This is a genomic window from Pseudomonas sp. E45-MNA-CIBAN-0222 (genome assembly GCF_040310405.1).
Lineage (GTDB): Bacteria > Pseudomonadota > Gammaproteobacteria > Pseudomonadales > Pseudomonadaceae > Stutzerimonas > Stutzerimonas stutzeri_AC.
This window is the reverse complement of the sequence record NZ_JBEOPU010000016.1, coordinates 1-53960: the sequence shown is the minus strand read 5'-3', so window position 1 is coordinate 53960 and position 53960 is coordinate 1. Positions and strand designations below refer to the sequence as shown.

The 53960-nt window shown below is 64.2% G+C and carries 58 protein-coding genes, 2 pseudogenes and 1 riboswitch (1 of these 61 running past the window's edge); of the genes and pseudogenes, 42 read left to right on the top strand and 18 right to left on the bottom strand.

Features of this window, described 5'->3' with window-relative positions; genetic code table 11:
• Positions 1–675, bottom strand: the 5' portion of a protein-coding gene (locus tag AAEZ08_RS20085) for a DUF445 domain-containing protein (RefSeq protein ID WP_500125008.1). Its footprint begins 591 nt before the window's first position; the window shows 675 of its 1266 coding nt (coding positions 1–675); the start codon lies at positions 673–675; the stop codon falls past the left edge of the window.
• A gap of 361 nt (positions 676–1036) precedes the next feature.
• Positions 1037–1435, bottom strand: coding sequence for a hypothetical protein (locus AAEZ08_RS20080; protein ID WP_003283883.1), 399 nt, complete (start codon positions 1433–1435; stop codon positions 1037–1039).
• 235 nt (positions 1436–1670) lie between these two features.
• Between AAEZ08_RS20080 and AAEZ08_RS20075 the strand changes: the two genes are divergently transcribed.
• The 3 genes from AAEZ08_RS20075 (at position 1671) to AAEZ08_RS20065 (ending at position 2798) form a co-directional block, all read left to right on the top strand.
• Entirely contained in the window at positions 1671–1859 is a 189-nt protein-coding gene (locus AAEZ08_RS20075; protein ID WP_058064098.1) for a hypothetical protein, read from the top strand.
• A gap of 56 nt (positions 1860–1915) precedes the next feature.
• Positions 1916–2125 carry a hypothetical protein gene (locus AAEZ08_RS20070; RefSeq protein ID WP_003283886.1) on the top strand — a complete coding sequence of 70 codons (210 nt, stop codon included), beginning with the start codon at positions 1916–1918 and terminating at the stop codon, positions 2123–2125.
• A gap of 85 nt (positions 2126–2210) precedes the next feature.
• Positions 2211–2798 (top strand): LysE family translocator, encoded by a 588-nt coding sequence (locus tag AAEZ08_RS20065; protein ID WP_003283887.1) that lies wholly within the window; start codon positions 2211–2213, stop codon positions 2796–2798.
• Here the strand turns inward: AAEZ08_RS20065 and AAEZ08_RS20060 are convergent.
• Positions 2784–3635, bottom strand: coding sequence for an AraC family transcriptional regulator (locus tag AAEZ08_RS20060; protein ID WP_500125007.1), 852 nt, complete (start codon positions 3633–3635; stop codon positions 2784–2786). The two genes, AAEZ08_RS20065 and AAEZ08_RS20060, sit on opposite strands and share 15 nt — an antisense overlap.
• A gap of 113 nt (positions 3636–3748) precedes the next feature.
• Between AAEZ08_RS20060 and AAEZ08_RS20055 the strand changes: the two genes are divergently transcribed.
• Entirely contained in the window at positions 3749–4174 is a 426-nt protein-coding gene (locus AAEZ08_RS20055; protein WP_500125006.1) for a 3-isopropylmalate dehydratase, read from the top strand.
• A 12-nt stretch (positions 4175–4186) separates the two neighbouring features.
• On the opposite strand, the gene AAEZ08_RS20050 is transcribed toward AAEZ08_RS20055, so the two are convergent.
• A complete protein-coding gene (locus tag AAEZ08_RS20050) occupies positions 4187–4537 on the bottom strand; it encodes a DUF6746 family protein (protein WP_500125005.1) in 351 nt (116 codons plus the stop codon).
• A 524-nt stretch (positions 4538–5061) separates the two neighbouring features.
• On the opposite strand from AAEZ08_RS20050, the pseudogene AAEZ08_RS20045 reads away from it, so the two are divergent.
• The 3 genes and pseudogenes from AAEZ08_RS20045 to AAEZ08_RS20035 form a co-directional block, all read left to right on the top strand.
• Positions 5062–5826 (top strand): annotated as a pseudogene (locus tag AAEZ08_RS20045) (MCP four helix bundle domain-containing protein); the annotation flags it as partial.
• Positions 5827–5856: 30 nt separating this feature from the next.
• Positions 5857–6681: pseudogene (locus AAEZ08_RS20040) on the top strand (methyl-accepting chemotaxis protein); the annotation flags it as partial.
• Positions 6682–6802: 121 nt separating this feature from the next.
• Positions 6803–7810, top strand: a complete 1008-nt coding sequence (locus AAEZ08_RS20035) for an alpha/beta fold hydrolase (protein WP_500125004.1) — start codon at positions 6803–6805, stop codon at positions 7808–7810.
• A gap of 143 nt (positions 7811–7953) precedes the next feature.
• Here AAEZ08_RS20035 and AAEZ08_RS20030 read toward each other — a convergent pair whose 3' ends face one another.
• Together AAEZ08_RS20030 and AAEZ08_RS20025 are read right to left on the bottom strand one after the other, a co-directional pair.
• Positions 7954–8886: an alpha/beta hydrolase gene (locus AAEZ08_RS20030; RefSeq protein WP_500125003.1), complete on the bottom strand. Its 933-nt coding sequence runs from the start codon at positions 8884–8886 to the stop codon at positions 7954–7956.
• Between the two features lie 131 nt (positions 8887–9017).
• The gene (locus AAEZ08_RS20025; protein WP_500125002.1) at positions 9018–10244 is read right to left on the bottom strand and encodes an MFS transporter; all 1227 of its coding nucleotides are present in this window, start codon (positions 10242–10244) and stop codon (positions 9018–9020) included.
• A gap of 376 nt (positions 10245–10620) precedes the next feature.
• Between AAEZ08_RS20025 and AAEZ08_RS20020 the strand changes: the two genes are divergently transcribed.
• Both AAEZ08_RS20020 and AAEZ08_RS20015 read left to right on the top strand, forming a co-directional pair.
• Positions 10621–11049 (top strand): hypothetical protein, encoded by a 429-nt coding sequence (locus AAEZ08_RS20020; protein ID WP_500125001.1) that lies wholly within the window; start codon positions 10621–10623, stop codon positions 11047–11049.
• 82 nt (positions 11050–11131) lie between these two features.
• On the top strand, positions 11132–12622 hold the full coding sequence (locus AAEZ08_RS20015; protein ID WP_500125016.1) for a methyl-accepting chemotaxis protein: 1491 nt from the start codon (positions 11132–11134) through the stop codon (positions 12620–12622).
• A 46-nt stretch (positions 12623–12668) separates the two neighbouring features.
• Here the strand turns inward: AAEZ08_RS20015 and AAEZ08_RS20010 are convergent, their stop codons facing one another.
• On the bottom strand, positions 12669–14543 hold the full coding sequence (locus AAEZ08_RS20010; protein ID WP_500125000.1) for an SLC13 family permease: 1875 nt from the start codon (positions 14541–14543) through the stop codon (positions 12669–12671).
• Between the two features lie 229 nt (positions 14544–14772).
• Between AAEZ08_RS20010 and AAEZ08_RS20005 the strand changes: the two genes are divergently transcribed.
• The gene (locus AAEZ08_RS20005) at positions 14773–15729 is read left to right on the top strand and encodes an alpha/beta hydrolase family protein (protein ID WP_500124999.1); all 957 of its coding nucleotides are present in this window, start codon (positions 14773–14775) and stop codon (positions 15727–15729) included.
• A complete protein-coding gene (locus AAEZ08_RS20000) occupies positions 15726–16202 on the top strand; it encodes a GreA/GreB family elongation factor (protein ID WP_500124998.1) in 477 nt (158 codons plus the stop codon). The genes AAEZ08_RS20005 and AAEZ08_RS20000 overlap by 4 nt, the downstream gene beginning before the upstream one ends.
• Positions 16203–16700: 498 nt before the next feature.
• Here the strand turns inward: AAEZ08_RS20000 and AAEZ08_RS19995 are convergent, their stop codons facing one another.
• A complete protein-coding gene (locus AAEZ08_RS19995; protein WP_500124997.1) occupies positions 16701–18647 on the bottom strand; it encodes a DNA topoisomerase III in 1947 nt (648 codons plus the stop codon).
• Between the two features lie 186 nt (positions 18648–18833).
• Here AAEZ08_RS19995 and AAEZ08_RS19990 point away from each other — a divergent pair, with 186 nt between their 5' ends.
• The gene (locus tag AAEZ08_RS19990; RefSeq protein ID WP_003300856.1) at positions 18834–19046 is read left to right on the top strand and encodes a DUF3079 domain-containing protein; all 213 of its coding nucleotides are present in this window, start codon (positions 18834–18836) and stop codon (positions 19044–19046) included.
• A 19-nt stretch (positions 19047–19065) separates the two neighbouring features.
• Here AAEZ08_RS19990 and AAEZ08_RS19985 read toward each other — a convergent pair whose 3' ends face one another.
• On the bottom strand, positions 19066–20295 hold the full coding sequence (locus AAEZ08_RS19985) for a dicarboxylate/amino acid:cation symporter (protein ID WP_058064111.1): 1230 nt from the start codon (positions 20293–20295) through the stop codon (positions 19066–19068).
• A 192-nt stretch (positions 20296–20487) separates the two neighbouring features.
• Here AAEZ08_RS19985 and AAEZ08_RS19980 point away from each other — a divergent pair, with 192 nt between their 5' ends.
• Positions 20488–20811, top strand: coding sequence for a hypothetical protein (locus AAEZ08_RS19980; protein WP_500124996.1), 324 nt, complete (start codon positions 20488–20490; stop codon positions 20809–20811).
• Between the two features lie 114 nt (positions 20812–20925).
• Here the strand turns inward: AAEZ08_RS19980 and AAEZ08_RS19975 are convergent, their stop codons facing one another.
• The 4 genes from AAEZ08_RS19975 to AAEZ08_RS19960 form a co-directional block, all read right to left on the bottom strand.
• Positions 20926–21420 carry a SprT family zinc-dependent metalloprotease gene (locus tag AAEZ08_RS19975; protein ID WP_500124995.1) on the bottom strand — a complete coding sequence of 165 codons (495 nt, stop codon included), beginning with the start codon at positions 21418–21420 and terminating at the stop codon, positions 20926–20928.
• A 64-nt stretch (positions 21421–21484) separates the two neighbouring features.
• Positions 21485–22186 carry a Yip1 family protein gene (locus tag AAEZ08_RS19970; RefSeq protein WP_500124994.1) on the bottom strand — a complete coding sequence of 234 codons (702 nt, stop codon included), beginning with the start codon at positions 22184–22186 and terminating at the stop codon, positions 21485–21487.
• 184 nt (positions 22187–22370) lie between these two features.
• The gene (locus AAEZ08_RS19965; RefSeq protein WP_003283910.1) at positions 22371–22970 is read right to left on the bottom strand and encodes a Yip1 family protein; all 600 of its coding nucleotides are present in this window, start codon (positions 22968–22970) and stop codon (positions 22371–22373) included.
• A 139-nt stretch (positions 22971–23109) separates the two neighbouring features.
• Positions 23110–23703: a DNA-J related domain-containing protein gene (locus AAEZ08_RS19960; protein ID WP_003283912.1), complete on the bottom strand. Its 594-nt coding sequence runs from the start codon at positions 23701–23703 to the stop codon at positions 23110–23112.
• 134 nt (positions 23704–23837) lie between these two features.
• Here AAEZ08_RS19960 and ttcA point away from each other — a divergent pair, with 134 nt between their 5' ends.
• The 14 genes from ttcA to nhaD all read left to right on the top strand — a co-directional run bounded on the left by ttcA (position 23838) and on the right by nhaD (position 35697).
• A complete protein-coding gene (ttcA, locus tag AAEZ08_RS19955) occupies positions 23838–24662 on the top strand; it encodes a tRNA 2-thiocytidine(32) synthetase TtcA (RefSeq protein ID WP_102821399.1) in 825 nt (274 codons plus the stop codon).
• A 551-nt stretch (positions 24663–25213) separates the two neighbouring features.
• Entirely contained in the window at positions 25214–26290 is a 1077-nt protein-coding gene (locus AAEZ08_RS19950) for a 3-deoxy-7-phosphoheptulonate synthase (RefSeq protein ID WP_500124993.1), read from the top strand.
• A 310-nt stretch (positions 26291–26600) separates the two neighbouring features.
• The gene (locus AAEZ08_RS19945) at positions 26601–27272 is read left to right on the top strand and encodes a DNA-3-methyladenine glycosylase I (RefSeq protein ID WP_003283915.1); all 672 of its coding nucleotides are present in this window, start codon (positions 26601–26603) and stop codon (positions 27270–27272) included.
• A 58-nt stretch (positions 27273–27330) separates the two neighbouring features.
• On the top strand, positions 27331–27699 hold the full coding sequence (locus AAEZ08_RS19940; RefSeq protein ID WP_500124992.1) for a DUF2946 domain-containing protein: 369 nt from the start codon (positions 27331–27333) through the stop codon (positions 27697–27699).
• A 106-nt stretch (positions 27700–27805) separates the two neighbouring features.
• A complete protein-coding gene (locus tag AAEZ08_RS19935) occupies positions 27806–28360 on the top strand; it encodes a putative natural product biosynthesis protein (protein WP_044314968.1) in 555 nt (184 codons plus the stop codon).
• 322 nt (positions 28361–28682) lie between these two features.
• Positions 28683–28862 (top strand): cytochrome oxidase putative small subunit CydP, encoded by a 180-nt coding sequence (gene cydP, locus AAEZ08_RS19930; protein WP_003283920.1) that lies wholly within the window; start codon positions 28683–28685, stop codon positions 28860–28862.
• A complete protein-coding gene (locus AAEZ08_RS19925) occupies positions 28859–30472 on the top strand; it encodes a cytochrome ubiquinol oxidase subunit I (protein WP_500124991.1) in 1614 nt (537 codons plus the stop codon). The genes cydP and AAEZ08_RS19925 overlap by 4 nt, the downstream gene beginning before the upstream one ends.
• A 12-nt stretch (positions 30473–30484) precedes the next feature.
• Positions 30485–31627: a cytochrome d ubiquinol oxidase subunit II gene (gene cydB / locus AAEZ08_RS19920; RefSeq protein WP_500124990.1), complete on the top strand. Its 1143-nt coding sequence runs from the start codon at positions 30485–30487 to the stop codon at positions 31625–31627.
• Between the two features lie 45 nt (positions 31628–31672).
• Positions 31673–31777 carry a cytochrome bd-I oxidase subunit CydX gene (gene cydX, locus AAEZ08_RS19915; protein ID WP_003283925.1) on the top strand — a complete coding sequence of 35 codons (105 nt, stop codon included), beginning with the start codon at positions 31673–31675 and terminating at the stop codon, positions 31775–31777.
• Complete coding sequence (locus AAEZ08_RS19910; RefSeq protein ID WP_500124989.1) at positions 31774–32070, top strand: cyd operon YbgE family protein; 297 nt, start codon at positions 31774–31776, stop codon at positions 32068–32070. The genes cydX and AAEZ08_RS19910 overlap by 4 nt, the downstream gene beginning before the upstream one ends.
• Before the next feature lie 122 nt (positions 32071–32192).
• Positions 32193–32957 carry an NAD-dependent deacylase gene (locus tag AAEZ08_RS19905; RefSeq protein WP_500124988.1) on the top strand — a complete coding sequence of 255 codons (765 nt, stop codon included), beginning with the start codon at positions 32193–32195 and terminating at the stop codon, positions 32955–32957.
• A gap of 67 nt (positions 32958–33024) precedes the next feature.
• Positions 33025–33657, top strand: coding sequence for a C40 family peptidase (locus AAEZ08_RS19900; RefSeq protein WP_279641271.1), 633 nt, complete (start codon positions 33025–33027; stop codon positions 33655–33657).
• A gap of 76 nt (positions 33658–33733) precedes the next feature.
• Positions 33734–34258: a C40 family peptidase gene (locus AAEZ08_RS19895; protein WP_003283931.1), complete on the top strand. Its 525-nt coding sequence runs from the start codon at positions 33734–33736 to the stop codon at positions 34256–34258.
• Positions 34259–34443: 185 nt separating this feature from the next.
• Positions 34444–35697: a sodium:proton antiporter NhaD gene (gene nhaD, locus AAEZ08_RS19890; protein WP_003283932.1), complete on the top strand. Its 1254-nt coding sequence runs from the start codon at positions 34444–34446 to the stop codon at positions 35695–35697.
• Between the two features lie 24 nt (positions 35698–35721).
• Here the strand turns inward: nhaD and AAEZ08_RS19885 are convergent, their stop codons facing one another.
• Positions 35722–36525 (bottom strand): metallophosphoesterase family protein, encoded by an 804-nt coding sequence (locus tag AAEZ08_RS19885; RefSeq protein WP_003283933.1) that lies wholly within the window; start codon positions 36523–36525, stop codon positions 35722–35724.
• Between the two features lie 143 nt (positions 36526–36668).
• Positions 36669–36880, top strand: a riboswitch (cobalamin riboswitch).
• Between the two features lie 119 nt (positions 36881–36999).
• Between AAEZ08_RS19885 and btuB the strand changes: the two genes are divergently transcribed.
• The 13 genes from btuB (at position 37000) to AAEZ08_RS19820 (ending at position 49153) form a co-directional block, all read left to right on the top strand.
• Positions 37000–38853 carry a TonB-dependent vitamin B12 receptor gene (btuB, locus tag AAEZ08_RS19880; RefSeq protein ID WP_500124987.1) on the top strand — a complete coding sequence of 618 codons (1854 nt, stop codon included), beginning with the start codon at positions 37000–37002 and terminating at the stop codon, positions 38851–38853.
• 46 nt (positions 38854–38899) lie between these two features.
• Positions 38900–39469 (top strand): hypothetical protein, encoded by a 570-nt coding sequence (locus AAEZ08_RS19875; protein ID WP_003283935.1) that lies wholly within the window; start codon positions 38900–38902, stop codon positions 39467–39469.
• Positions 39466–40077, top strand: coding sequence for a cob(I)yrinic acid a,c-diamide adenosyltransferase (gene cobO / locus AAEZ08_RS19870; RefSeq protein ID WP_003283936.1), 612 nt, complete (start codon positions 39466–39468; stop codon positions 40075–40077). The genes AAEZ08_RS19875 and cobO overlap by 4 nt, the downstream gene beginning before the upstream one ends.
• A gap of 124 nt (positions 40078–40201) precedes the next feature.
• Positions 40202–41494 (top strand): cobyrinic acid a,c-diamide synthase CobB, encoded by a 1293-nt coding sequence (locus AAEZ08_RS19865; RefSeq protein WP_003283937.1) that lies wholly within the window; start codon positions 40202–40204, stop codon positions 41492–41494.
• Positions 41491–42138, top strand: coding sequence for a 5,6-dimethylbenzimidazole synthase (gene bluB, locus AAEZ08_RS19860; protein ID WP_003283938.1), 648 nt, complete (start codon positions 41491–41493; stop codon positions 42136–42138). Before AAEZ08_RS19865 ends, bluB begins: the two co-directional genes overlap by 4 nt.
• Positions 42135–42935: a cobalamin-binding protein gene (locus tag AAEZ08_RS19855; RefSeq protein ID WP_003283939.1), complete on the top strand. Its 801-nt coding sequence runs from the start codon at positions 42135–42137 to the stop codon at positions 42933–42935. Before bluB ends, AAEZ08_RS19855 begins: the two co-directional genes overlap by 4 nt.
• Positions 42932–43843 (top strand): adenosylcobinamide-phosphate synthase CbiB, encoded by a 912-nt coding sequence (gene cbiB, locus AAEZ08_RS19850; RefSeq protein ID WP_500124986.1) that lies wholly within the window; start codon positions 42932–42934, stop codon positions 43841–43843. Before AAEZ08_RS19855 ends, cbiB begins: the two co-directional genes overlap by 4 nt.
• Complete coding sequence (cobD, locus tag AAEZ08_RS19845; RefSeq protein ID WP_427702436.1) at positions 43836–44825, top strand: threonine-phosphate decarboxylase CobD; 990 nt, start codon at positions 43836–43838, stop codon at positions 44823–44825. The genes cbiB and cobD overlap by 8 nt, the downstream gene beginning before the upstream one ends.
• Positions 44822–46279: a cobyric acid synthase gene (locus tag AAEZ08_RS19840; RefSeq protein ID WP_427702435.1), complete on the top strand. Its 1458-nt coding sequence runs from the start codon at positions 44822–44824 to the stop codon at positions 46277–46279. Before cobD ends, AAEZ08_RS19840 begins: the two co-directional genes overlap by 4 nt.
• 2 nt (positions 46280–46281) lie before the next feature.
• A complete protein-coding gene (gene cobU, locus AAEZ08_RS19835; RefSeq protein ID WP_427702434.1) occupies positions 46282–46800 on the top strand; it encodes a bifunctional adenosylcobinamide kinase/adenosylcobinamide-phosphate guanylyltransferase in 519 nt (172 codons plus the stop codon).
• Positions 46800–47849, top strand: a complete 1050-nt coding sequence (cobT, locus tag AAEZ08_RS19830) for a nicotinate-nucleotide--dimethylbenzimidazole phosphoribosyltransferase (RefSeq protein WP_427702433.1) — start codon at positions 46800–46802, stop codon at positions 47847–47849. The genes cobU and cobT overlap by 1 nt, the downstream gene beginning before the upstream one ends.
• A complete protein-coding gene (gene cobC, locus AAEZ08_RS19825; protein WP_500124985.1) occupies positions 47846–48412 on the top strand; it encodes an alpha-ribazole phosphatase family protein in 567 nt (188 codons plus the stop codon). The genes cobT and cobC overlap by 4 nt, the downstream gene beginning before the upstream one ends.
• Positions 48413–48421: 9 nt before the next feature.
• On the top strand, positions 48422–49153 hold the full coding sequence (locus tag AAEZ08_RS19820) for an adenosylcobinamide-GDP ribazoletransferase (protein WP_058064140.1): 732 nt from the start codon (positions 48422–48424) through the stop codon (positions 49151–49153).
• Here AAEZ08_RS19820 and AAEZ08_RS19815 read toward each other — a convergent pair.
• Entirely contained in the window at positions 49150–50085 is a 936-nt protein-coding gene (locus tag AAEZ08_RS19815) for a LysR family transcriptional regulator (RefSeq protein ID WP_500124984.1), read from the bottom strand. The two genes, AAEZ08_RS19820 and AAEZ08_RS19815, sit on opposite strands and share 4 nt — an antisense overlap.
• Before the next feature lie 131 nt (positions 50086–50216).
• Here AAEZ08_RS19815 and AAEZ08_RS19810 point away from each other — a divergent pair, with 131 nt between their 5' ends.
• Positions 50217–50621, top strand: a complete 405-nt coding sequence (locus AAEZ08_RS19810) for a RidA family protein (protein ID WP_003283952.1) — start codon at positions 50217–50219, stop codon at positions 50619–50621.
• 6 nt (positions 50622–50627) lie between these two features.
• On the opposite strand, the gene modC is transcribed toward AAEZ08_RS19810, so the two are convergent.
• The 3 genes from modC to modA are packed head-to-tail and all read right to left on the bottom strand — an operon-like array spanning position 50628 to position 53165.
• Positions 50628–51725, bottom strand: coding sequence for a molybdenum ABC transporter ATP-binding protein (modC, locus tag AAEZ08_RS19805; protein WP_058064142.1), 1098 nt, complete (start codon positions 51723–51725; stop codon positions 50628–50630).
• Entirely contained in the window at positions 51722–52402 is a 681-nt protein-coding gene (modB, locus tag AAEZ08_RS19800; protein WP_003283954.1) for a molybdate ABC transporter permease subunit, read from the bottom strand. The genes modC and modB overlap by 4 nt, the downstream gene beginning before the upstream one ends.
• A gap of 4 nt (positions 52403–52406) precedes the next feature.
• Entirely contained in the window at positions 52407–53165 is a 759-nt protein-coding gene (gene modA / locus AAEZ08_RS19795) for a molybdate ABC transporter substrate-binding protein (RefSeq protein WP_221740128.1), read from the bottom strand.
• A 148-nt stretch (positions 53166–53313) separates the two neighbouring features.
• Between modA and AAEZ08_RS19790 the strand changes: the two genes are divergently transcribed.
• Positions 53314–53862 carry a glutathione peroxidase gene (locus tag AAEZ08_RS19790; protein ID WP_003283956.1) on the top strand — a complete coding sequence of 183 codons (549 nt, stop codon included), beginning with the start codon at positions 53314–53316 and terminating at the stop codon, positions 53860–53862.
• Positions 53863–53960: the final 98 nt, after the last annotated feature.

Below are 53960 nucleotides of genomic sequence, written 5' to 3'. Positions count from 1 at the left end.
GAGGTAGCGCAAGGTGCGGATTTCCCGGCTGATGGCATCGGCGACCAGCGCGCGGGTTTCTTTGTCCTGCATGATCGAATCGAGGCGGATCAGCAGCTCGTCGAGCATCGCCTGATGCCGGCCCTGGCTGGTCAGCACACGCAAAGCCTGGGCCAGCGGGGCGGAGAGGTCGAACTTGCGCAGCCGAGTGGTCACCTTGGCTTCGACGAAGGCACGCACGCGTTCGTCATGCAGCGCGGCGATGCCGAAATGTGCAACGCCGGTGAGCCGGCGGCCGACCGCTTCGGCGTTGCTCGGATGACGCAACCAGCCGGCCAGGCGCGAGGCGATGTCGAGTTCCTGCAGCTTGGCCAGCACCAGCGGCGTGGCGAGGAAATGCGTGGTGATGAAGCTGGACAGGTTCTGCCCGATGCGCGCCTTGCTGCGCGGGATGATCGCCGTGTGCGGGATCGGCAGGCCCAGCGGGTGGCGGAACAATGCGGTGACGGCGAACCAGTCGGCGATCGCGCCGATCATGGCGGCTTCGGCGAACGAGGCGACGTAGCCCCAGGCCGGGTGGCTGGCTTCGAAGCGTGTCGCGACGATGTAGAGCAGGGCGGCCAGTAGCAACAGAAGGCCGGCGACCAGCTTCATGCGCGAAACCGGTGACTGCCAGGCGCTGATCAAGGAGCGCATGCAGGTCCTCGTCGTTGATGGTGGGCGAATTGAGTGTCTACCGGGGTAGACAGCGAAGCAACGCCATGAGGTCAGCGTTTGTATAAAAAGCTGTAGGTCGGGGTGAAGTCCACCATGGGCGTTGCGGTGTTTTGGTTCACGCCCCTGTGGTGTCGCGGCGTTGTGGTGGGCTGAAGCCCACCCTACGGACCGAACGTAGATCGATGAGGGGCAAGCTCACAGGAGAGGCTTTTGCTCTGTAGGGTGGGCTTTAGCCCACCGACGGTGTTACGCCCCCGTGGCGGGCTGAAGCCCACCCTACGGGTTGCTCCGAAGCCGTAGGGTGGTTGTCGCGTTCTACATCCAGCGGGAGGTCACTGGATCAGACCTCGTCTTCTTCCTCGCGAATCAGCACGTACTCGCCTTCGGCATCGTTCAGGCAATCCCAGACGTAGAACATCGAGACTTTGCCCGGGCCTTCGGTCACGGCGGCGTAGTCGCCGGGTACGGCGGTGAAGTAGACGCCGGAATCGGGCGCAGCCTGACAGGCGATGCGGCCGGTGACGAAGGCTTCAGGCGAGGTGCCGTCGAAGTAGTCGTCACGGTCCGTGGCATCCCATTCGGCGGGCGGCTGGAAAGGCCCCGAAATGATGATGCGTGCGTCTCCAAGGTCCTGCTCTTCCGCTTCCTCGTCATATTCGTCGGGGCGGTACAGGGTGCATTCCAGGGCGTCCGGGTTTTCGAGAATGGCCGCGCGGGATTGTGGGGTAAGTGTCTGCATGGAATCTCCGACTGCGGTTGTGTGAGTGGGCAGTGTGGTGGAGCTGAACGGGCAGCGCAATCGGTTGGATGGTCGCGCTTGTTCCTGCGCAAGTGGGCGGGCCGTAGAAAGCCCATTTCGGCGGCTTCGAGTTGTAGCGACAACCTTCGGACCGCCGGCACGTCGCGCCACGAACGCGGCGCCGTTTGGCGCCTCCAATCGTTATCAGCCACACATCGCAATAGGCGAGGCAACCATGAAACCGGACGAGCAGCTAGCAGGCGATGAGCCTGATGTGACCATGACCGACGCGGGCGAGAAGGAGCCTGGTGAAGATCCGGACTTCGACGAAGATCCTTCGCGCCTTGACGATCCCGATGAGCCAGAAGTGCTGCCAGACGATCCGGACATCCAGGGCGACGACGGCTCCAGCCAGCCTGAATAGCTCCTTACCTATCTCAGTCCCGCTATTGGCGGGTTTTCCGAAGCAGAGGAATATCCATGAACATCTATCAGGTCAGGCCTACCGAAATGGGCTGGGAGCTGGAAGACCAGCAATCGCAGGAAACCGTGTTGCGTACCCTCACCAAGGACGAGATGTATAGCGCCCTGGACGCCTTCATGGAGGGCCGCACGGCATCGGTCGAAGTCATCGGGCGCGACGGTGAGCTGGAAGAAGAGCGGCCCTATCCAGGCAGCCATCACCTGTAGCGGACACAGGGTAATTTCCTTCAATAAGGTGGCGTTCTGAGCCAGTAGTCTGCTGCCCTTCTTCGGATTGGCAAGTAGAGCACTTATGGACCTTTATCTCTCCATGGCCGCGTTCGCCCTGGCGTCTTCGATCACGCCCGGGCCGGTCAATCTGGTGGCGTTGAACTGCGGCGCACGCTTTGGTTTTCGCGCCAGCGTCCGACACATTGCCGGCGCCACCATTGGTTTTACCTTGTTGTTATTGCTCATCGGCCTCGGCCTTTATGAGCTGCTGGAACGCGCGCCGATGCTGATGCGTGGCATCCAGTGGGGCGGTGTGGCTTTTCTGTTGTACATGGCCTGGCGCCTGGCGGCGGACGATGGCCGGCTAGAACCAACCGCGGCGCCCAGCGGCCCCTCGTTGTTCGATGGCGCGCTGATGCAATGGCTCAACCCCAAGGCATGGCTGGCGTCCGTGGCAGGCATGGGCCTGTTTGCCGCTAATGGTGATGTGCTGCGAGTCTGGCTGTTCGCCGGTCTGTATTTTCTGATCTGTTACGCGTCGATCGCGTGCTGGGCCGGCGCGGGCGCATTCCTCAGTCGGTTCCTGCAGCAGCCGTCGCGAGTGCGTTGGCTCAATCGCACGATGGCGGTCCTGCTGGCCGGCAGCGCCCTTTATCTAGTGGCCGGTTGAGCCCGAGCCGGTGCGATCGCGGTATTGCCCAGGCGTTGCTGCCAGCTGGCGTTTGAAGGTGCGCTGGAAGTGCGCTTGGTCTGCGAAGCCTGCGGCCAGCGCCACCTCCGCGAGGTCGTGACCTTGGCGAAGCCAATGCTGGCTGCGCTGGATACGACGATTGAGCAGATAGGCATGCGGCGTCATGCCGTAGTGCTGCTTGAAGGTACGGATCAGGTAGGAGGGCGACAGCCCGGCGGCCTCGCAAATGTCTTCCAGGCGCAGCGCGCGGGTGCAGTTTTCGGCAATGTAGTCTGCTGCGCGGCTCAGTTGCAGCAGCGGCTCGCCGCACGATTCCGGCGGTGCGGGCGCCAGCGTTTGCTGCAGCAAGGTGAAATACTCGATTGCGGCGCTCTGCTTGTGCAGGATGTCGGCCTGCGGATCGAGTAGCACGGCATATAGCCGAGTCAGCCCGTCGAACAGCGTCGGGTCGAGACTCTGGATCGGCGCATAGGGCACGAAGGTGCCGTCGACACTGGCGCCCAGTTCCAGCTGCAGCGACCCCAGCCAGCGCGCGTCGACATAGAACATGAGATAGGACCAGGCCTGGCCGTCGATGGGGTTGCAGGCATGAACCGTCTGCGGGTTGATGATCACCAGCGCGCCCTGGGCGACGCACTCCCGAGCGTCGCCGTTGAAATAGGTACTGGCGCCTGCGGTGATCGCGCCGACGGAGAAGGTTTCGTGGCAATGCGGTGCGTAGCAGACCTTGCGGCCATCGGCCACGGCGCGCGCCTCGAGAAAGGGCAGGGCGGCATCTCGCCAGAAGCGTGGCTGGCTGTCGTCCGGTTTATTCACGTGCTACCTGCCGTTGTCGATACGAAATTGAGCTCAGACTCTAGCAATCATTCCGTGCTCTGGCATGCTCGACGGCCACGGCAAGCCGTTTCGTCCTCAGCCAAGGAGCTCACATGCGCCTGACCCTCGTTTTTCCTGCACTACTGGCCCTGGCGGGCTGCTCTTCGTGGCAGCCCGGTGCCGAGGACGTCGTGCCGGTGCCGACCGACCGAGTGTTGGCCTATCAGCAGCCGCTGGAGAATGCCGGTGAGGTGGTGGTAACGCGGGATTACGGCATGCGCGGTGGTGGTTGCTATATCGCCGTGCTGATTGATCGCGAGCTGGCGGCGCGCATTCATGTCGGTGAGCGGGTGCGTTTTCAGGTCCCGGCCGGCGCGCGGATCGTCAGCATCGGCACCGACCCGCTGGATGACTCGCTGTGCGGCAAGCTCAGTCTGCGCCGCGAGAAGCTGACGCAGGTGCAAGCAGGGCAGACTCTGGAGTTTCGCGTGACCAGTGACAACCGTATCGGGTTCGATATTCTGCCGGTCGAACCCTGATCTACTGGGAAGCTACTTGATCACTGTCCGTGCGGTTTTCAGGTAGTCGGTGGCGTGGCTTTTGACCTCGTCGGCATCCTGCGCTTCCGAGGCGATATGGATCTCTTCCAGGGTGTCGGTCAGCCCGTCCATCTCCTCGTTTATCCGCTCCAGCGCCTCTTTCAGCGTATAGGTCAGCTCATGGATTTGCGCCATGTTCTGCGGAGTCAGACCTTGCGCCATGGTTTGTTCCAGCCGGGTGTTGTACTCGGAGAAGTTCTTCACCGCCTCTGCCAGGTTGCGTGATGGCTGGGCGTCGGCGAATGCATGGCTGGCGATGAGGCTGGACAACGCCAGAACGGTGGTCTGGATGAGCGATTTCACGACAGGTCCCCTGCTGCAATTTGTGGGGCGCGAAGGTATCACCTGCTCATCCGAGCGATGTGCAGCAGCTCACAGTCTGCGCTGCGCCATTAGTCGCATGTCCCGTCGCCAGAACAGCTGATTCTGGGGACTTCCAGGCAGCCGATCATCGTTGGCAAGTCACCGGGTGGACGCTCGGGTGATCGACGTCATCCAAAGCGGCACGCGGCCTGATCAGGTGCGCGGATGCTCCTCAAATCTGCTGCATCCGCTCTGGCACGCGCCTTGCCAGCGCAAGTGTTGCAGTCGCTTGGTTAAAGGCTGGGCCGGTACGGCCGATATCGGACTGCTTGCTAGCACAATGCCTTTATTCGGCGCGCAAGCCTTTGAGGATCAATAACAAGTACCTCGCCCATATCCGCATACGACGTCTTGCAACAGGACGCTGCCCGACAGTGCTCAGTGGCGCTGCTCGAACTATTCGAAAGTGATGCCTTACTTGCCAATTGCCGCCTTAAAGCCGGCACGCCATATGGAAAGAACGAATGATGCAGCAACTGACTATCCGCACCCGCCTGTTAATACTGGTCGGGACGATGCTTACCGCCTGCCTGGTCATCGGCCTGACCGGGCTGAACGCGCAGCAGCGCAGCGTCGCTGGCCTCAACACCGTGTACCTGGATCGCGTCGTGCCGCTGCGTGATCTCAAGCTGATCGCCGACCTGTATGCGGTGAAGATCGTAGATACCACGCACAAGACACGCAGCGGGATGCTCAGTTATGGACAGGCGCGTGACGAGGTGCGCAACGCCCGCGCCGAGATCAACCGTCTCTGGAGCGCTTACCTGAACACGCGTTTGATCGACGCCGAACGGCAGCTGGCGTCGCGCATCGAGATCCTGATGAAGGCTGCAGACGAGCCGTTCGACGCCCTCGAACGCACGTTGGACCGCCACAGCGAGAAGCGTCTGGCGGCGTTCGTCATCAATGACTTGTATCCCCTGGTAGATCCCATATCCGAGGGCTTCACCCAACTGATCGAACTGCAGCTGGGCGAGGCCAAGGCGGAGTACAACCAGGCGCTGGCGCTGTATGAGCGCAACCGGGTGCTGAATATCGGCTTGTTACTGGCGCTGCTGATCGGCGGCGGCTTGTTCGCCATGGTGTTGCTGCGCAGCATCAGCCGGCCGCTGGAGGAGTTGAAGCAGGCCGCTGCATCGGTGGCCGCCGGCGATCTGAGCCGCACCATCGAGTGTCGCGGCAAGGACGAGATCACCGAGGTGCAACAGTCGATCCGGCAGATGCAGCAAACCCTGCGCGATACGCTGCAGGATATCCAGGGCTCCGCGACCCAGCTGGCTTCGGCTGCCGAGGAGCTGCACGCGGTCACCCAGCACACCGCCCAGGGCATCCATCAGCAGAACGAGGAAGTGCAGATGGCCGCCACCGCGGTCACCGAGATGTCTGCCGCGGTGGACGAAGTGGCCGGCAATGCCAATCGCACCTCCGATGCCTCGCGCGATGCCGAGACGGTCGCCGACGACGGACGCCGCCAGGTGACCGCCACACGGCAGACTATCGACCAGTTGAGCGACAAGCTGCAGCAGACCGCGGCCACCGTGACCCATCTGGCCGAAGAAGCGGCGAGCATCGGGCAGGTGGTGGATGTGATTCGCGCGATCGCCGATCAGACCAATCTGCTCGCGCTCAACGCCGCCATCGAGGCCGCTCGGGCCGGTGAGGCCGGACGTGGATTCGCGGTGGTCGCCGACGAGGTGCGCAACCTCGCACAGCGCACGCAGAGCTCGACCCAGGAAATCGAACGCATGATCGGCGCGATCCAGAGCGCGACCGAGCAGTCGGTGCGCGACATGCAGCAGAGCAGCGAATTCGCTGCGCGCAGCCAGACCATGGCCGGCGAAGCGGATCAGGCACTGGGGCTGATCGCCGAGCGCGTCGGGCAGATCAACGAGATGAATCTGGTGATCGCCAGCGCCGCCGAGGAACAGGCCCAGGTCGCGCGGGAGGTGGATCGCAACCTGGTGGCCATCCGCGACATCTCCGAGCAGAGCGCCACCGGTGCGCAGCAGACCTCGGTGGCCAGCGACGAGCTGGCGCGCCTGGCAACGCAGCTCAATCAGTTGGTCGGGCGCTTCCGCCTGTAAGCGACGCGAGGTGGCTGGTGCGGTCGGGACATGCATTGTCGCAATCCGGCCGCGAACCTGGCTGCACGAATGCATTCCTATGTACGGAGTTTCCCGATCCGTACTGAAACAGGAGTCGCGCGTGAAAACAGCCGTGTCCGCCCTGGCGCTTGCCGCCGGTCTAACCCTGAGCCTGCCACTGCTGGCCGAAAGCCGAACCACCTACGGCCCGCAGCTGGAAGGCTTCAGCTATCCGCGCCCGCTCAAGCACTACCGTTTCGAATCCCAGGGCAAGGCGCTGGAAATGGCCTTCATGGACGTCGAGCCGCAGGGCAAGGCGAACGGCCGCACGGCGCTGCTGCTGCATGGCAAGAACTTCTGCGGGGCGACTTGGGAGCGCACCATCGAGGTGCTCAGCAAGGCTGGTTACCGGGTCATCGCACCCGATCAGGTCGGTTTCTGCAGCTCGAGCAAGCCTGAGGGCTACCAGTTCAGCTTCGCCCAGCTGGCGCACAACACCCAGGCGCTGCTGGAGCAGGAGAACATCGAGCAGGTCACGGTGATCGGCCATTCCATGGGCGGCATGCTGGCCGCGCGACTGGTGCTGAACTACCCGCAGCGGGTCGAGCAGCTGGTGCTGGTGAACCCCATTGGTCTGGAGGACTGGCAGGCCGAGGGCGTGCCCTACGCCTCGATCGATCAGCTCTACCAGTCGGAACTGAAGACCGATTTCGACAGCATCAAGGCCTACCAGCAGAAGTTCTACTACAACGGCAACTGGAAGCCGGAGTACGACCGCTGGGTGGAAATGCTCGCCGGAATGTACGCCGGAGATGGCAAGGAGCAGGTTGCCTGGAACCAGGCGCAGACCTCGGAGATGGTTTTCACCCAGCCGGTGATCCATGAGTTTTCACGGATCAAAACGCCGACACTGCTGCTGATCGGCGGGCTGGATCGCACCGCACCGGGCGCCAACCGTGCGCCGCAGGATGTCGCCAAGCGCCTGGGCAACTATCCCGAGCTGGGCCGACAGGCGGCGGCGATGATTCCCGATGCCAAGCTGGTGGCCTTCCCCGATCTGGGGCACTCGCCCCAGGTCGAGGCGCCGGAAGAGTTCCACCGTGCGTTGCTCGACGGGCTGCAGCGCTAAGCGGGATCACCGGCGCTGCCGGGCGACTCACCTCAGTTACGTAGGGTGGGATTTAGTACACCGGAAATCCCGCGGTGCATCGGCTGGTGGGCTGAATGCCACCCTACCGCGAGGTCCGCGCGAGTCGCAGGACGGCCCCAAGCCTAACCGCGCCGGGAGACTTCGATAGACGGCTGCGTGCCGGATTCCAGCAGTGCCTGCAACGCACGGCCATAGGCACCGAGCGCCACGCGCAGGCTGTTGTTGTGGGTGGCGCCCTCGACCATCAGCATTTGCTTGGGCTGGCGCGCGGCCTCATACAGCTGCTCGCTGAAGCGCGGCGGCACATAGCGGTCATCGGTGCCGTGCACCACCAGCAGTGGCATGCCGATCTGGTCGATTTTCTCCAGCGAATCGAATTTCTGCGACAGCAGCCAACGTACCGGCAACGTGGTGTCGGACACGGCCGTCGCCACGTCGGCCAACGAGGTGAAGGTCGACTCGATGATCAGCGCGCGCGCCTCGGCGGGTGTCTCGTCGCGTTCGGCCTGTTGCCCGAGCTCCGCTGCCAGGTCGACCGCCACCGCGCCGCCCAGGGAGTGCCCGTAGATGAAGCGCTTGCTGGCGTCCGGCTGCAGTGCCTTCAGGCGCTCCCAGCCAATACGCGCATCGGCATACACGCTGCGTTCCGACGGCAAATCGCCAAGGCTCTGGCCAAAGCCGCGATAGTCGATGGCCAGTACCGAAAAGCCCAGGGCGCGCAGCTGCTCCAGGCGGAACAGATGGCCGGTGAGGTTCCAGCGCACGCCGTGCAGGTAGAGCAAGGCGGGCGCATCGGCATCGGCATCGGCGGCCGGCCACCACCAGGCATGGATGTTTTGTTCGTCGCCGAATGCCGAATCGGTTAGCTGCAACTCTTCGATGCCGCGCGGCAGGCCGCTGAACCACGACGCGGTGCCCGGTTCGATACGGAACACCAGCTCGCGCTCTTTCTGTTCGAGCACCGAACAGCCCACCGGAAGACCGACGGCGAACAGGGTAATCAGCAGCAGGCAGAGCCGCCGGGCTTTGCTGCGAAACAGGAAGAAGCGCTGCAATGTCAGGGTCTCGAAATCAGGGGCTATGCATAGGACCCGCTTGCCGAATGATCTGCAAGGCGGCTCCGTGCCTCACTGATTACTGCATGTTGCGCGCCATGGTGGCGGCCATCGGACCGCCGGTGTCGGACTCACGAGCAGCAGGCCGCTGGGTTGGCCTCGGCTTCCCGCACTGCACGCTCGATTTTCCAGGCCCAGGCGAACACCAGCAGGCCGCCGACGGCGGTAGCGGCACCGATATAGCCGGTGGACGTCCAGCCAAAACCGGCGGTGATCGCCAGGCCGCCCAGCCAGGGCCCAAGCGCATTGGCGACGTTGAACGCGGCGTGGTTGGAGGCGGCTGCAAGGGTCTGGGCATCCGCGGCGACGTCCATCAGATGGGTCTGCAGAGCGGGCGAAAGCGAGACCATGGTGCCCACCGCGAACACCGCCGGAAAGATCGTCCACACCGAGTGCGCGGCCAGCGGGAATACCAGCAGCACCAGCGCGCTCCACAGCAGGAGCCAGGCGACCGCCTTGAAGCGCAGCTTGTCGAACAGCCAGCCGCCGACCAGGTTGCCGACGATGCCGCCAAGGCCGAAGGCGGCGAGGGCGAACGGAATCCAGCCGGCACTGACGCCAGTGACTTCCAGTAGCGTGGGTGCCATGTAGCTGAACACACAAAACATCCCGGCGAAGCCAATGGAGCTGATCGCCAGCGCCAGCCAGACCTGCGGCCGGTTGAACGCGCGGATTTCGTGCAGCGGGCTATTGCGCGGCTCGTCGCGGTTCAGCGGCAGGAACAGCGCCACCAGCAAGACCGTTAGCAGGGCGATGGCGCCAACCAGGGCAAAGGCATAGCGCCAGCTCAGCCATTGCCCGAGCCAGGTGGCCAGCGGATTGCCGATCAGGATCGCCACGGTCAGGCCCATCAGCACTCGGGCCACGGCTTGGGCGCGCTTGTCCGGCGGTACCATGGAGGCGGCCACCAGCATTGCCACGCCGAAATACGCGCCGTGAGGCAGGCCGGTGATGAAGCGGAAGATCATCAGCGTCGAGTAGTCCGGCGCCAGGGCGCTGGCGAAATTGCCCAGGGCGAAGAAACCCATCAGCAAGAGCAGCAGGTGTCGTCGGAACAGCCGTGAGCCGAGGATCGCCAGCAAGGGTGCGCCCACCACCACGCCCAGTGCGTAGGTGCTGATCACGTTGCCGACCTGGGGTTCGCTGATGCCCAGCCCTTCGGCGACGTTAGGCATCAGCCCCATGATGGCGAACTCGCCGGTGCCGATGGCGAAACCGCCCATGGCCAGCGCCAGTTCGATCAGCAGTACGGCACGGGCGGACAGGGGCGGAGTCACTGCGGTGGCTGGCGCCGTCATGGTTACCTCGTTGCGTCGAAAAGGGGCGGCATTATTCACGCCTGCGGGCGCAGGTAAAGCCCTACCGCCGAAGAAGGAGATGCACTGGGTGTTTGGGAGTGCTTCAGCCCGCGGGAGTTCGCCCGTCCCGAACGGAAATTCACGGCGCCTGCCGCAGCCAAAAGGCCCATCCGGATGGATGGTCGACTGGCGCCGTTTTCCTGGCTCCCGTTTTTGATCGTGGTCACGGTGACCGCTCGGTCGGCTCCGTATTTTGCGCGGCAACTTCCGCGCGTTCGGTTGCCACTCTCAGCCTGGCTTTAGCCAGGCGCCGCGTCCGGAGTGCCACGACGTCGAACGGCGCCGTGGAGTGCCAGGTCACGTCAGGACATGTCCCATGAAATTGCTGTTTTCCCCCGCCGAACTGTTGATGAACCGGCTCAGCTATCCGATCAAGTTCGGTGTGCTGGGGCTGCTGGTCTTCCTTGCCTTCGCCAGCCTGATGCTGACCCTCGCCGGCCAGCTCAACCGCACCATCGAGCGAGCGGAGAGCGAGCTGGTCGCCACAGCGCTGGCGCGCACCTTGTCGAGCCTGATTGAGCTGACCCAGAAGCATCGCGGCGTGTCCGCCATGCTGCTCGGCGGCAACACGGACATGGCGGATCGGCGCTCCGCCCTGCAAACCCGTGTCGATACCGCCCTGGTGGAGCCGAGGACAAGCACGGCTCGCGCGAGTGGCAGGCGATCGGTCGAGACTGGGATGGCATCAAGCGGGCCGTGCAGAGCTGGTCCCAGCCGCAAAGCTATGACGCGCACACCGCGCTGATCGCCCAACTACTGGACTTCCAGACCCAGTGGCGGACGCCTACGGCCTGACCTTCGATCCCGAGCAGCAGACCTATTACCTGATGACCACCGCGGTTAGCCGCATGCCGTTTCTGATCGAGCGGATGGGCCGCCTGCGCGGTAGTGCGTCGGCGATACTGGCCAGGGGCGAGATGAGCGAGCCGCAACGCACTGCGCTGATTGTGCTGACCGAGCAAATCAAGTCGGCGACCCAGGACATGGAGCGCAGTATCGACAAGGTGGTTGCCGAGCGGCCGGAACTCCAGCCGCCGTTGAGCCGCGCCGTCGCCACCATGCGCGAACGTGGCCAGGTGATCGATGCGGTGGTGCAGGACATGGTGCGTGCTGACTTCAGCAGCACCTCGTCAGCGCAGTTCTTCGACATGACCACCGAGGCGATCAGCATCGGCTATGCGCAGATGCGCGACGTGCTGCTGCCAGGCCTGGACGGCCTGCTCGAACAGCGTATCGAGGACGCCCGACAGGTGTTGCTCGGCAACCTGACCGTGCTGCTGGTGGTGCTGGCGGTGATCGGCTATCTCTCGGTGGGTGCCTATCTGTCGGTGATGGCCAGCATCCGCAGCCTGCGCGTCGGCAGCGAGCGGCTCGCCGCTGGCGATCTGACAACCCATATTGATCTGGCTGCGCGCGACGAGCTGCGCTTCGTCGCCGGCAGCTTCAACGACATGGCCGACGCCATGCGCGGGCTTATCGGCAGCATCAAGAACAACTCCGACCATGTCGCCGACTCGGCGCGCAGCCTGGTCACTGCCTCGGGGCAGATTCATGTGGCCTCGCAGTGCCAGAGTGATGCGGCCTCGAGCATGGCGGCAGCAGTAGAGCAGATGACCGTGGGCATCGAGAGCATCGCGCGCAACGCCGGTGAAGCCGATGCTCTGGCCCATCGCTCCGGCGAACTGTCGCGCCAGGGTGGCGAGATCGTGGCCGCGGTGGTCGAGGAGATCAGCCAGATCGCCGTCTCGGTGAGCGATTCGGCGCGCACGGTGGCCGAACTGGGCGAGCGCTCCGGACAGATATCCGCGATCGTCGGGGTGATCGGCGACATCGCCGCGCAGACCAACCTGCTGGCGCTGAATGCGGCAATCGAAGCGGCGCGGGCGGGCGATCAGGGGCGTGGTTTTGCGGTGGTGGCCGACGAGGTGCGCAAGCTGGCGGAACGCACGGCCAACTCCACCAAGGAGATCGCGCAGATGGTTTCAGCCATCCAGCAGGGTACCGAGGGTGCAGTGCAGGGGATGGAGCTGGGGGTGGCGAAAGTCAATGACGGTGTAGCGCGTGCTCAGCGCGCCGGCGAAGCCATGGGCGGCATCCGCGAGGCGGCCAATCAGGTGTTGTCGACGGTCGCGGAGATTTCCAATGCCCTGCGCGAGCAGAGCGCGGCATCGGCGGAAATCGCGCAGCAGGTGTCAACCATCGCGCGCATGGCCGAGGAAAACGGCGAAGCGGTGGGCACCAACCACCATACTGCCAGCCGACTCAGCGACCTGGCCGGCACCCTGCTGGACAACGTCAGCCGCTTCAAGGCGAGTTGAGTATCCGTTCGGAGGACGGCGCCACTTGGCGCCGTCAGTTGGCCAGTCACAACGGCCAGATCCAAAGGATCGCCGGCACCGCACAGAGCACTACCAGAATCGACAGCGGTAAGCCCAGTCGCCAGTAGTCGCCGAAGCGATAGCCGCCCGGTGCCATCACCAGAGTGTTGGACTGATGGCCGATAGGCGTGAGGAAGGCACAGGAGGCGCCGATCGCAACGGCCATCAGGAACGGATCGACCGACACGTCCATTCCCCGCGCCAGGCTGATCGCGACGGGCGCGGCCAGCACCGCGGCGGCGGCGTTGTTCACTACGTTGGAAATCAGCATCACTGCAACCATCAGTAGCGCCAATGTCGCAGCGGGTGGCAATGACTGGCCCAGTTCCAGCAGCGCTTCGGCAATCAGCTGCGAGCCCCCCGTGGTTTCCAACGCCTGGCCCACCGGCAGCATGGCGGCCACCAGGACGATTACCGGCATGTCGATGCTCTCGTAGATGCGCCCCATGGGAATCAGCCCGACCAGGATCATTACCAGCGCGCCGGTGACCAGCGCAGTAGCGGCAGGTACAAGGCCGAAGGCGATGGTCGCCAGGGTGATGGCGAAGATGGCGCTGGCCAGCAGCACGTTGCGCGGTGTGGTGATGCTTAGCCCACGGGACGCCAGCGGCAGGCAGCCCAGGCTGTTGAGACTCGATTGCAGGGCATTCTCACGGGCCTGCAGCAGCAGGATGTCGCCGGATGCGAAACGAATGTTCCCGAGGCGCTGGCGCAGGCGCTGACCCTGGCGTGCGACAGCCAGCACGTTGACGCCATGGCGCTCGCGCAAATCGAGGCCGGTGGCGGTAGTGCCCACCAGCATGGAGCCAGGGGAGACAATGGCCTCGGCCAGGGTCAGTTCGCCATGTCGGCTCTTGTGAGATTTGTCGGGTTTTTCGGTTTTCTCATCTTGTTCGGCGCTCTCATCCCTAACCGCTTGTTCTGCGGCCTGCTGCTCGTCGCGTGCCTTGGCTTCCTGTTCTTCGACATTGGCCGCGAGTTCGACGCCGGTGACGTCGAGCAGGGCCTTGAGGCTGTCCGAATCCGCCTCCACCAGCAGGATGTCGTCCTCGCGCAGCACCTCGTAGGTCGATGGCATGCGCTGGCGCTCGTCGCCGCGGACCAGGGCGATCACCTGCACGTCGGCTTCCTCCTTCACCGCACCGATCAGCGCGTGCAGCGTGCGCCCGGCATACTTGCAACCCTCCGGCACGCGCACTTCGGTGAGGTAGGCGCTGATCTCGAAGAGGTCGCCGTTGCCTTCCTGTTCCTGGCGCCGCGGCACCAGCCGCCAGCCGAGCAGGGCAATGAACAGCACGCCGGCGACCGTCACCGCGGCGCCCACCGGCAGGAAGGCGAACATGCCGAAGGGCGACTCGCCGGCCTCGGCGCGGTAGCCGGCAATGATCAGGTTGGGCGGGGTGCCGATCAGCGTCAGGGTGCCGCCGAGCAGCGAACCGAACGCCAATGGCATCAGCAGATACGACGGTGAGCGCCCGCTCTGGCGTGACATCCAGATCGCCACCGGCATGAACAGCGCCAGCGCGCCGACGTTGTTCATGAAGCCCGAGCTGAGCGCGACGATCCCGGTCAGCGCGGCGACCTGTGCCCATGGCCGATCGCCGACCTGCATCAGCCGCCGCGCCACGCTGTCCACCACGCCTGCATTGAGCAGGCCGCGGCTGAGCACCAATACCGCGGCCACCGAAATCACCGCCGGATGGCCGATACCGGCGAACACCTCGTCCGCCGGCACCACGCCGGTCAGTGCGCAGGCGAGCAGCGCACCCAGTGCGACCAGGTCGTAGCGCCAGCGATTCCAGACGAACAGCACCAGCGTTGCCGCCAGTACGCCAAAGACGATCAGCTGTTCGCCGGTCATGTACTTTTCTCCGAGCCGCCAGGAACCCGCAGCGCGTCGGCGCTGTAGTTCGGGGCGGTAATGCCAGTGGAAACCACGATGAGGTATTGCGCTGCAGGCCACCTGCCTGCAGGGGTAATGCGGCTGCCATAAACAGACTGCAGCTGCTGCGCAAAGGTGCCAGCAGGTTATGGCAAAAATGTGCGCTGCGGGGCAAGGTGGCGGCACAACAATTTGAAAGGTCCTTGCCATGCCCGAGTCCGTTGTCCTGAGTTGCCGAGATGGTTATGCGCTGTCTGCGCAGCTGTGGAACCCGCAAGGTCCGGCGCGCGGCGCGGTCATCATCAGCTGCGCCACCGGCGTGCTGTCGCGCTATTACGCGCGCTATGCGAGCTTTCTCAACGAGCACGGGTTCACTGCACTGACCTACGACTTTCGCGGCATCGGCGGCTCGCGACCGCAGCGCCTGCGCGACATGCGGATGCGCTGGCGCGACTGGGGCGAGTACGACTTCGACGCCGCGGTGCGCTATATGCGTGAGCGTGATCCGCACGGGCTGCTGGTGGCCGTGGGGCACAGCGCCGGCGGCTTCATGCCGGGCTTCGCCGAGGCCGCCGGCGAGGTGGATCGATATCTGAACGTCGCCGGGCAGTACGCCTACTGGCGCGACTACGCCGCTGATCAGCGCCTGCGCATGTACGCCAAGTGGCACCTGTTCATGCCCGCGGTGACCCGCCTGGTTGGCTATTTTCCCGGTCGCCGCCTTGGCTGGCTGGAAGATCTGCCGGCCGGCGTCGCGCTGGAGTGGTCCCGGCGCGGCGCGCGTCTGGAAGACAGCTATCCGCCTGATGAGCACGAACTGCTGTTCAGCCGCTTTGCCGCCGTCCGTGCGCCGATCCTTGCGGTCAGTACCAGTGACGACGAGTTCGCCACGCCGGCCGCCATGCGCCGCGGGCTCGGCTACTTTCGCAACAGTCCGCGGCAGCTGGTGCAGCTCAATCCCCGCGCGATGGGCTTCGAGCGCATCGGCCATTTCGGCCTGTTCCACGACCGGCACCGCAACGGCTTCTGGCGCGAGTCGCTGGAATGGATCGCCGAGGGCCGCAATCCCTGGCTGGCCGACGAGGTTATCGAGCCCGGCGTGGGGCCGGAGAGTGACGGCGCCATTCCCTTCGGCACGCCGTCGGGCTATAAGCCTCGCCCATGAACAAGAGCGCCCTTCAGCAGCAGATCATCGCCACCCTCGAAGCCGACCGCGAGGTCGCCAAGTCCGTGCTGGCCGCGACCCACGAGGCCGCCACCCATGCCGAGAGCAAAGCCGAGAACAAGTACGACACCCGCGGCCTGGAAGCCGCCTACCTGGCTGACGGCCAGCAGAGGCGCCTGTACGAGATCGAGACGGCGCTTGCTGCTTACCGCAAGCTGGAGCCGAGTATTTGTCCGGCCGGTAACGTGCGGGTCGGAGCGCTGCTATGTCTGGAGCATGACGGCCATGAACGCTGGTTTTTCCTTGGCCCCGATGCGGCGGGACTGAAGTTGCAGCACGAGGGGCGGGAAATCCTGGTGATCTCGCCTCGCTCACCGCTGGGGCAGGGCCTGCTCGGTCGTGAGGTGGGAGATGAGGTAGGCATTCGGGTAAACGCCCTGCCGCAGGTGTACACAGTGCTGGACGTGCAATAACGGACCTGCCACTGGCCGGTGCGAGTCGCTGATGCTTCCGTGGGAGGCCCGCCCTCAGGGCGAAGCTTTTGATCTTCGGGCAATGCGGTGCCTGTATTCGCCGCGGGGGCGCGCCTCCCGCAGGGCCGGTGCGGGCGCTTGGCTTTTGTGGGAGGCCCGCCCTCGGTGCGAAGCTTTTGATCTTCGGACAATGCGGTAGCTGTATTCGCCGCGGGGGCGCGCCTCCCACTGGGTCGGTGCGGGCGCTTGGCTTACGTGGAAGGCCCGCCCCCGGGGCGAAGCTTTTGATCTTTGGGCAGGCGCGGTGGCTCTATTCGCCGCGGGGCGCGCCTCCCACAGGGTCGGTGCGGGCGCTTGGCTTTTGTGGGAGGCCCGCCCTCGGGGCGAAGCTTTTGATCTTTGGGTTGGTGCGGTGGCTGTATTCGCCGCGGGGCGCGCCTCCCACTAGGGCAGTGCGGTCGCTGGTGCTTTTGTAGGAGGCCCGCCCGGTCCATCCCATCAATCCGCCGCACGTGCTTTTCTCGTGCGTGGGCCGCCCATCTTGCGCGCCGCGCCGCTGCGTTTCTTCTTCCACGGTTTCCCCCCTCGGCCAGAAGCAACCGGCGGGCCGCTGATGGTCATGCGCAGCCCGGCGCAGCGTTCGACCAGCTTGCTCATCCATGCCGACTGTTTGGCGACGAATTCTTCCAGCGGCATCTCGCCGCTCTGCACCATGTCCAGCGCCTGCTCCCAGATCGCCGTAGTCCCGGGATCGGCGATCGGCCGCGGCACGGCGTCGATCAGGCTGAACGCCGCCGGCGTCGCCGCCAGCGCCTTGCCCTGGCGAACCAGATAGCCGCGGTCGAGCAGGCCCTGGATGATGCCGGCGCGGGTCGCCTCGGTGCCGATGCCGGTGGTGTCCTTGAGTTTCTGCTTCAGCCGCGGATCGTCCACCAGCTTGGCGACGTTCTTCATCGCCTTGATCAGGTCGCCTTCAGTGAAGGGTTTCGGCGGCTGGGTCTGCTGGTCCTTGAGCATGACTTCGCCGACGGCATAGTCATGGCCCTGCTGCAGCGCCGGCAGGCATTGCGGCGCGGCTGCTTCGCGATTGCCCCGTGCCGGCGCCAGCGCCTCGGGCATGGCGCGTTTCCAGCCCGGTTCGACGACACGCTTGCCCACCGCGCGCAGCGCCTGGCCGGCGCAGTCGAAGTCGGCCTGGGTGCGGTCGTATTCGTGGTTGGGCAGGAACTGCGCCAGGTAGCGCGCGCGGATCAACTCATACACCGCGCGCGGGCGCCCGGCCAGGCGTTCCAGACCACGCGCCGCGGCGGTGGGGATGATGCCGTGGTGGGCGCCGACCTTGGCGTCGTTCCAGGCCCGCGAGCGGCGCGACAGGTCCAGATGCGGCTGCAGCGCCGCGAGCGTCGGGTCGGCTTGAGTCAGCGCCGCGACGATGGCCCGCGCTTCGCCGTGCTGGCTCAGCGGCAGGTAGCCGCAATCGCTGCGCGGATAGGTGATCAGCTTGTGGGTTTCGTACAGCGCCTGGGCGATGTCGAGGGTTTCCTGGGCACCGAGGCCGAGCTTCTTCGAGCAGACTTCCTGCAGCGTGCCGAGATCGAACGGCAAGGGTGCCGCCTCGCGCTGACGTTCGGTCTTGAGCTTCACCAGGCGAGCGCAGGCGGCGTTGCGCATGGCGTCCGCCGCCTGCTGCGCACGAGCCTGATCGAGGCAACGGCCCTGGTCATCGCAATGCTCGTCCGGCGCCTGCCACTGCGCAATGAAGGCGACCCCATCGGCCAGCAGCTGCACGTCGATGGCCCAGAACGGCACGGGGATGAAGTCGGCGATGCTGCGGTCGCGGTCCACCACCAGACGCAGCGTCGGCGTCTGCACGCGACCCACCGGCAGCACACCCTGATAGCCGGACTGCCGGCCGAGCAGGGTGAACAGCCGGCTCATGTTCATGCCGATCAGCCAGTCGGCACGCGAGCGGCCAAGGGCGGCGTGATAGAGATTGAAGGTCTCGGTGCCGGGCTTGAGCGCGGCCAGCGCCTTGCGAATCGAGGCATCGTCCAGCGCCGACAGCCATAGCCGGCGGATCGGTCCGCGATAGCGGCAGTGCTCGACCAGCTCGCGGGCGATCATCTCGCCTTCGCGGTCGGCGTCGGTGGCGATCACCAGTTCGCTGCATTCGCCGAACAGGCGCTTGACCGCCTTGAACTGGCTGGCGGTCTTCGGCTTGACCCGCATCTTCCAGCGTTCCGGCACGATCGGCAGGTCGGCCAGCACCCAGCGCTTGTAGCGCGGGTCGTAGGCGTCCGGCGGGGCGGTTTCCAGGAGATGGCCGATGCACCAGGTCACCGTCACCCCCGCGCCCTGCAGGCAACCGTCGCCACGCCGGTTGGCGCCGAGCACCTTGGCGATGTCGCGGGCCTGGGAAGGTTTTTCGCAGAGATAAAGTTGCATGGAGGCTGTGACGGCAGCGGTCGATGGCGCGAAGCATGTGCACAAATGGCGCTTCAGGCAATCTTTATCTGTATGTGCATACAGTGTTGTACGCCGATACCGGTCGTTCTTGAGCATGATCAAGTCTGGCGGCGGCGAGGAGGCTTAGCCTGTGGCCACTGCAACAACGCCAAAAAGGCACGCGCAATGGCCAAGAAATTTCCCCTCGAACCTTCCCACCCCGAACGTGTGTGCTGGGGCTGCGACCGCTATTGCCCGGCAACTTCGATGGCCTGTGGCAACGGCGCGGGCCGCACCCAGCATCCGGCGGAAATGTTCGGTGAGGACTGGTATCTGGATGAATGCTGGGGTATCGACCCGGAGCTGATCGCCAAGACTCGCAAGGAGTCGTCGAGCTGATGCTGCGCGGGGTCCTGCGCTAGGCGCGGTCGGCGAAACGCTGCACCACCACACTGCCGATGATGTCACCCTCGACGTTGACCGCCGTGCGCACGGTATCCAGCAAGCGGTCGATCGGCAGCAGAATCGCCACCGCCTCGGCCGGCAGGCCGACTGCCTGCAACACCATCACCATGGTCACCATGCCGGCGCTGGGAATCCCCGGCGCGCCTGTGGACGCGATCATCGCCGTAAAGAACACCACGGCCTGCTGCGCCAGGCTCAGCTCGATGCCCATCAGGTTGGCGACGAACAGCGCTGCTGCCGCTTCGTAGAGTGCGGTGCCGTCCATGTTCATGGTCGCGCCCAGCGGCAGCACGAAGCCGGCGATGCCCGGGCGCACCTTGAGGTTGTCCTCGGCGCAACGCAGGGAGATCGGCAGCGTTGCCGCGCTGGAGCTGGTGGCAAACGCCGTGATCAGCGCCTCGCGGGTACCTCGGAAAAACCACAGCGGTGATTTGCCGGTGGCCAGGAAGAGAATGCCCGGTAGCACCACGATGCCGTGGAACAGCGTGGTAGCAAACACCAGCACGATAAAGCCGCCCACTGCACTGAGCAGCGCGACATCCTGCTCGGCCACCAGCTTGATCAGCAGGGCGAGGATGCCCAGCGGCGCCAGGCGCATGATCCAGCCGATGATCCGCATCATCAGCTCGAGAAATTCCTGCAGCACCACGAGGATATTGCGGTAGCGGTCGCCGCCGGCCACCAGGGCGATGCCGATGAACATGGCGAACACCACGACGGCCAGGATGCTGCCGTTGGCCAGTGCGGCGAAGGGGTTCTGGAACAAGTTGGCGAAGAAGTGCAGGAAGAACTCCGGCAGCGTCAGCTGACGCGCCTCGAAGTCGTTCATCGCCTCCGCGAACAGGTCCAGCGACAGCCCCGCGCCCGGCTTGAAGAGGTTCGCCGCGACCAGCGCCACCAGCATCGCGGCACTGGTGGTGAGGGTGAAGTAGACCAGCGCGCCGCCCCACACCCGGTGCACCTGATGGTGCGCCTGCAAATTGGCCACGCCGACGACGATGGAGGTGAAGATCAGCGGGATCAGCACCATCTTCAGCAGGCCGATGAAGATGCTCCCGGCCAGGGTGCTGGCATAGAGTACGCCCTCGCGTACGGGCGCGTCGGTCGGCAGCGTGCCGGTCAGCCAGCCGATGGCGACACCCAGGCAGGCCGCGACAAGAATCTGCAGGTTGAGACTGGGCAAAGGGGTGGCTCCTTGAATCGGTAGCGGTGGCGCTAAGCAAAAGAATGAACGCTGCGGCAAAAGTTCGCATCGTGCGCGGCGCAATCATACAGACGCGACGCAACCGACGTGCCAATGACCTGGCGTCGGCAGGCCGCTGACAAAGCCACGCAGCTGGGTTTTCATGATCGGGCAGGTAGAAGGGGGCGAGTCATGAGCGATCAGGACATCGAACAACGCATCGCCCGCGATATAGCCAGATGGCAGCGCGGCGTGCTGGAAAAAGGCGAACCGCTGGTGGTGGACGAAGGCTGGCTGCAGACGCCGCCGGGCCTGCGCTTGCCGTTCTCGGTGCTGAAAAGCGCCGGGGTGCCGCCACGGGAAGTTGAGCTGCTGGCGCAGCGTGCCGCGTTGCGCGAACGGCTGGATGCCTGCAGCGATACGCAGCAACGTGCGCGCCTGAAGCGCGACCTGAGCGAGCTGGAGCAGCACATCGCCTTCCGGCTAGAGGCGTTGCAACGCCTGGGCCGCAGCTAGAGCTGGGCTACTGAGGGCTGAAGACTGGGAACTAGGCGGGTAACGTTGGGCGGTGCGGGCACGCGTGATGGTCGTTTTCGCCATCGTGCGGCTGCAGCCTGTCGTCGCAACTACTTATTCGATGCGCTGCTCGCCGCTGAAGGCCAGTGTCGTCTTGCAGCGGCGACAGTAGTAACGCCGCCCCTTGGCCACCAAGGCATGACGCTGGGCGGTGAAGGCGAAATCCTGTTCGGCGCAACTGCAGTTGTAAACGTAGCGGGTAACCGGGCGGCGCTGGATTAGGTAGGTATGGCAGCGGTCCGGCGCGAGTTCGTAAACGCCGCGCATGATCAGTTGCCACTCCTCGCCATGCGGCTGAATCCGTGAGCCAAACATCTGGTGGGCAATCAGATGCGCCACCTCATGGGCGACGGTCTGATGGAGGAAGTGCTCGGTATTTTCCCGGTATAGCTGTTCGTTGAAACGCAGCAGGTTTTGCTGAAGGTGAGCCACGCCGGCCTTCTGGCCGCGCAGCTTGAGGCTCACTTCTGGACGCTTGAAGCGGCGGTTGAAAAACTGCTCGGCCAGCGCATAGCAGGCTTCGACACGGGCATTGAGACGCTCGGGCATTAGGCAACTCCTGAGAGCGCCGCATTATGCCAAACCAACCGTGGCCGAGCAGCAGCTCCTGTCGTTACTCGTTTGGTCGTTCGTTGAATCGGCGCTCGTTATCCAGGCCGCCCGGTTCTTCTTGCGGGCGATTTTCCTCGAAACCGTAGCTTTGATTCTGCGGTGTGTTGCGCTCGTAGGTTGGGTCAAGCGCGAGGGTCCAGAACAAAATCATCGGCACCTTGAGGTTGACCAATACCAGCAAGCCGACGCCCCAGGTGCATGCGCCATAGAGGAAGGTATTGCGGTTGTCGATGCGCATGAACTTGGGTAGACCGACGAACAACAGATACGTGGAGTAGATCCATGCGACCACCAGCACGAGAATCGCGGTCCAGCGCGAAGGGTAGAGCGCACCGAGGCCCGCAAAGAAGAAAGGTGTGATGACATAGGCGATGAAGCCTACGCACTGATTGAAGGTCGGGCGTGCATCGAAGGTGCGGGACATCCAGCGCAGAAAGAAACCCATGATGAAGGTGCCGGCGACGATCGTGATGTAGATCAGCGCACTGAGCTGGAATGCGCTGCGGGTATCGAGCCAGATTCGCTCGTCTTCCACCAGGCTCCAGCCCACGTAACGAGTGCCTATGAACATGCATATCGCTGGCAGCAACGCCCAGAGCAGCAGGTGGACGAGGTAGTTGGAGCTGTTTTTTTCTTCGTCGCGGCGAATGTCGACCCACGCCTGATCGGGGCGAGTGAGCAATGTAAAAAAGTGCGGGATCATACCGAGCCTCCGTCTGCCTTGAGGGCCCCCCATGGCGCAAGCGAAGGGTGGCGTTATGGCTTTAGAACGGCATATGCGGTGAGGGTTTCCCTTTAATGTGCAGTCGTTTCGTCGCACGCCGATGCAGCGCTGCTTTCAGCACGCAAAAAGGCCGCCCGGGGGCGGCCTTCACACGCGAGGTGATTTAGCGGACGTACACCGGGCCGATGCCCATGCCCCAGGTGATCACGGATAGCGCAATGATCGCGACCAGCACCACCAGCCCTACTGCAAGCACCGAGCTGGAGAACATGAAGCCCTCGTCCTCCGAGATGTTCATGAACTTCGGTAGCCCGACATAGAGAAGGTAAGCCGTGTAGCAGACCGCCGCAGTGCCCACCAACATGCCGAGCCACAGATGTGGGTAGAGGCCAGCCAGCCCGCCGATGAATAGCGGGGTTGCGGTGTAAGCTGCGAAGACGATGCACTGGGTTAGTGTCGGGTTGGCGTCGTAAGTGCGTGCCATCCAGTGGATGAAGCCACCCATTACGGCGACCCCGGCCAGCATTGCGAAATAAGCGAGTATCGCCAGTTGCATGCAGCTGGCTTGGGTCAGCTTGACCGGCTCTCCACCGCCGATGCTCCAACCTACCTGGGTAGCGCCGATATACGCCGATACGGCTGGTATGGCTGCCAGCAGCAGCACATGCGTGAGGTACATGTGGCTGACGGTTTCTTCTTCGCCACGGATTTCATTCCACTCTCGGCCAGGATGGGTAAACAAGCCCCAAACGTGATTGATCATGCCAGCGTCTCCTCTATTTATGGAGGGTCGCTTCGCCTGGCGGTCGTCATCGAGGACGGCGCGTGCGACCTTATGTCGCAGTATAGGAATGCGCACCGTAGATGCATCAAAAGGGTTAGAGCGTTTCGAAGCTATGGCGTTAGCGGTAATAGCGCTCGAGTATTTCCATGGCCAAGTTGATCGATTGCAGCCGCTGGGTGCTGCCGCCTCGATCCGGGTGATGCAGGCCAACCAGTTGCCGATAGCGGCGCTTGATGACGTCGAGGTTCAGCGGTTGCGGGGAGCGGTCCAGTTCGAACAGTTCGAGTGCGGCCTGCTTCTCGTCGCTGCCCTGCATCCGCGTCCAGAAGCTGGCGAGCAGACGTTCTACGTCGTCCTCATCGGTGTTCCTGAGGTTGGAGAGGTCGAGGTAGTACTCGCGCAGTGCGTCCTGTTCGGTGACGCCAGCAGCGGAATTGGCATAGGGCAACAACTGGATGTGCAGAGGGCTGATCTGTAAATGGCCGCTGGCTTCGGCCCAAAGGCGATCACGCAGCAGATAAAGCGCGTTAAAGACCAGAAAATGCGTGCGAAAGAGCACCAGTTTGTCGGTCAGCGGCAAATTGGGGACATGCGTGCTGTGCCGGCGCTTGAGCTGTTGGATCAGCTCATATTCGCTGCAGCCTTCGGGTTTGTCCTGCAGCAATACGAGCAGGTGGCCTGGCAAGTCCAGTGCGGGGGAAAGGTCGTCCATCTGGCGAGCCTAACACAGGGCCTAAGGCGGTCTTCTGGTGCTGGTTCACATCCGGGTATACGGCGAACGGGCTGCGGCCAGGCTTGCTTTGCGCGTAAAATGCGCGCCTTTCGCATCTCATCCGGACACCTGAAATGGGCAACCTCTCGGTCAACCAAAACAAACTGCAGAAGCGCCTGCGCCGCCTGGCGGGCGAAGCCGTTACCGACTTCAACATGATCGAGGATGGCGACAAGGTCATGGTCTGCCTGTCCGGCGGCAAGGACAGCTACACCATGCTCGACGTACTGCTCTATCTGCAGAAGGTCGCGCCGATCAAGTTCGAGATCGTTGCCGTGAACATGGACCAGAAGCAGCCGGGCTTTCCCGAGCACGTGCTGCCCGAGTACTTGAAGTCCATCGGTGTCGAATATCACATCATCGAAAAGGACACCTACTCGGTGGTGAAGGAGAAGATTCCGGAAGGCAAGACCACCTGCTCGCTGTGCTCGCGCCTGCGCCGTGGCACGCTGTACACCTTCGCCGACGAGATCGGCGCGACCAAGATGGCCCTCGGTCACCATCGCGACGACATTCTGGAAACCTTTTTCCTCAACATATTCTATGGCGGTACGTTGAAGGCCATGCCGCCCAAGCTGCTCTCCGACGATGGACGCAATGTGGTGATTCGCCCGCTGGCCTACTGCAATGAGGCGGACATCGAGGCGTACTCGAAGATGAAGGAGTTCCCAATCATCCCGTGCAACCTCTGCGGCTCGCAGGAGAACCTGCAGCGCCAGGTGGTCAAGGAAATGCTGCAGGAGTGGGAGCGCAAGTCGCCGGGGCGCACCGAGATCATGTTCCGCGCGCTGCAGAACGTGGTGCCTTCGCAGCTGGCCGACCGCAGCCTGTTCGACTTCAAGAGTCTGCGCATCGACAACGACGCCACGCCGCGCTTCGTTGATGTGATGAGCCTGTAGGTCGCGCTCGCGGTTTCCGCAGGGCGTGCTTGCTCAGTCCGCCATCGTCATCCACCGCATTGCCTCGGCGGAAGCCCACCCAACGAGCTTTTTCGCCATGCGGGTTGAAAGCAGCACGTCTGGCGGAGTATGGTTCGGCCATCTTCTGGAGATCAGCATGTCCCTGAACCCTGTAGCCCTCAACGTTGTCGATGCCTGTGCCATTCGCACTGTGGTCGTTCGTGGGCAGCAGGTTGCCGCCGCTGGTTATTACTTTGGGTATTGGTTTAGCCACAGGCGCGCCTGATACCCCACAGGCGCCCTAGCAAGCAGGGTCGCCACCAGAGCAGTTTTCGAACCCCCGGTCGGCCACCCGACCGGGGGTTTTGTTTTTTCGGCCACTCGATGGCCCAACGCAACGAGGAGCACGCCATGACCACTTACCGCACCAACCGTTATTACCGCTACGACTGGCGATTTAGCCGCTTCGACGCCGAACACAAAGCACGCGAACGAACACCCGACTAGCGCCGCCGCGGACCACCCGCGCCGGCAGAAGGAACCGCCAGATCATGAATGCATCCGCCATCGTACTTGCCAAACAACCCGTCGCCACCGCTGAAGCCTCCATTGCTCGCCGCAGCGCACAACCGCTGCCCAGCCCCGCCGTATTGCGCCAGCGTCTGCCCTTGAATGACGCCCTTGCCGCACGCATCGATAACGACCGCAACGCCATCCGCGCCGTGCTCGACGGCCGCGATACGCGCCTACTGGTCGTCGTCGGACCCTGTTCCCTGCACGATCCTGTCGCCGCGCTCGAATACGCCGAGCGTCTGGCTGCGCTCGTGCACGAAGTCAGCGATCAGCTACTGCTGGTGATGCGCGCCTATGTGGAGAAGCCGCGCACGACCGTCGGCTGGAAAGGCCTGGTCTACGATCCGCATCTGGACGGCAGTGGCAACATGGCCGAAGGGCTGCACCTGTCACGCCGCCTGATGCTGGATATTCTCGAAACCGGTCTGCCGATCGCCACCGAGCTGCTGCAGCCGCTGGCTGCCGGGTATTTCGACGATCTGCTCGGTTGGGCCGCGATCGGTGCACGCACCAGCGAGTCGCAGATTCATCGCGAGCTGGTCAGCGGGCTGGACCTGCCGGTGGGGTTCAAGAATGGCACCGATGGCGGCCTGGGCATCGCCTGCGACGCCATGCGTTCAGCGGAACATCCACATCAGCACTTCGGCATCGACGATCTCGGCCATCCGGCACTGCTGCAGACCCGCGGCAATCCGGATACCCATCTGGTGCTGCGTGGCGGTCACGGCGCACCCAACTACGCCGCGGCCAGTGTCGCTGCTGCCCGTAGCACGCTGGAAAAGCAGGGTATCGCCCCGCGCATCATGGTCGATTGCAGTCACGCCAACAGCGGCAAGAACCCACTGCGCCAGCCCGCGGTGCTGGAGTCGGTGATCGAGCAGCGCCTGGCCGGCGACATGAGCCTGCGTGGCGTCATGCTCGAGAGCCACCTGTTCGATGGCTGCCAGCCGCTGTCCGGCGAGTTGCGCTATGGCGTGTCGATCACCGACGGCTGCCTGGGTTGGACGGCGACCGAGGAAATGCTGCGTCAGGCGGCGCAGCGGCTGCGCGGCTGATGCCGGGAGCCCGCTGCACGTCTGAGCCGGCTCGCACGCAGAACGACGTTCTGCTCGTAGGGTGGACAACGCGAAGCTTGTCCACCGTCTGCGCGCCTGGTGTCAGGGCAATGGGACGCGTACCAAGCGGTGTCACCCGGTTTGCGCCGGCTTCACAGTGGAAGCGGGCTTGCCCGCGAATATTCGTTCAGACCAGCCTGCGCGAACGCCACCTGACCGCTGCCGCCCAGCTGCGTTGATGGCGGCGGACTTGCGAGGCCGGCTCGTCACCGGCACCCTGTGCCGCTGCCGTCACCATCGGATCTGAACCATGCAAGACTACAAATGGCTGCACGAATACTGCCTCAACCGCTTCGGCTCGGCCGCGGCGCTGGAGGCCCGTCTGCCGCGGCCCCACAGCGCCGACCAACTGCGCAGCGTTTCGGATGACCGCTACCTCTCGCTGATCAGTCTGCGCATCTTCCGCGCCGGCCTCAAGCACAGCTTGGTGGATGCCAAGTGGCCGGCCTTCGAGCAGGCGTTCTTCGGTTTCGACCCGGAGAAAGTCGTACTGATGGGCGGCGAGCACATCGAGCGACTGATGCAGGACACCCGACTGATCCGTCATCTCGGCAAGCTCAAGAGCGTGCCGCGCAACGCGCAGTTCGTGCTCGACGTAGCCAAGGAAAGGGGCAGCTTCGGCAACCTGCTGGCCGATTGGCCGAGCAGCGACATCGTCGGCCTGTGGCGTTACTTGACCAGGCACGGCAGCCAGCTCGGTGGCCTGTCGGCGCCGCGCCTGTTGCGTATGGCCGGCAAAGACACCTTCGTGCCCAGCAATGACGTGGTAGCCGCGCTCAAGGCGCAGGAAATCGTCGACAAGGTGCCGAGCAGTCAGCGCGATCAGGCCGCGGTGCAGGCCGCATTCAACCAGTGGCAGGCGGAAAGCGGCCGTCCGCTGTGTCAGCTCTCAGCGATGCTGGCGTTCACCGTCAACCACTGACGAGGCTGCGACGCTTTAGCGCAGGGCCGTGCTCAGGCGCGCGGTGTAAAGTCGAAACATGACCATCGTCAAAGACAAGCGTGCGCAGATCGTATGGGTGCTCTTCACCTGCATCCTGCTCAATGCCTTGGTCTGCAGTCTGAACCACGCCACCCATGTGGGCTTCGGACTGGCCATGGGGCAGGACGCCTTCTGCATCACCGGCGACGATGGCGGCACCGGCCTCGGCGCGCTCCCCTCCGATTTACATGACCTGTCGCAGCATGCCCTCGACTGCCCTCTGTGCAGTTCGGTTTTCCTCGCCATCGTCGCACTGTTCGCCTTGGCCTGGCTGGGGCGGCGCGCGACAGGTGCAACCCCGCTACCACCGATTGAGCGTCACGGCCCGCGCCACCACTGGCCGGCACTGAATCCGCGTGCACCCTGATATTTCCTGATTGACGTGATTCGCCGTCCTTCCGCCCAGCAGCGGCGGACCAGACGGCTACCTGTCGGAGCCTTCCGACGGCCCAGTCAATTCAGGGGATTTCACCATGACCATGATGGAGCGATTCACCCGCGCCGATAGCCGCGTGAGCTATCGGCTGCCTTTTCCCGACTACCCCAGCAACGCCCGCAGCTTCGTGCATCTGGATGCCAAGTTGCTGCCGTACTGGCATGCGCTGTTCGATGTCTGCCCGCGGCTGCTCAAGCTTGACCCGCCAGAGGGACTGGAGATCTTTCGTCAGTTCATGACCTGGGCCTACGGCTGCCAGCTGGCGCTGGACTGGACCTTCCACCTCGGCGTCTGTCGCTGGTTGCTGGCCTCCGACTACCGCGAGCTGGTCGAACCGGAGCATATCGAGGCCATGATGCTCGCCGCCGCAGCGCGTTGGGTCGCCAGCGATGACAGCCCGGCAATCGGCATCGTGCTCGGCTGGCGAGGCGGCAGCGAGCATGTATTCGATTGGAAGCCACGGGTCCGCCAGGGCGGCCGCCCGCTCGCCGCCGAGGCGGAGGAGCTGCCGCCGGCGCCCTGGGACTTCGCCTGGAGCCCGCTGTCGAGTACGGCCGGCAACGGATTTCGCCGCTGGTTGCGCGTGCCATGACTGCGACAGACCGCCACAGTCTGGCGATCTTGTCGTGCCTGCCCCGACGTCGCTTGCCGGTGTTGCCGGCTATTGCGAGCGCAGCGCCGCATCGGCACGGGGCTGCCCGAGCGGGTGGGGCAGGCTGTCGCAGTTGTCCGCTTGCAGGGTGCGCCGGACACTTTGTCTGCCTCGAACCAGAGCAGCTTCCACGGGTGGTTCGGGGCTTCGCGATTGAGTCTAGGCGTCGCGCCTGGATGTCGGCCCCCACCCCAAGGGGGCCTTCAATCGCAACATGCTGCCGGAGCGCCAGGCGCTCGGGCGGTCACGCAAGGAGGTAGGCATGTTCAAGTCATCGCTCAGGCGAGACGTCGTGCTGGTAGTGCTGGCCAAGGTCGCGATCCTCATGATCATAAAAAACGTCTGGTTCGATGCTCCCAGCATTCCCGAGAACGGTTCGGTGCGCGTTGCCGACCATTTGCTTGATTCGCGGGGTTCGATCCCCGAGGGAGGGCCGAGATGATCTCGGAAAGCGTTGTCGATCTATCACGCCTGCAGTTCGCCATGACGGCGATGTATCACTTTCTCTTCGTGCCGTTGACCCTGGGGCTGGCGTTCCTGCTGGCGATCATGGAATCGGTCTACGTGATGACCGGCAAGCAGGTCTATCAGGACATGACCAAGTTCTGGGGCAAGCTGTTCGGCATCAACTTCGCCCTGGGCGTCACCACCGGACTGACCATGGAATTCCAGTTCGGTACCAACTGGGCCTACTACAGCCACTACGTCGGTGACATCTTCGGCGCACCCCTGGCCATCGAGGGGTTGATGGCGTTCTTCCTCGAATCCACCTTTATCGGTCTGTTCTTCTTCGGCTGGGACCGGCTCAGCAAGGTGCAGCACCTGGCCGTAACCTGGTTGGTGGCGCTGGGCTCGAACCTCTCGGCGTTGTGGATTCTCATCGCCAACGGCTGGATGCAGAACCCGGTGGGCTCTGAGTTCAACTTCGAGACCATGCGCATGGAGCTGGTGGATTTCGGTGCGCTGCTGTTCAACCCGGTGGCGCAGGTCAAGTTCGTGCATACCGTGTCGGCCGGCTACGTCACCGGGGCGATCTTCGTGCTGGCGATCTCTTCCTTCTATCTATTGAAGAAGCGCGACCTGGGCTTCGCCCGCCGTTCGTTCGCCATCGCCGCGGTGTTCGGCCTGGCGTCGACGATCTCGGTGATCATTCTTGGCGACGAATCCGGCTATGAGATCGGTGACGTGCAGAAGGTCAAGCTGGCGGCCATTGAGGCCGAGTGGGACACCCACCCAGCGCCGGCCGGCTTCACCCTGTTCGGCCTGCCCAATCAGCAGGAGATGCGCACCGATTACGAAGTGAAGATCCCTTACGCACTAGGCCTGATCGCTACGCGCTCGGTGGACGAGGAAATCAAGGGCATCAAGCAGCTGGTCGCTGAGCATGAGTTGCGCATCCGCAACGGCATGCTTGCCTACGAGCGGCTGCAGGTGCTGCGTAGCGGCGACAAGTCAGCCGCGGCCATCGCCGCGTTCAATGAGGTCAAGCAGGACCTGGGCTACGGGCTGCTGCTGAAGAAGTACACCGCCGATGTGGTCGATGCCAGCGAGGAGCAGGTCAAGCTCGCCGCGCTGGACACCATACCCAACGTGTTCAGCCTGTTTTGGACCTTCCGCGTGATGGTTGCCGCCGGCTTTCTGATGCTGCTGCTGTTCGCCCTGGCGAGCTGGGCCTCGATCAAGCGCAATGCCGAGACCAAGCCCTGGTTGCTTAGATTCGCGCTGTTCAGCCTGCCGCTGCCATGGATCGCGGCGCAGACCGGCTGGTACGTCGCCGAGCATGGCCGCCAGCCCTGGTCCATCGCCGAGGTGCTGCCGACCCATCTGTCCACCTCGACGCTGGCTGCCGGTGATATCTGGGGCTCGCTGATCGCCCTGGTGGCCTTCTACAGCCTGCTGCTGGTGATCGAGATATTCCTGATGGTCCGCTTCGCCCGCCTAGGGCCGAGCAGCCTGCACACCGGTCGTTATCACTTCGAGCGGAACGTGCGTGAAGCACTGGTGGCGCCGGCGCAGCCGAGTGGCCTGACTTCCCAGCCCGGCAGCGTCTGAGGGGGATACGAAATGTTCGATTACGAAGTGCTCAAGCTCATCTGGTGGGTGCTGATCGGCGTGTTGCTGATCGGCTTCGCCCTGACCGATGGCTTCGACATGGGCGCCATGGCACTGATGCCCTTCGTCGGCAAGACCGACAACGAGCGACGCGTGGCGATCAACACCATTGCGCCGCACTGGGATGGCAACCAGGTGTGGTTCATCACCGCTGGCGGCGCGCTGTTCGCCGCCTGGCCGATGGTCTATGCGGTCGCTTTTTCCGGCTTGTACTGGGCGATGCTGCTGGTGCTGTTCGCGCTGTTCTGCCGGCCGGTGGGGTTCGACTACCGCAGCAAGGTGGAAGATCCGCGCTGGCGCAGCGCCTGGGACTGGGCCTTGTTCGTCGGCGGTGCGGTGCCGGCGCTGGTGTTCGGCGTGGCCTTCGGCAACCTGTTCCTTGGCCTGCCGTTCCAGCTCGACGAGCTGATGCGCTCGACCTACCAGGGCTCGTTCTTCGCGCTGCTCAACCCGTTCGCGCTGCTCTGCGGCATCGTCAGCTTGAGCATGCTCAGCGCCCACGGCGGCGCCTGGCTCATGCTGCGCACTGACGGCGCGCTAGCCGAGCGCTCGCGGCAGGCCACGCGCCTGTGCGTGCTGGTGTTCCTGTTCGGCTTTGTTGCCGCCGGGTTGTGGCTGATGCTGGGTGTCCAGGGCTTCACCCAGCTGTCAGTGACCGATCCGGGGGCAGCGCTCAATCCCCTGTTGGATAAGCAGGTGGCACAGGACAATATCGGCTGGCTGGCCAACTACGGCCGCTATCCGGTCACCCTGATCGCGCCGGCGGCGGGCATCCTCGGGGCGTTGCTGGCGCTGCTCGGTTCCAGTCGCAACAGCGGTGGGGCGAGCTTCGTCGGAACCAGTCTGATGATCGTCGGCAGCATCTGTACCGCAGGCTTTGCGCTGTTTCCCTTCGTCTTCCCGTCGAGCCTCGATCCGGCCTCGAGCCTGACCATCTGGGATGCGGTATCGAGCCAGAAAACGCTGGGCATCATGTTTGTCGTGGCGTGCATCTTCGTGCCGCTGATCCTCTGCTACACGCTATGGAGCTACGTGCGCATGTGGGGCCGGCTCACCCAGAAAACCATCGAAGCCAACCCCCACGGGCTGTACTGACCGCGCGGGCGGGCCGCCGCGCCCGCCCGCCAAGGAGAGACGACTATGTGGTACTTCACCTGGATTCTCGGCGTGCTGCTGGCCTGCAGCTTCGGCATCATCAACGCGCTGTGGCTGGAAGCCACGCAGGATATGGACGCCGAGCCGTGAGCGGCGTCCTGCACCGGCTCAGTTATGGGCCGGCCAGCCGCGTACTTTCCCTGCTGCTGGCTTCGCCGCTGGCGCTGGTGCTGCTGATCCATCCAGCGGCGATGCTGGACGGGCAGGGCGGCTACAGTCACCCGCAGCTGATGCTGGTGATGTGGGGTATTTCCGCCGGCTTCGTGCATGGCGTCGGCTTCGTGCCTCAATGGTGGGGCTGGCGCTGGCTGCTCGGCCCGCTGCCAGCATGGCTGTTTTGCGCGTTGGGCTACGCGGTGCTGTTCCAGGCCCAGCTGGCCTGAGCGGGGGCGAACACCTTTACAGTCAGGCACGGCGATTCGTAGGCTGATGGCCGTGGTCGCGACGCGGCCATCGGTTCCCCGCATGATCGGGGGAGTGCCACCGAAAGGGGTTCGCGACGTTCATGGATATCGACAAGGCCGCTCAGGCGCTAACCGGCGCCGAGCGCATTCTGATTATCACCGGGGCAGGGCTGTCGGCCGATTCCGGGCTGCCCACCTATCGTGGCCTCGGCGGACTCTATAACGGCGAAACCGAAGACGGCCTGCCGATCGAGGTGGTGCTATCCGGGCCGACGCTGCGGCGTGATCCGGCGTTGTGCTGGAAGTACCTGGCCGAAATCGGCCGGGCCTGCCTGCAGGCCGAACCCAATGCCGGCCACTTCGCCATCGCCGAGCTGCAGCGGCGCAAGCCGGGGGCCTGGGTGCTCACGCAGAACATCGATGGCTTCCACCGCCGAGCCGGTAGTCCGCCCGATCGCTTGATCGAGATTCACGGTCAGCTAGCGCCGCTGTCGTGCCTGGGCTGCGGCAAGGTCGACCGACGTCCACTGCCTTCGCTGCTGGATCAGCCATTGCCGCCGCGCTGCCTGATTTGCAGCGGGGTGCTGCGTCCCGCCGTGGTGCTGTTCGAGGAGATGCTGCCGGAATCGGCCCTCACTGCGTTGAAGCAACAGGTGCAGGTCGGCTTCGACGCCGTGCTGGTGGTTGGAACCACTGCAAGCTTCGGCTACATCCTCGAGCCGGTATGGCGGGTGCGTCAGGCCGGCGGCTCCGTCGTCGAGGTGAATCTGCAACCCACCGAGATCAGCCCGCTGGCGGACGTGCTTCTGCAGGGAAGGGCCGCAGACGTTTTGTCGCAGTTAATCCGTCACATTTCGTCTGATTGAATTTGATCATCGAAGCGATAGAGGGCATAGTCGCGGGCACTTTGAAATCACCGACACGGCTGTGCCCATGCGCCAACGCTTCGCACCCCTCGTGCCTCTTGCACTTATCGCCCTGCTGACGGCTTGTGCCGGACAGCCCGTACAGACCGAGCAGCAGATCACATCGCCTCGGCTGTCGCACAATCACCCCCTGGCCGGATTCGATTTCGCCTCGTTCGAAAAGAGTGAGGATGAGTCGCTGGCCGAGCTTACCGACGAGCAGGATTACCAGCTGCCGCAGCTGGCCGACAGTATCCTCGAGCGCGGCTTTACCCTGGTCGGTACCCCGTATCGCTACGGTGGCAGCTCGGTGAAGAGCGGTTTCGATTGCAGCGGCTTCGTTGGCTTTCTGTTCCGCAAGGAGGCCGGTCTCGACCTGCCGCGTTCTACCCGCGAGCTGATCAATCTCGACGCGCCTGTGGTCAAGCGCACCGAGCTGGAGCCTGGCGACGTGGTGTTTTTCAATAATCGTGGTCGTGGTCGCGTGAGCCATGCCGGCATCTATATCGGTGATGACCAGTTCATCCACGCTTCCAGCAGCCGCAGCGGTGGCGTTCGGGTCGACAGCCTGGATGACAAGTACTGGCGCGCCAGCTACATGGAAGCCAAGCGCGTCCTGGCACTGGCCACCGATCTGGAGCCGCACACGGCTCAACGCTGAGTTGACGACTGCTGGGGGTTGCGTCTGGCCCCACATGCCGGCAGAGTGATGGCTCATTTGCCTGGACCGCTCTGCGATGCATTACCTGGCCCGTCTCACGCTTGTCGTTCTCTTCGCGCTGCTGGCTGCCTGTGCCGGCCAGCCATCGGCACCGCCAGTCGTTCAGGAACCCACTACTTCTCACCCCGTACCCGGTGTTGCCGAGGATGTACTGTTCAGCGCGCTCGGCCTGGTCGGCACGCCCTATCGCTGGGGTGGCAATACGCCTGACAGCGGATTCGATTGCAGCGGCCTGATCGGCTACGTCTATCGTGGCGCGGCCGGCATCAGCCTGCCTCGCACCACCCAGGACATGAGCAATCTGCGCGGACCGGCCGTACGACGCCACGCGCTGCAGCCAGGTGATCTGGTGTTCTTCGCTACCAGCGGCGGCCGTCGTGTCAGCCATGCAGGCATCTACGTTGGCGAGGATCGCTTCGTCCATGCACCGTCTTCCGGCGGCACGGTACGTTTGGACAGCCTGACCGCCAGCTATTGGCAGAAGAACTACCTGGGCGCCAAGCGAGTCCTCGACCACGAGCGCTTGGCCAGCAATCCCTAGGCTGGGCCCTGCTGCAGTCTGCCAACGGCCTCCTTTCACTCGCAAAACATTCTGAAATAGTCTCCGTTTGACATGCGGTGATTTCGCTCATCTCGGTGTTTGGCTACCATGCGCTGCCCAATTTTCCCTCCGTGTGCAGCCCGCTGTGCACAAGTCCCTTTCCTTAGTTCCCCATTAGGTGAGTTATGCCTGTATTGCTGACGTACGTGCTGATCGCACTGGCGGTGGCGGCACTGCTTGGTGTCGTGCTCGAAGAAATAACCCATGTAAACAAGGCCAAGGTCACGCTGTTCTTCGGCACCCTGGCCTGGCTGCTGCTGTTCATCTTCGCCCCGGCGGGCGAGGCGCGGGAAACGGTGCTGGAGAGCCTCAACGAGAACATCGCGGAAATCGCGGGATTGTGGATATTCCTGGTGGCGGCGATGACCTTCGTCGCCTATCTGAACAAGAAGGGCATGATCGAGAACCTGATCTATCTCGTATTGCCGCGAAGAATCAGCGAGCGTGCGCTGTTGTTTCTCACTGCAACCTTCTGCTTCGTGTTCTCGTCGCTGGCTGACAACATCACCGCAACATTGGTCTCAATTACGCTGATCCTCTCGCTCCAGCTGGATCGCGCAAAGACCATCAAGTTCGCTACCTTGGTGGTCTTCTCGGTCAACTCCGGGGGCGTGGCGCTGATCACCGGCGACGTCACCACACTGATGATTTTTCTGGCCGGCAAGGTGGCGATTCTCCAGTTGCTGGTGCTCGCCCTGCCTGCCTTCGTCGCCGTGATGGTGCTTGCCGCCATGTTGTCGATTGGTATGAAAGGCGAGGTCATGGTGCAGGGGCAGCGCAACGACGTGCGCGGCGTGGATGTGGCGATTGCAGTGATTTTCCTATGCACCATTCTCAGCACCATCATCGGCAACTTCCTGTTCCAGATCCCGCCGGTGCTGACTTTCCTGGCAGGTTTGTCGGTGATGTTCCTGGTTGCGCGTTTCTTCAGCGATGACAACGACTCCGATCCGATTCTCGAATACGTGCGGCAGGTTGAGTTCGAGACGCTGTTCTTCTTCCTTGGCATCCTCCTGCTGGTAGGCATGCTCAAGGAAATTCGCGTGCTCGACGGGCTGGTACACATCTATGACCAGGTGCCGGCGGTGATGGCCAACTACCTGATGGGCGTGATGTCGGCGGCGATCGACAACGTGCCGCTGACCGCCGCGTTGCTCAAGTCCGGGCTGGAAATGGGCGTGGCTGAATGGATGGTGCTGACCTATGCGGTCGGCGTTGGCGGTTCGCTGCTGGTGATCGGCTCGGCGTCTGGCATCGTCGCCATGAGCAAAGTGCCGGGGCTGACCTTCGGCAGCTATCTGCGGCACATGCTCTACCTGTTTATCGCCTTCAATATCGGCTTCGCCGGCGTTTATCTGATTGGCCTGTCGATGAGTTGATCGGCCGGCTGCGCGAGCGCGGGATTACCAGCTCAGGTTGAAGTGCGAGCCCAGCACGAAGCGACCGTCCTGAAGATCCCAGCGCTCGACGCAGACCTTCTTCTGCTCGCCGGGATGCAACTTCAAGCGGTTGAACGAGTTGGGTGACGTGCCGCGTAGACGTGTAGATAACGTAGTGCCGGCCTGCACCATCCAGATCTCGCGCTGCAGACCGGCGTACTGCTTGGACAGCGGAAGCACGTAAGGAAGATGGATGTGCCCGCCCATGACCAGGTCCAGGCCATGTTCGGCCCAGCGCTGCAGCGCCGGCTCGGCGCCATGCTGGAGATTGCGCAGGTCGCTCGGCACCATGGCGCCGAACGGCTGGTGCGCCACCACGATGCGGATCTTGCGCGGGTCGCTGTTGGCCAGGCGCTGTACCACATGCTCAACTTGCCGCGCTGTGACTACACCGTCCTTGTGCCGCCGTGGGTGGGTCGTATTCAGCCCGATCACCAGCGTATTTTCGTTCTCGAATACCGGTTCCAGCTCATCGCCGAAGTGGTGTCGGTAATTGCCGTACGGCGTGAAAAGACGCGCGAAGACGTTATACAACGGGATGTCGTGATTACCCGGGATCACCAGCGTGTCGCTCACCCCGTCAGCCTCCACGCGGCGCACGAAGGCGGCTGCACTGGCGAACTGCTCGCGGCGCGCGCGCTGGGTGATGTCGCCGGAAAACACCAGCAGATCGGCCTGGTGTTCGCGGACATGGTCCTCCAGGGCTTGGACCACGGAAGGCTGTTCGGTACCGAAATGGGTGTCGGAAATCTGCACGATGCTGGTCATGGGCGTCGGTTATGGTCCTGGCTGATCGGGGCATTGTTGCATTCGAAGCCTTTCGGCGTCCGCCGTTCCAAGCGGTGAGATGCAAGCGGAAATTGCGGCGCGCTGCGACAACCCTGCGGTTGCGTCACGTCCAGCCTTGGACTAACCTCCGCGTCGCCTCAGGTGCCCCCTGCAAAAGGGGGTGAAACAGGGAAGCCGGTCCATTCTTACGAAGATTCCGGCGCTGCCCCCGCAACGGTAGGCGAGTCGAGAAACCGTAATAGCCACTGTGCTCGCGCATGGGAAGGTGCGGTTTCGGGACGCCGCAAGGCGTACGCTCGCAAGCCCGGAGACCGGCCTGTCGCATTTCACTGACAGTGCGGCGGGCGCTGAGCGGGTGCGTACCCTTCGCGGTATTCACTTCTCCTCTGCAGTTCCTTCGTCTGTCTTCGTCGACTTTCAGTCGTGCGGGTGGGCACGACGGAGACCTGTACCTTGACTTGCAAGCCCCGTTTCAAGCCAGCGGCCTATGTGCTGCTCGGCAGCTTCTCCTTTTCCATCGGCCAGCTGGCCGCCGCTCCTCTCGACCTTGAACAGCAGGTGGTAACCGCTACGCGCACCGCGCAGACCGCTCGGCAAAGCCTGGCGGCAGTGACGGTGATCGACCGCGAGCGAATCGAGCGTAGTCAGGCGAGCTCGCTGCCCGAGCTTCTGAAGCAAGTGCCCGGCGTTTCGCTGGCGAACAATGGCGGGCCGGGCAAGTCCACCTCGCTGTATATGCGCGGCACTGAGTCCGACCATGTGCTGGTGATGATCGACGGCATCAAGATCGGCTCGGTGACCTCCGGTGGCTCGGCCTTGCAGGATCTGCCGGTGGAGCTGATCGAGCGCATCGAGGTGGTGCGCGGGCCACGCTCCAGCCTGTATGGCTCGGAAGCCATCGGCGGGGTGATCCAGATATTCACCCGCAAAGGGCAAGGGCTGGGCGTCAAACCGTTCTTCTCGGCCGGCTACGGCACCCATGACACCTACACCGGTAGCGCCGGTGTTTCCGGTGGCGACGGTCGTGGCTGGTACAGCCTGGGCGTCAGCGGTTCGGATACTGATGGCATCAACGTCAAATCGGTGGGCACCAGCGGCTACGAAAACGACGCCGATGGCTATCGCAACCTGTCCGCGACGCTGAGCGCTGGCTATCGTTTCGACAACGGTCTGGAGCTGGACGCCAACCTGCTGCAGGCCAAATCCCATAACGACTACGACAGCGTGAACCGGGCTCGCACGTCCGGGTTCGGCGCCAATGCCGATGGTGTGTCGAAAGTTGTTGGCACCCGTGCACGCTTCAGTCCGCTGGAGCGCTGGCTGGTGACGCTGCAGGCCGGGCGCAGTGAAGACAAATCCGATGCCTATCAGGACGGGCAGTTCTATTCACGCTTCGACAGCCGTCGCGATACTTTCAGCTGGCAGAACGATATCGAACTGGCCGCTGGGCATACGCTGATCCTGGGTGCCGACCGCCAGCGCGACGAGGTCAACGGCACCACGGTCTATGCCGAGGACTCCCGGGACAACGACGGCTATTTCGCTCAGTACCTGGGCGAGGTCGGTCGCCATGACTGGCAGCTGTCGCTGCGTCGTGACGACAACGACCAGTTCGGCCAACACGACACCGGCAACATCGGTTACGGCTATGCGCTGACTGACTGGCTACGTGGCACCATCAGCTACGGCACGGCATTCAAGGCGCCGACCTTCAACGAGCTGTATTACCCCGACTACGGCAACCCCGAGCTGGATGCGGAAACCTCCGAGAGCCTTGAGGTCGGCCTTGCCGGTCAGCATGGCTGGGGCCACTGGGCGGTGAATGCCTATCGCACCGTGGTCGATGACCTCATTGCCTATGACGCCAGCATTTCCGCGCCGGCCAACGTGCAGCAAGCGCGTATCCGCGGGGTCGAGCTGGTGCTCGGCAGCCAATTGTTCGGTTGGGACTGGAACGCCAACTACAGCCTGCTGGAGCCGGAGAACCGCTCCGCCGGGGCCAACCGCGGCAACGAACTGGCGCGCCGGGCAAAACAGCTGTTCAACCTCGACGTTGACCGTCGGCTCGGTGCCTTCAGCGTCGGCGCCAGTCTGCACGCCGAGGGCCAGCGCTATGACGACCTGGCGAACACCAAAGAGCTGTCCGGCTACGCCACTCTGGACCTGCGTGGCGAATACCGCATCACTCCCGAATGGCGCCTACAGGCGCGCGTCGCCAACCTGCTGGATGCCGACTACGAAACCGCCGAGGGCTACAACCAGCCCGGCCAGGCCGCTTACCTGACCGTGCGCTACCAGGCGCTGTAAGACCGCGGCGCAGGCATGTCGCCCGCGCCCACAGAAGGAGACTGCAATGATCAAGCTTGCCCCGAGATACCAGCTGCTGGTTGGCCTCGCGCTTGCCGCGCTGCTGGCCATGACCCGCGGACAGCACTTCGCCAGCGTCAACCTGCCGAGCGCGTCCTGGGCGGTGTTCTTCCTCGCCGGCGTGCTGGTGCGGCCGAAGTGGGTGTTTCCGGCACTGTTTCTCGAGGCTTCGCTGCTGGATTTCGCCGCCATCCAGTGGGCCGGTGTCAGCGACTGGTGCATGTCGCCGGCGTACTGGATGCTGGTGCCGGCCTACGGTTCGCTGTGGCTGGGCGGCCGCCTCTATGCCGGTTGGCACCGTGACCAGTTCAGCAGCCTGGCGACCCTGGCGCTGTGCGTGATAGCGAGCGCCTTCGTTTGCTACCTGTTCTCCGGTGGCGGCTTCCTCTATTTCTCCGGGCGCTATCCCGAGCCGAGCCTGGCGCTGCTGGCCGAGCGCATCGCCACCTATTACCCGCGCTACCTGTCGACCCTTGCGCTGTATGTCGGTGCTGCCGTGGTGCTGTTTGTCGGCTTGCGGGTCTGGGCTGAGCAGCGTGATGAGGCGCGAGCATGAGCGAATCCAGCGAACGCGATGATCGCCACAAGGCACGCATGCAGCGCAAGAAAGCGCTGATCGACGAGAAGATTGCCGAAGCCCAGGACGAGTACGGCCTGCTACTGGTGCACACCGGCAACGGCAAGGGCAAGAGCAGTTCGGCCTTCGGCATGGTGGCGCGTGCGCTCGGCCATGGCATCAAGGTCGGCGTGGTGCAGTTCATCAAAGGTGCGGCCAGTACCGGCGAGGAGGCGTTCTTCCGGCGCTTCCCGGACGAGGTTCGCTACCACGTGATGGGCGAGGGCTTCACCTGGGAAACTCAGGACCGGCAGCGCGACATCGCCAAGGCCCGCGAGGCCTGGGCGGTGGCGGCCGAACTGCTTGCCGACCCTGAGATCGGCCTGGTGGTACTGGATGAGCTGAACATCGCGCTGAAGTACGGCTACCTGGAGCTGGAGCCGGTGCTCGCCGACATCGAGTCGCGGCCGCTGTTGCAGCACGTGGTGGTCACTGGGCGCGGCGCGCCGGCCGGTTTGATCGAGGCAGCGGATACGGTTACCGAGATGGGCCTGATCAAGCATGCGTTCAAGACCGGGGTGAAGGCGCAGAGAGGAGTGGAGTTTTGATGCCAGCGCTCAAGGCATTCGCGGACCGTTGCGTAGGGGGGATGACGCCTATTTCGTCCACCGTCAGCGTGGTCGGTGGGTTGGTAAAGCGTCATCTATCCTACGCTGCCGACGAGAGGCCGCGATGACCAGTAGACGCTGTCCAGCGCTGCTGATCGCCGCGCCCGCATCCGGACAGGGCAAGACTACGGTCACCGCTGCGCTGGCGCGGCTGCACAGCCGTCAGGGCAAGCGCGTGCGGGTGTTCAAGTGTGGGCCGGACTTTCTCGACCCGATGATCCTGGCCCGCGCCAGCGGCCGGCCGGTCTATCAGCTCGATCTGCGGATGGTCGGGGAGGAGGAATCGTGCCGGTTGTTGTGGGACGCGGCGGGTGAGGCTGATCTGATCCTGATCGAAGGCGTGATGGGGCTATTCGACGGTTCGCCGTCGGCGGCCGATCTGTCCCGGCGCTTCGGCGTGCCGGTAATGGCAGTAATCGACGGCTCCGCCATGGCGCAGACCTTCGGCGCCATGGCGCACGGAATGAGCAGCTTTCAGCCAGACTTGCCGTTCGATGGTGTGCTGGCCAACCGGGTCGGCAGTGTTCGGCATGGCGATATTTTGCGCGATAGTCTTCCGCCTTCGATCCGCTGGTACGGTGCATTGCCGCGCAGCGCCGAGGTGGAGTTGCCAAGCCGGCACCTGGGCTTGGTCCAGGCCGAGGAACTGGCCGATCTGGACAGTCGTCTGGATGCTGCGGCCGATGCCTTGGCGCTGAGTGCAGATACAGATTTGCCCCCATCGGTCAGCTTCGCCGCGCCGCTCAGTACGCCACTCGAGCCGCTGCTCAAGGGCGTGCGCATCGGTGTTGCACGCGATGCCGCCTTTGCCTTTCTCTATCAGGCCAATCTGGACTTGCTGCAGGCGCTGGGTGCCGAGCTGCTGTTCTTCTCGCCGCTGCGTTTCACCCGGCTGCCGGCCGTGGATAGCTTGTATCTGCCAGGGGGCTACCCGGAGCTGCACCTGCGCGGCTTGTCGCGTAACCGAGCCATGGCCGACGCCATACGCGCCCACCACGAAGCCGGTAAACCAATTCTCGCCGAGTGTGGCGGCATGCTCTATCTATTTGATGGTTTGACCGATCTGGGCGGGGAACGTACACAAATGCTCGGTCTGCTGCCTGGCGAGGCGCGCATGCAGAAGCGCCTGACCGCTTTGGCGCTGCAGGAAGTAGCACTGCCTGAAGGGCGTCTGCGCGGCCATACGTTCCATCATTCGGAGCTGGAGTCGCCGCTCGAACCACTGGCCCGTGGCGAGTGCCCGAACTACAAGCGCACTGCCGAAGCGGTCTATCGCAAGGGGCGGCTGACGGCGTCCTACATTCACTTCTACTTGCCGTCTGATCCAGCAGCGGCTGCAGCGCTGTTGCGGCCATGAACGAACATGCTTTCAGCGCGCAAGAACGCGCCGCGGTCTATCGCGCCATCGGCGAGCGCCGCGACATGCGCCATTTCATTGGTGGCGAGGTGGCGCCGGAGCTGCTGTCGCGGCTGCTGCAGGCCGCGCATCAGGCACCCAGCGTTGGCTTGATGCAGCCGTGGCGCTTTATCCGCATTACACGCCCCGAGTTGCGCACGGCCATTGCCGATCTGGTCGGAGAGGAGCGCCAGCGCACGGCCGAGGCACTCGGCGAGCGTTCCGCCGAGTTCATGCGGCTCAAGGTCGAGGGCATCGAGGATTGTGCTGAGTTGTTGGTCGCCGCGCTGATGGAAGACCGTGAGCAGCACATCTTTGGCCGCCGCACGCTACCCGAAATGGACCTGGCGTCACTGGCTTGCGCGATCCAGAATCTCTGGCTCGCTGCGCGGGCGGAGGGCTTGGGTATGGGCTGGGTTTCACTGTTCGATCCAGCCGCGCTAGGGACGCTGCTTCGCATGCCAGTTGGCGCGAAGCCCGTGGCGATTCTCTGCCTAGGGCCGGTCAAAGCCTTCTATCCGGCACCGATGCTGGCGCTTGAGGGCTGGACGCAGCCGCGGCCGCTGCACGAACTGGTTTTTGAAAACGGATGGGAGTCGGCATGAGTAAAGGGCCGCAGCGCATCGTCTGTTTATCCACGGAAACCTGCGAGACGCTGTACCTGCTGGGTGAGCAGGCGCGCATTGTCGGCATCTCCGGCTTCACCGTGCGCCCACCGCAGGCACGCAAGGAGAAGCCCAAGGTCAGCGGTTTCACCAGCGTCAAGCACGAACAGATCCTTGCTCTCGAGCCAGACCTCGTGCTCGGATACAGCGACCTGCAGGGCGATATGCTCGCCGAATTGGCGCGCGAAGGGCTGGAGGTGCATTTGTTCAACCAACGCGATGTTGCCGGCATTCTGCGCATGATCGAGACCCTCGGTGCGCTGGTGCACGCCGGCGAGCGTGCCCGGGCGCTGATCGATGAGTTGCAGGCGGGGCTGGACGCTATTCGCGACAGCGCGGCGACTTTGCCGCGCCGGCCGCGGGTGTATTTCGAGGAGTGGAACGAGCCGCTGATATCCGGCATCGGCTGGGTCGGCGAGCTGATCGAACTGGCCGGTGGCGAGGACTGCTTCGCCGAGCTGGCGCAATTCAAGCGCGCCAAGGACAGGATCATCGAAGATCCGCAGGAAGTGGTGCGCCGCGCGCCGGAGCTGATCATCGGGTCCTGGTGCGGGCGGCGCTTCCGCGCGGAACAGGTCGCGGCCCGAGCTGGCTGGCAGGCAATTCCGGCCGTGCGCGATGGTCAGCTGCATGAGATCAAGTCGCCGGAGATCCTCAACCCCGGTCCGGCGGTACTCACCGACGGTGTACGTCAGTTACATGCACTGATTCGCGCCTGCGCGCAGAGGTCTGAGTGAGTCTATTCCTCACCGTTGCCGCGGCCCTGCTGCTGGATGCGTTGCTCGGCGAGCCGAAACGGGCGCATCCACTGGTAGCCTTTGGCCGCCTGGCCGATCGTCTGGAGCAGCATTTCAATGGTGCGGCGGCGCGCGGTTGGCGCAGCCATGGGGTAACCGCCTGGTGCCTGGCGGTGCTGCCGCTGACGCTGCTGGCCTGGCTGCTCAGCCTGTTACCCAGCGTCGGCTGGCTGGTTGAGATTGTGCTGCTCTACCTGGCACTTGGGCTGCGCAGCCTTGGCGAACATGTGTTGCCGGTGGCCCACGCCTTGTGGCGAAACGACCTGCCCGAGGCGCGACGCCGCGTTGGCTGGATCGTCAGCCGTGACACCACGCAGCTGGACGAGGAGGGCGTGGCCCGTGCGGCTACCGAGTCGGTGCTGGAAAACGGCAGTGATGCCGTGTTCGCGGCACTGTTCTGGTTCATCATCGCGGGCGCGCCCGGTGTGGTGCTGTATCGCCTGAGCAATACGCTGGACGCTATGTGGGGCTATCGCAACGCGCGCTTCGAGCGCTTCGGCTGGGCCGCGGCGCGCATCGACGATGTGCTCAACTATGTGCCGGCCCGGCTGGTCGCCCTGACCTATGCGCTGCTCGGCAGAACTCGCCGCGCATTGCGTTGCTGGCGCACCCAGGCCCCGCTCTGGGACAGCCCCAATGCGGGGCCAGTAATGGCTTCTGGAGCTGGGGCGCTGGGTGTGGTGTTGGGCGGCTCCGCTATTTATCACGGTGAAGTTCATGCGCGTCCCGAGCTGGGTCGTGGCAAGCCAGCGCAAGCGCGTCATATCGAGCATGCCCTCGACCTGGTCTGGGGCGGTGTCGGCGTCTGGCTGCTGGCTTTGCTGTTCGGGGGCTGGCTTTATGCTTGAGCACGGCGGACGTCTACGAGCAGCCGCACAGCGTTATGCCATCCCGCTATCGGATTGGCTCGATCTATCCACCGGCCTAGCACCGTACCATCCGCCGTTGCCGAGCATTTCCAGTAGCGCCTGGGCGCGCCTGCCTGAAACCGATGATGGTCTGGAAACTGCGGCCCGGGACTATTACGGCGCGCGTGCGGTATTGCCCGTGGCCGGTTCGCAGAGCGCCATCCAGGCGTTGCCACGGCTGCGCGGTTCGGCGCGGGTCGGCATCATCTCTCCCTGTTATGCCGAGCACGCCGAGGCCTGGCGTCGCGCCGGTCATCGCGTTGTCGAACTCTGCGAGGCCAGCGTGCCGCGTGCCCTGGACCACCTCGATGTGCTGGTGGTGGTCAACCCGAACAATCCCACCGGTCAACTGATCGCGCCCCAGCGCTTGTTGGAGTGGCGCAGCGAGCTGGCGGCCTTTGGTGGCTGGCTGGTCGTGGACGAGGCGTTCATGGACTGCATGCCGCAGCATAGCCTGGCTGAACACAGCCACCTGCCGGGGCTTGTCGTACTGCGTTCGTTCGGCAAGTTCTTCGGCCTGGCGGGCGCGCGGCTGGGCTTCGTTCTGGCTCATGCCGGCCTGCTGCGAGCGCTTGCCGAGCTGCTTGGACCCTGGACGGTCAACGGGCCGACGCGGCAGCTGGGGAGCACCTTATTGGCCGATGTAGAGGCCCAGCAGCGGCAGCGCGAATGCCTGCATTGCGATGGCCAACGCCTGGCTGACTTATTGCGGCGCCATGATCTGACGCCGTTGGGCGGCTGCACGCTGTTTCAATGGTGGGTCAGCGACGACGCTGCGCTGCTGCACGATTTTCTCGCCCGTCGCGGCATTCTTACGCGGCTTTTCGCTCAGCCTTCCAGCGTGCGCTTCGGCCTGCCGACCGATGTCGGCTGGGCGCGGCTGGAGCAGGCGCTGCAATCCTTCCGGGAGCAACACCCATGACCACGCTGATGGTGCAGGGCACTACCTCCGACGCCGGCAAGAGCACGCTGGTGACTGCGCTGTGCCGCTGGCTGGCTCGCCAGGGTGTCGCGGTGGTGCCGTTCAAGCCGCAGAACATGGCGCTCAACAGCGCAGTGACCGCCGACGGCGGCGAAATCGGCAGGGCTCAGGCAGTACAGGCGCAGGCGGCGAACCTTGCGCCGCACACCGACATGAACCCGGTGCTCCTGAAGCCCAACAGCGACATCGGTGCCCAGGTGATCATCCACGGCCGCGCGGTAATCAGCATGGATGCCGTTGCCTACCACGACTACAAGCGCGTGGCGATGCAGGCGGTACTTGAGTCCCACCGCCGGCTGTCCGCGGCTTATCGCGTGGTGATGGTCGAGGGCGCAGGCTCGCCTGCGGAGATCAATCTGCGCGCCGGCGATATCGCCAACATGGGTTTCGCCGAGGCGGTGGACTGTCCGGTGATCCTGATCGCCGATATCGACAAGGGTGGCGTGTTCGCCCATCTGGTCGGCACCCTGGCGTTGCTCTCGGAAAGCGAGCAGGCGCGGGTTCAGGGATTCGTCATCAACCGCTTCCGCGGCGATATCGCGCTGTTGCAGCCCGGCCTCGACTGGCTGGAGCAGCGCACCGGTAAGCCGGTGCTGGGCGTGCTGCCGTATCTGATGGATTTCCATCTGGAAGCGGAGGACGCCATCGACGTGCGCCAGTCCGGCAAGGCCGGCGAGACGCTGAAGGTGGTGGTGCCCGTGCTGCCGCGCATCAGCAATCACACCGATTTCGATCCGTTGCGCCTCCACCCGCAGGTGGATCTGCAATTTGTCGGTCCTGGGCAAGCAATCCCGGCTGCCGATCTGATCATCCTGCCCGGCTCGAAAAGCGTGCGCGCCGACCTTGCGTGGTTGCGTGCCAACGGCTGGGAAGGGGCGATCCGGAAGCACCTGCGCTACGGCGGCAAATTGCTGGGCATCTGCGGCGGCCTGCAGATGCTCGGCACGCGCATTGCCGATCCACTCGGGCTGGAAGGTCCGGCGGGGGAGAGCGAGGCGCTTGGGCTGCTGGATTTCGACACGGTTCTTGAGACCGACAAGCAGCTGCTTAACGTGCAGGGCCGGTTGCTGCCGGAAGGCGTGCCAGTCAGTGGCTACGAGATCCATGCCGGCGTCAGCAACGGCCCGGCCCTCGAGCAGCCAGCCGTGCGGCTCGACGACGGACGCTGCGATGGTGCCGTCAGCACCGATGGCCAGATTCTCGGCACCTATCTGCACGGCTTGTTCGAAGGGCCCGAGGCCTGTGCCGCTCTGCTGCGCTGGGCTGGGCTCGAGGCGGTGCACACCGTCGATTACCACGGGTTGCGCGAGCGTGACATCGGGCGCCTCGCCGACCTGGTCGAGACGCATCTGGATACCGCGCGCCTGCGCCGACTCTGCGGGCTGGGAGGCTGAGCATGCTTGAACTGATCCTTGGCGGCGCACGCTCGGGCAAGAGCCGCTTTGCCGAGTGCCTGGCTGCCGAAAGCGGCCTGGCGGTTACGTATATCGCCACCAGCCAGGCGCTGGATGGCGAGATGACCGAACGCATCGCCCATCACCGTGAGCGGCGCCCGGCGCACTGGACACTGGTCGAAGAACCCCTGCAATTGGCGCGGGTACTGCGCGAGCAGGCTGCCGCAGAGCGCTGCCTGCTGGTCGACTGCCTGACCCTCTGGCTGACCAACTTGCTGATGTTGGACGACCCGGCGCGCCTCACCGAGGAGCGTGATGCCCTGCTCGAATGCCTGAATGGGTTGCCAGGGCGAATCCTGCTGGTCAGCAACGAGACGGGTTTCGGGGTGGTGCCGCTGGGCGAGCTGACCCGCCGCTATGTGGACGAGGCCGGCTGGCTGCACCAGGCCGTTGCGCAACGGGCGCAGCGGGTGACCTTCATGGTCGCCGGGCTGCCGATGACATTGAAAGGAGCGCAGTAATGCACGATTGGTGGAACGAGACTTGCCGAGCGTTGGACGAAAACGTTCGCGGCCAGGCATTGGCGCGCCAAGATCAGCTGACCAAGCCGCGCGGCGCGCTTGGTCAGCTCGAAAGTCTGGCGGTGCTGCTGGCGGCCATGCAGGGCAGTGAGCGCCCACAAGTCGAGCGTGTGCATGTCAGTGTGTTCGCCGGCGACCACGGGGTGGTGGAAGAGGGGGTTTCGGCGTATCCGCAATCAGTGACTGGGCAGATGCTGCGCAACTTCGTCGGTGGTGGCGCTGCGCTTAGCGTGTTGTCGCGACGCCTGGGTGCGCCATTGGAGGTAATCGATCTGGGCACCGTGGAACCGCTGCAGTTGGAGGGCGTAAATCACCTGCACCTTGGCCCTGGCACGGCGAACTTCATTCGCGAAGCGGCAATGAGCGGCGAACAATTGCGTATGGCCCTTGCAGCCGGCCGCGACAGTGCGCAGCGTGCTGCGGAAGGTTCTGCCCAGCTGTTCATCGGTGGCGAAATGGGCATCGGCAATACCACCAGCGCCAGCGCGTTGGCCGCCGTACTGCTGCCGCGCTCGCCGTTGACGCTGGTCGGGCCGGGCACCGGCCTCGATCTGACCGGCGTTCGCCACAAGATTCAGGTGATCCAGAGCGCAGTCCGGTTGCATGCTGCGCACTGTGGCGAGCCGCTGGAAGCCTTGCGCCGTCTAGGCGGGTTCGAAATTGCGGCCTTGGCAGGTGCTTATCTGTGCTGCGCGCAGCTGGGTGTTCCGGTGCTGGTCGACGGCTTTATTTGCAGCGCTGCCGCACTCTGTGCGGTGCGGCTGAATCCGGCCTGTCGGCCGTGGCTGATTTTCGCCCATCGTTCTGCCGAGCCTGGTCATCTGGCCGTCCTGGAAGCGCTCGGTGCCGTGCCGTTGCTCGATCTCGGCTTGCGCCTGGGTGAAGGCAGCGGGGCGGCGTTGGCGGTGCCGTTGTTGCAGCAGGCCTGCGCGCTGCACAACGACATGGCGACGTTCGCTGAAGCCGCAGTGTCGGACCGATCTGCATGATCACGCGCATCGATCTGCTGCGCCATGGCGAGACCGAGCAGGGCGGTGGCTTTCGCGGCAGTCTCGACGACGCCCTGACCGCTCACGGCTGGCAGCAGATGCGCGATGCGGTGGCACTTGCCGGCCCTTGGGACGTGCTGGTCAGCTCGCCGCTGCAGCGCTGTGCCGCCTTCGCGCGGGTGCTGGCCGTACAGCAGGGGTTGCCGCTGCAGCTGGAGCCGGACCTGCGCGAGTTGCATTTTGGCGACTGGGAAGGCCGTAGCGCCGCCGATCTGATGCAGGACAATGCCGAGGCGCTCGGCCTGTTCTGGGCCGATCCCTACGGTTTTACGCCACCCGGTGGCGAACCGCTGGTGCAGTTCGAAGCGCGCGTGCTGGCTGCCATCGACTGTCTTAGGCAGCGCTTTGCCGGTCAGCGACTGTTGGTCATCTGTCATGCCGGCGTGATGCGCCTGCTGCTGGCGCGCGCGCGGGGCTTGCCAAGGGAGCGGCTGCTGGATGTGGTGGTGGCCCACGGCGAGTTGCTGCCGCTCGACGCTTGTGCGGCGGGCGTCGAGGAATAGGACCTGCCGATGCTGCCGCTATTGATCGCCCTGCAATTTCTCACTAGCCTGCCGATCCGCTTGCCGGCAATGCCGGAGCCCGAGCAGCAGGGGCGCTCATTGCTGTATTACCCCGTGGTCGGTCTGTTGCTCGGCGCGTTGCTCTGTCTGGCCGCATTTGTACTGGATGGGACGCCGCCGCTGTTACAGGCGGCCTTGCTCCTCACCCTCTGGGTTGCGCTGACCGGCGCCTTGCACCTCGATGGGCTGGCCGACAGCGCTGATGCCTGGCTGGGTGGCTTCGGCGACCGCGAGCGCACGCTGCAAATCATGAAGGACCCGCGCAGCGGCCCAGTCGCCGTGGTGGTTCTGGTGCTTTTGCTGTTGCTTAAATTCAGCGCGCTGTTGGCGTTGCTCCAGGCGCAACAGTACTCCGCACTGTTGCTGGCGCCGGTGCTGGGGCGGGCCGCGCTGCCAGCGCTGTTTCTCTTGACGCCGTATGTGCGGCCCAACGGCCTTGGTCATGCGCTGGCAGCGAATCTGCCACACGGCGGGGCGCGTGGCGTACTCGCGCTGGTCGCGGTGGGTTGTTTGCTGTTCGGCAGCAGCGGGCTGATCGCCCTGTCGTTGGCTGCCGTGACCTTCCTGCTGGCGCGTCGCGCCATGCTGCGCCGGCTTGGCGGCACCACTGGCGATACCGCCGGCGCGCTGCTGGAGCTGGTGGAGTGCATGGTATTGATAGGGCTGGCGCTGCAGCTCTAGCGGTCGGCCACCGGCCGACGGTCGAGCACGGGCGCATGCTGCGCCATCAGTTCGATGACCCAATTGATGAACACGCGCAGCTTGGCGCTGACGTGTCGATTCGGTGGGAATGCCAGATACAGCGGCATTTCGTCGAGCCGCCAGTCTTCCAGCAGTGGCAACAGCTCGCCGTTGGCCAGGTGCGTTCTGGCCATGTACTCCGGCAGCCAGATGATGCCCAGCCCGGCCAGCCCCGCGGCCAGGCAGGCGTTGCCATCGTCTACGGCAAGCGCGTAGCGGCCGTGCACCTGAACCTGCTCGCCCTGTCGCTGCATGACGTACGCCGTCGGTTTGCCGGTGCGCGCCCAGAGAAAGCCGACGACACGGTGGTGGCTGTTTTCCAGCTCGCTCGGGTGTGTCGGCACGCCGGCGCGTTCGAGGTAGCCGGGTGCCGCATAGACGCCCAGGCGCAGGTCGCCGACGTGGCGGGCTATCAGTGACTGGTCGGTGATCTCCCCACCACGCACGACGCAGTCCACGTTCTCCCCGATCAGGTCCACCCGCCGGTCGCTGACACCCATGTCCAGCTGGATGTCCGGATACTTCGCATAAAAGGCCGGCAATGCCGGAATCAGGATCATCCGCGCCAGTGGGCTGGGGACATCCACGCGCAAGCGTCCTCGCGGTACTGCAGCGGCGGCGGACAGACTGGTTTCGGCGTCGTCCAGATCCGCCAGCAGCTGCAGGGCACGCTCGTAATAGGCGGCACCGTCGGCGGTCACATTGACCTTGCGCGTGGTGCGGTTGAGCAGCCTGACGCGAAGCCGCGCCTCGAGTTGCTGGACCTGCTGGGTGACGCTGGTCTTGCTGATGCGCAGGGTCTCGGCGGCCTTGGTGAAGCTGCCGGTGTCCACCACGCGAACGAAGGCCTGCATCGCATCGAAACGGTCCATCTGAACTCCCGCGGATTGTTTGGATTATGCAAATAGTGTTGAGCGACCTGGCGCGTTTATCCAGCGCCTTGCGACTTCTACAGTGAGGCCTTCATTCAACGGGTCGCTCCGACCCTTGCTGGAGGTTGCACATGACACCGCGTGACGTTGTTTTTCCGCCTGGCCGCCAGGCGCTCTACGAGCGCAATCGTTATTCCCCGGCCATCCGTGCCAATGGCTTGCTGTTCGTCTCCGGCCAGGTCGGCAGCCGCGAGGACGGCTCACCCGAACCGGAGCTGGAGGCGCAGGTCCGGCGCGCCTTCGATAACCTGAACGCGATTCTCGGGGCTGCTGGCTGCACCTTTGACGACGTCATCGACGTCACTGTGTTCATGGTCGATCCACAATCGATCTTTGAGCGGGTCTGGAGCGTTGTTCCTGAATACTGGGGCGCTGCGCCGCATCCGACGCTGACCGCGGTCGGGGTTACCTGGCTTTACGGCTTCCAGTTCGAGATCAAGGTCATCGCCAAGCTGCCGGAACCGGCCGAGGCTTGACCCGCCTCAGCCCAGCAGCGCCACCGTCTTAATCTGCGCCCACAGCGCCTGACCGGGCGTGATGGCCAGCTGGTCCGCCGAACGCCGGGTGATCCGCGCCAGCAGCGGTGTGCCGCCGGCATCGAGGCGGACCAGCACGTGCGCCGGTGTATCGGCCGCGACCATGGCCTCGACCCGCGCCGGCAGGAGATTGGTGATGCTGCTGCCTTCGGCGCGCTGCAGCGCCAGGCTCACGTCGCGGGCATGCACACGAAAGCGCAGACGCTGGCCCAGGGCTTCCGGGCGCTGCGAGACCAGCACTTCGCCGCCGGGAAAGGTCAGCCGGGTAAGGTGGTAGTGGGGGTCGTGGCCGGCGATCTCGCCCTCCACCACGACGCCGGCGTCATCGCTGAAGGCGGTTGGCAGGTCAAGCCGCGCCAGGGTCTCGCGCAGTTCGCCCTGAGCGATGGCCCGGCCCTGTTCCAGCAGCACCACGTGATCGGCCAACCGCGCCACTTCGTCCGGCGAGTGGCTGACGTAGAGCACGGGGATATCCAGCTCGTCGTGCAGGCGTTCCAGATAAGGCAGGATCTCGCTCTTGCGCTTGAGGTCGAGCGCGGCCAGCGGTTCGTCCATCAGCAGCAGGCGCGGGCTGGTCAGCAGCGCGCGGGCGATACCGACACGCTGGCGCTCGCCGCCGGAAAGCCGATCCGGCATCCGCTCGAGCAGGTGATCGATGCCCAGCAGTTCCACCGCATGATCCAAGACAACACGGCGCTCCGCTGCCGCTACGCGACGCATGCCGAATTCCAGATTGCGCCTCACCGACAGATGGGCGAACAGGTTTGCCTCCTGAAACACATAACCGATTGAGCGGCGATGCGGTGGCACGAACAGGTTCTGCGCGTTGTTCTGCCAATGCTCGCCATTGACGGTCAGCTCGCCCCGACCTGAGCGCTCCAGGCCCGCCACGCAGCGCAGCAGGGTGGTCTTGCCCGAGCCGGAGTGACCGAACAGCGCGGTCACTCCACGGCCGGGCAATTGCAGATCGACGTCCAGGCTGAAGTCGGCATAGTCGAGGTGAAAACGTGCCTGGATTCCGCTGTTGCTTGCAGCGTCGCTCATCCGCGCCACCCTTGCTTCAACCGGCTGCCATAAAGCACCAGCAGCACCAGAAATGAGAACAGCAGCATGCCGCCAGCCAGCCAGTGCGCCTGGGCATACTCCATGGCTTCGACATGATCGTAGATCTGCACCGACACCACGCGCGTCTGGCCCGGAATGTTACCGCCGATCATCAGCACCACGCCGAACTCGCCGACGGTATGGGCGAAACCGAGGATGCTGGCGGTGATGAAACCGGGACGGGCGAGTGGCAGAACCACACTGAAGAAAGTGTCCCAGGGGCCGGCGCGCAGCGTAGCGGCGGCTTCCAGTGGGCGCTCGCCAATGGCTTCGAAGGCGTTCTGCAGGGGTTGCACCACGAACGGCAGCGAGTAAAACACCGAACCGACCACCAACCCGGCAAAGGTAAAGGGCAGGGTGCCCAGGCCAAGACTCTGGGTGAACTGGCCGATGAAGCCATTGGGCCCCATGGCCACCAGCAGGTAGAAGCCGAGCACAGTCGGCGGCAGTACCAGCGGCAACGCGACCACGGCCCCTATCGGACCCTTCATGCGCGAAGGGGTGCGTGCCAGCCACCAGGCGATGGGCGTGCCGATCAGCAGCAGGATCAGCGTGGTCACGCTGGCCAGTTTGAAGGTCAGCCAGATTGCTGCCAGGTCGACGCTGTCCAGCGGCATGCGGCTACTCCAGCCCGTAGCCGTAGGACTGGATCAGCTCGCGGATCTGCGGCTGGGCCAAGTAATCCATCAAAGCCTTGGCAGCCGGATTGTCCTTGCCCTTGGCCAGCAGCACGGCGTCCTGACGAATCGGCGCGTGATAGTCGGTGGGCACGATCCAGCCCGAGCCGGTGGTGATCTCGCCATCCTTCGCCACCTGAGACAGCGCAACGAACCCCAGTTGTGCGTTGCCGCTGGCGACGAACTGGTAGGTCTGGGCGATGTTTTCACCCTGCACCAATCGACCGCGGAGCGTTTCGGCAAGGCCGAGCTGCTCCAGTGTGGCCACGGCGGCAGCGCCATAGGGCGCGGTCTTCGGATTGGCCACGGCGAGGTGACGGAAATCGCCGGCCTTCAGTTGAGCAGGGCCATCCTCGACCCACCCGGATACCGGCGACCACAGCACTAGCCGCCCTACGGCATAGGTGAAGCGGCTGCCGCGTACGGCCGCGCCTTCCTGCTCAAGCCGTTGCGGCGTGGTGTCATCCGCTGAAAGCAGTACCTCGAATGGCGCGCCATTGCGAATCTGAGCGTAGAACTTCCCGCTGGCGCCGAAGGCAAGGCGTGCCTGATGGCCTGTGTCACGCTCGAAGCGTGCTGCAATCTCCTGCATCGGAGCGGTGAAATTGGAGGCGACGGCCACCTGTACCTGCGCCGCCAAGGCACTGCCGAAGGGCAGCAGGAGGAGTATCAGTGCGTAGCGGAGTGCTCGAGATGGATGCATGCGGCCTCGTTCAATGCTGAGCGGCTGGGGCGCATCATATTGCAGTTTGGCCGAGCTGTGATTGACCGGACGCGCTTCGGCCTGCACGGGCATTGTCCTGGCCACCGCTGCGGAGTAGCGTTGTGAGCCCGCGACCGGAGAACTGGCCATGAATATCACTCGTCCACTGGCGGCATTGATGCTGGCCTTTGCCGGCGCCTCGGCAGTTGCCGCCGAATGCCCGGCCCTGCTGCAGCACGAGCTGCCCAAGCTGCGTTCCAAGGAAACCGTCGATCTGTGCAGCCAGTTCCAGGGCAAGGCCCTGGTTGTAGTCAATACCGCCAGCCATTGCGGATTCACTGGGCAATTCAAGGGGCTCGAAGCGCTCTATCAACGCTACAAGGACGACGGCTTGGAGGTGCTTGGCGTTCCTTCGGACGACTTCTTCCAAGAGGCCGACGACGAGGCCGAGACGGCAGAAGTGTGTTACGTGAACTACGGCGTGACCTTCACCATGACCCAGACTCAGCCCGTGCGCGGGCGAAACGCTACACCGCTGTTCCGCGAGCTTGCCGAACAAGCGGGCAAGGCGCCGCGCTGGAATTTCTACAAGTATGTGGTCGATCGGGAAGGGCGCGTCGTCGAGCATTTTTCCAGCAAGGTGACGCCGGATGATCCGCGCCTGATCGCTGCAGTTGAGAAAGCGTTGGCGCGCTAGAACGAAAAAGCCCCGGCGAACCAGAGCGTGTGAAAACGCACTGAAGATAGGCAAATCCAACGCCCCGACTGGTTCGGGGCGTTGGTGTTTTTGATGTT

Excerpts from the sequence above, each read along its gene's own strand:
- AAEZ08_RS20080 (WP_003283883.1), bottom strand. The coding sequence starts at position 1,435 with ATGCAGACACTTACCCCACAATCCCGCGCGGCCATTCTCGAAAACCCG.
- AAEZ08_RS20075 (WP_058064098.1), top strand. The coding sequence starts at position 1,671 with ATGAAACCGGACGAGCAGCTAGCAGGCGATGAGCCTGATGTGACCATG.
- AAEZ08_RS20070 (WP_003283886.1), top strand. The coding sequence starts at position 1,916 with ATGAACATCTATCAGGTCAGGCCTACCGAAATGGGCTGGGAGCTGGAA.
- AAEZ08_RS20065 (WP_003283887.1), top strand. The coding sequence starts at position 2,211 with ATGGACCTTTATCTCTCCATGGCCGCGTTCGCCCTGGCGTCTTCGATC.
- AAEZ08_RS20055 (WP_500125006.1), top strand. The coding sequence starts at position 3,749 with ATGCGCCTGACCCTCGTTTTTCCTGCACTACTGGCCCTGGCGGGCTGC.
- AAEZ08_RS20025 (WP_500125002.1), bottom strand. The coding sequence starts at position 10,244 with ATGACGGCGCCAGCCACCGCAGTGACTCCGCCCCTGTCCGCCCGTGCC.
- AAEZ08_RS20020 (WP_500125001.1), top strand. The coding sequence starts at position 10,621 with ATGAAATTGCTGTTTTCCCCCGCCGAACTGTTGATGAACCGGCTCAGC.
- AAEZ08_RS20015 (WP_500125016.1), top strand. The coding sequence starts at position 11,132 with ATGACCACCGCGGTTAGCCGCATGCCGTTTCTGATCGAGCGGATGGGC.
- AAEZ08_RS20010 (WP_500125000.1), bottom strand. The coding sequence starts at position 14,543 with ATGACCGGCGAACAGCTGATCGTCTTTGGCGTACTGGCGGCAACGCTG.
- AAEZ08_RS20005 (WP_500124999.1), top strand. The coding sequence starts at position 14,773 with ATGCCCGAGTCCGTTGTCCTGAGTTGCCGAGATGGTTATGCGCTGTCT.
- AAEZ08_RS20000 (WP_500124998.1), top strand. The coding sequence starts at position 15,726 with ATGAACAAGAGCGCCCTTCAGCAGCAGATCATCGCCACCCTCGAAGCC.
- AAEZ08_RS19995 (WP_500124997.1), bottom strand. The coding sequence starts at position 18,647 with ATGCAACTTTATCTCTGCGAAAAACCTTCCCAGGCCCGCGACATCGCC.
- AAEZ08_RS19990 (WP_003300856.1), top strand. The coding sequence starts at position 18,834 with ATGGCCAAGAAATTTCCCCTCGAACCTTCCCACCCCGAACGTGTGTGC.
- AAEZ08_RS19980 (WP_500124996.1), top strand. The coding sequence starts at position 20,488 with ATGAGCGATCAGGACATCGAACAACGCATCGCCCGCGATATAGCCAGA.
- AAEZ08_RS19975 (WP_500124995.1), bottom strand. The coding sequence starts at position 21,420 with ATGCCCGAGCGTCTCAATGCCCGTGTCGAAGCCTGCTATGCGCTGGCC.
- AAEZ08_RS19970 (WP_500124994.1), bottom strand. The coding sequence starts at position 22,186 with ATGATCCCGCACTTTTTTACATTGCTCACTCGCCCCGATCAGGCGTGG.
- AAEZ08_RS19965 (WP_003283910.1), bottom strand. The coding sequence starts at position 22,970 with ATGATCAATCACGTTTGGGGCTTGTTTACCCATCCTGGCCGAGAGTGG.
- AAEZ08_RS19960 (WP_003283912.1), bottom strand. The coding sequence starts at position 23,703 with ATGGACGACCTTTCCCCCGCACTGGACTTGCCAGGCCACCTGCTCGTA.
- ttcA (WP_102821399.1), top strand. The coding sequence starts at position 23,838 with ATGGGCAACCTCTCGGTCAACCAAAACAAACTGCAGAAGCGCCTGCGC.
- AAEZ08_RS19950 (WP_500124993.1), top strand. The coding sequence starts at position 25,214 with ATGAATGCATCCGCCATCGTACTTGCCAAACAACCCGTCGCCACCGCT.
- AAEZ08_RS19945 (WP_003283915.1), top strand. The coding sequence starts at position 26,601 with ATGCAAGACTACAAATGGCTGCACGAATACTGCCTCAACCGCTTCGGC.
- AAEZ08_RS19940 (WP_500124992.1), top strand. The coding sequence starts at position 27,331 with ATGACCATCGTCAAAGACAAGCGTGCGCAGATCGTATGGGTGCTCTTC.
- AAEZ08_RS19935 (WP_044314968.1), top strand. The coding sequence starts at position 27,806 with ATGACCATGATGGAGCGATTCACCCGCGCCGATAGCCGCGTGAGCTAT.
- cydP (WP_003283920.1), top strand. The coding sequence starts at position 28,683 with ATGTTCAAGTCATCGCTCAGGCGAGACGTCGTGCTGGTAGTGCTGGCC.
- AAEZ08_RS19925 (WP_500124991.1), top strand. The coding sequence starts at position 28,859 with ATGATCTCGGAAAGCGTTGTCGATCTATCACGCCTGCAGTTCGCCATG.
- cydB (WP_500124990.1), top strand. The coding sequence starts at position 30,485 with ATGTTCGATTACGAAGTGCTCAAGCTCATCTGGTGGGTGCTGATCGGC.
- cydX (WP_003283925.1), top strand. The coding sequence starts at position 31,673 with ATGTGGTACTTCACCTGGATTCTCGGCGTGCTGCTGGCCTGCAGCTTC.
- AAEZ08_RS19905 (WP_500124988.1), top strand. The coding sequence starts at position 32,193 with ATGGATATCGACAAGGCCGCTCAGGCGCTAACCGGCGCCGAGCGCATT.
- AAEZ08_RS19900 (WP_279641271.1), top strand. The coding sequence starts at position 33,025 with ATGCGCCAACGCTTCGCACCCCTCGTGCCTCTTGCACTTATCGCCCTG.
- AAEZ08_RS19895 (WP_003283931.1), top strand. The coding sequence starts at position 33,734 with ATGCATTACCTGGCCCGTCTCACGCTTGTCGTTCTCTTCGCGCTGCTG.
- nhaD (WP_003283932.1), top strand. The coding sequence starts at position 34,444 with ATGCCTGTATTGCTGACGTACGTGCTGATCGCACTGGCGGTGGCGGCA.
- AAEZ08_RS19885 (WP_003283933.1), bottom strand. The coding sequence starts at position 36,525 with ATGACCAGCATCGTGCAGATTTCCGACACCCATTTCGGTACCGAACAG.
- AAEZ08_RS19875 (WP_003283935.1), top strand. The coding sequence starts at position 38,900 with ATGATCAAGCTTGCCCCGAGATACCAGCTGCTGGTTGGCCTCGCGCTT.
- cobO (WP_003283936.1), top strand. The coding sequence starts at position 39,466 with ATGAGCGAATCCAGCGAACGCGATGATCGCCACAAGGCACGCATGCAG.
- AAEZ08_RS19865 (WP_003283937.1), top strand. The coding sequence starts at position 40,202 with ATGACCAGTAGACGCTGTCCAGCGCTGCTGATCGCCGCGCCCGCATCC.
- bluB (WP_003283938.1), top strand. The coding sequence starts at position 41,491 with ATGAACGAACATGCTTTCAGCGCGCAAGAACGCGCCGCGGTCTATCGC.
- AAEZ08_RS19855 (WP_003283939.1), top strand. The coding sequence starts at position 42,135 with ATGAGTAAAGGGCCGCAGCGCATCGTCTGTTTATCCACGGAAACCTGC.
- cobD (WP_427702436.1), top strand. The coding sequence starts at position 43,836 with ATGCTTGAGCACGGCGGACGTCTACGAGCAGCCGCACAGCGTTATGCC.
- AAEZ08_RS19840 (WP_427702435.1), top strand. The coding sequence starts at position 44,822 with ATGACCACGCTGATGGTGCAGGGCACTACCTCCGACGCCGGCAAGAGC.
- cobU (WP_427702434.1), top strand. The coding sequence starts at position 46,282 with ATGCTTGAACTGATCCTTGGCGGCGCACGCTCGGGCAAGAGCCGCTTT.
- cobT (WP_427702433.1), top strand. The coding sequence starts at position 46,800 with ATGCACGATTGGTGGAACGAGACTTGCCGAGCGTTGGACGAAAACGTT.
- cobC (WP_500124985.1), top strand. The coding sequence starts at position 47,846 with ATGATCACGCGCATCGATCTGCTGCGCCATGGCGAGACCGAGCAGGGC.
- AAEZ08_RS19820 (WP_058064140.1), top strand. The coding sequence starts at position 48,422 with ATGCTGCCGCTATTGATCGCCCTGCAATTTCTCACTAGCCTGCCGATC.
- AAEZ08_RS19815 (WP_500124984.1), bottom strand. The coding sequence starts at position 50,085 with ATGGACCGTTTCGATGCGATGCAGGCCTTCGTTCGCGTGGTGGACACC.
- AAEZ08_RS19810 (WP_003283952.1), top strand. The coding sequence starts at position 50,217 with ATGACACCGCGTGACGTTGTTTTTCCGCCTGGCCGCCAGGCGCTCTAC.
- modC (WP_058064142.1), bottom strand. The coding sequence starts at position 51,725 with ATGAGCGACGCTGCAAGCAACAGCGGAATCCAGGCACGTTTTCACCTC.
- modB (WP_003283954.1), bottom strand. The coding sequence starts at position 52,402 with ATGCCGCTGGACAGCGTCGACCTGGCAGCAATCTGGCTGACCTTCAAA.
- modA (WP_221740128.1), bottom strand. The coding sequence starts at position 53,165 with ATGCATCCATCTCGAGCACTCCGCTACGCACTGATACTCCTCCTGCTG.
- AAEZ08_RS19790 (WP_003283956.1), top strand. The coding sequence starts at position 53,314 with ATGAATATCACTCGTCCACTGGCGGCATTGATGCTGGCCTTTGCCGGC.